The organism is Bifidobacterium oedipodis (assembly GCF_012932425.1).
Taxonomy (GTDB): domain Bacteria; phylum Actinomycetota; class Actinomycetes; order Actinomycetales; family Bifidobacteriaceae; genus Bifidobacterium; species Bifidobacterium oedipodis.
In genome coordinates this window covers 115,344-173,014 of record NZ_JAAIII010000001.1, presented here as the reverse complement: position 1 = coordinate 173,014, position 57,671 = coordinate 115,344, and the positions used below count along the sequence as shown (strand labels likewise).

Below are 57,671 nucleotides of genomic sequence, written 5' to 3'. Positions count from 1 at the left end.
TGACCACCGGCCAGTTTGTCAAGGCCTTCGCCTCCCTGTTCGCGCCGTTTATCGCCGCTTGGGGATTCAATCAGATGAACATGTGGTGGATCCTGTTCGTGATTTACCTGGTGGTCGGCATTCTCGGTTACGTGCTGCTCGCCTTCGACAAGATCGAGGAGCCCGCGCCCGACGCCGGCACCACCTCCATCGCCAGCTGCTTCAAGCTGCTGTTCTCCGATCGCATCGTCTTCCTGTGCTTCCTCGGCATCGTGGCCCATGTGGGCGTGGACGTGGCCATTAACGCTCAGGCACCGCGCATCCTCATGGAGCACACCGACATCGCCCTGACCGTGGCCACCAACGCCACCATGGTCTACTTCATCGCCCGTATGATCGGCTGCTTCACCGGCGGCATCGTACTTTCGAAGATCTCCAACCGCATCGGCATCCTCGTGTGCGGCGTGATTATGACTGCTTCCGCCGTGTGCTTCGCGATCTTCACGCTTGCCACTTCCAACCCGCCGGTGGCCCTGTTCTGGGTGGCTGTCGCCCTCGTTGGCTTCGGCAATTCGAACGTGTTCTCGCTGTTCCTCTCCCACGCCCTGATGTACCGCCCTGAGCGCCAGAACGAAATCTCCGGCCTGATGCTCATGGGCCTGATCGGCGGCGCAATCTTCCCGCCCATCATGGGTGCGGCGGCTGACGTTGCCGGCCAGTTCGGCGGCATCCTTGTAATGGCCATCGGCTGCGTCTACGTGCTGGTCATCGGCCTTGGCTACAAGGTGATGGAAGGCAAGAAGGCCGTCGAAGCCTGATAATCCATGGGTATCCCTCGGATACCCCCAACGCCGGTAGCTCAACCGCGAGGCAACCGGCACCACATACTTGGGGAATCGGCCCGCCTCCCCCATGGAGCCGGTTCCCCGCTCTTTCCCGCGCAAGCTGTTTCATCGGCTTGCGCGGTTTTTCATATCATCTTGCGAACCGGAACACCAATGAACCGTTAACCCTCCTGTGGTTTACATTAGGAGCTGGCCGCATAGGAAATCGTCTTCAAGAAAACTTCCGCAGACTTCTACCCGGTTGCATTCCGCTGCAGTCAGATGCCGTATTCCTTGGTGTCCATCACAATGGTCACCGGTCCATCGTTGACCAGACCGACACGCATATGTGCGCCGAAACGCCCTTCCCTAACCGGCACTCCCCCGCTGCGCAGCGCTTCGTTGAACTTGATCCACGTAATATTCGCATGTTCGGGTTTGCCCGCACGTACAAAACTTGGACGATTGCCCTTCTTCACATCGGCAAACAGCGTGAACTGCGAAATCGAGAGAATCTCACCGCCGATATCCTGAATCGACCGGTTCATCTTGCCTTGTTCATCCTCGAACACGCGCAGATTGAGAATCTTATGCGCCAGCCATTGAATCTGTGGGTCGCCGTCCTCATCCTCCACACCGACCAGCAACATAAAACCCGGGCCGATCTGTTGTGCCTCAAAAGTGGGATCCAATGTACCCAACTCATTGACCACGTCAACACTCGCCTGCGAAACCCGCTGCAGCACCACTTTCATGCCCTTATATCCTTCCAGTCATCCGTATGCACATGTGTGCATACCAATGGTATCGTCCGCCCATTCTGCCCACATCCTGCCCACATTTTTGGCAGACAAAAGAAAAACTGAGAGACTTTACGGAGCGTAAGAGAATATACAAAATGGCGCAAACGCTTGAAAATACAGAAAAACCCGCTGTTTCCAGCGGGTTTACAATAGTGGAGCCGCGGGGAATTGAACCCCGGTCCGGTGACCGAGCCCACAGTCTTCTACGTGCGTAGTCTGCTGACCATTTGGCAGTTTTTCTGCCCCCATCTATGTCGCAGACAACTGATGGCGGGCATATCTGCAGTTAAAGTCCCGACACAGCCCTGAAGCTCAGCTGCATCAGCAAGTCTTCTTAACGACGCTCAGCTTCTCCCCGAAGACGAGAGAGAGTGAACGGAGCGGCTGCTCACTGGTTAATCCTGGCGCGAAGCTCAGGCAGCGAGAGCGAACTCAGTGCGGTTAGATTTAGCACTTATTCTTTTGCAGGGGACATCCACGAGTGGACCCTGCGTTCTCGGCACGCTTCCCTGCGACGAACAGATCACCGTCGAAACCGATCGGCCCCAATCTTGAATTATCAAGCTTTCCGAACACATGCGGCACACCATATGCGCTCGGACGTTTCATCGTACACCTTCCGGCTCCAATCGCCAAATTCCGCCAGAGACGAACATCAGCGAACAACGAAAGAACAACGGGCCCCGCTGTGAACTGCATCCCAGTTCTTGGACGGGTTAATAAGCGGCCTGGGCCGCCTGTGAACCGCCCGCCTATCCGACTATTTGATGATGGGTTTGAGCGGCGCAGAAACATCCACCTGCGTTTTGTCGCCGATCACGTTCGGATCGTTGATGATTTTGTCGACCACAGCCATTTTGAGCTTCAGTTCAGAGGAGTCGCCCCATACAATAACACGTTGGCCGTCGTTCAACGTGGTGGTGATGGAATCCTGGGTTTCGGCGGTGACCTTGGTAATCGACTGCCGCATTGATTCAGGCAAGGCGCCCAGAATGGTCAGCGCCTCCTTCACCGACTGGTTCTTCAAGCTGGTCTCAACATTGCGCACTTCGATAACGGGAATGCCATTGGCGTTCGCGTCAGACACCGAATTGAGCACACGCGCCTTGGAATCCACGGCGGTAAGCGTATCACCTGCCTTCAGCATGGCCGCTGGCTTTTGCGCCTTAACCTCCACACTCATCGATTTGGGGAACTGTTTGGACACCTTGGCCTCGCTGACGCCGGGAATCTCCTTCAACTGATCGGATACCTCATCAGTGGATACCAAAAACAGTGACTTGCCTGCCTGTCCGTCCGCAATCTGACGAATCGTCTGCTCGCTGACCCATTCGTTGGCGCCGGACACACTAATTGCCGATGTTTCCAAACGAAACACGGTAGAGAAGAACAGCAGCCAAATCAGTGCGCCCAGCACAGCGAGAGATGCAAGTACCGCCGCCGTGCGGATAGCGATAACGCGCAGGCTCGCACGCTTGCGCTCCCGAGACCTTTCACTGAAATCCACCACTTTAGGCCGTGAAGCGATGCCCAGTGAGCCAGCGGTCTGCCGCAACGTTTCGGTGACATAGTCTTCGCTGCGCAGCGCGCGGGCATCCACAAAGGCACCCGACTCCCCCTTGGCTTGGGTTACGGCCTTGGTGTCAGGCACCGCTTGCGCGGCAACGGAACGAGTGGTGCGCACGCTGCGGGGCGACGCGGACTGGCGAGTCTGCGGTGCGTGAGATTCGACGGCACGCGGCTTTCGGGGAGTGTGAGCGGCCGCGGAGCCAGTGCGCTTAACAACATCACGCGTGCGCACCGACTTCGTGGTTCTGATATGCCCGTTTGCCTTAACATTGCCTAAGGGCTTGCCTTTTTTCAAGGATTTGGCACCGCTGAGCGACCTAGTGCCGCCCGAAGTTCGCGCAGTGCCCGAAAGCTTGCCACTACTCGAAGTCCTAGCACTGCCCGAAAACTTGGCGTTGCCTGAAGACCTGGCACTGCCGCCGGATGACGAGCTGATCTTGCGCCCGGCCATCACTCGCAACTTTCGCGATGCGCCTCAAGCGCAGCGAGCAGCACACGTCCCATTTCGGTGACGTCTCCGGCACCTACAGTGAACACCACATCGCCGTGATGAGCGCGCATGGCCATCATTCCAGCCGCCAAACGCATATCTTCAACCGGCTGAATCCACTGGCCCTGATCGGCATTTTTCAGCCCGGCCGCCGCCTCGACGATGGTGGAGGCGTTGATATCCGGGAAATCAGCCTGCTTCTCGCGGGCAGGGAAAATGCCGGTGACAATCACATCATCGGCCTTGGCCAACGCTTCGGCGAATTGCTTGGCGAAGAACTTGGTACGAGAGAACAGGTGCGGCTGGAAGATCACGCGAATCGTGGAGTCCGGGTAGCGACGTCGAGCGGCGTCGAGCAACGCGGCGATTTCAGTGGGATGATGTGCATAGTCGTCCACTACGGTGACCTGCTTGACAGTGCCGCGAATCTGGAAGCGTCGCGCCGCGCCAAGGAAGGTGCCGGCTGCCTCAGCCGCGGCATCCGCATCCTCACCAAGCAGCACGGCGGCGGTGATTGCGGCTGCGGCATTGCGGGCGTTATGGATGCCGGGCACACGCAATGCGACAGGCTGGTCGATGTCCGCTCCCCCAGTCAAGGCCGCAGGCAGATGCAGGGTGAAGCTTTCCAATCCGCTGCCGGCCGATTCACGCTCAGAGTCGATATGCACATAGGCCTTCAGCATCGACACGTCCACACTCGCACGCATGTCTTCGTCACCAACCAGTTGGTCGGCCGGCGCAGTGCCATAAAGCACGGTACGTGCCTTGACTTCGGCAGGCAGGGCGGCAACGACGGCCAGTGCGTCAGGGTCATCAGCGCACACCAGCACATGCTCACAAGCGTGACCGGCATGGTTTACAAAAGCTGCGCGATAATGTGCCTCATCGCCGTAATGGTCGAGATGGTCAGCCTCGGCATTGGTAATAATGGCAATAGCTGGATGATATTTGGCGAAACTGCCGTCGGATTCGTCCGCTTCGGCAACCAGCACCGATCCTTTGCCGGCGTGACCGCCATCCAGCGTGGTGCCATCGGGCCCTTGGATGGCACCACCAATGGCATAGCTCGGATCAGCGCCAAGGGATACAAGAATATGGGACAGCATGGAGCTTGTGGTGGTTTTGCCGTGCGCACCGGCCACAGTGACAGCACGTTTGCCGTTCATCAGCAATGCGAGAATATCGCTGCGGTGCACGATGTGCGCGCCCGCAGCCTGCGCCTCCACGATTTCGGGATTATCGGGTTTGATGGCGCTGGAATAGACCACCGTGCGCGCCCCGGCAACATTCTCAGGCCGTTGGCCAAATTCCACGCGGATACCGAGCGCCTGCAAGCGATCGGTTTTGCTGCTGCGTTCGCGGTCGGAACCGTCCACCGCCACACCTTCGGCGTTCAGCATTTCGGCTAGCACGCTCATGCCGGCACCTCCGATGCCGATGAAGTGGGTGGGGCCAAGGTCGGCCGGACGCGCTTCGGGTGCGAATGCTGCATGGGTTGGATCCAGCACGATGGGTTCTTCACAGGACGATGACGAAGACAATGACAGCTCCTTGCGGGATGTGTGTAACGCCTATATTATGGTCGCACCCCGCGCCAAATACCGGCTAACGACAAGGTCTCACACTGGTGACACATCGTCGTTCGTATTGTTGAAATGCATTGGCTTGCGTTGGGTGCGATACAGTGCGGCACGATACGGTACCGTGCCGCCGACAGCGGACTGCAGGAATGAGTCAAGACGCGAGCCCCGGCGACTCGGTAGGTCAGTGCTCGGTGGGGCTAACGATCAGTGAGGCTAGCGCTCGGTGGTTCAGTGCTCAGCGCGCCAGTTCGAGGATGCGCTTGGCCATGACTTCGGCAGCATTACGAATGCCGTAGCCCCAAGCGTTACGTCCCAGCTGGGCAAGACGCTGACGATCGGCCAGCAGTGCGGGCACATGATCGCGCACCCATGCCGGCGTTAGATCGCGGTCTGCCACCATCAGTCCGCCTCCGGCATTGACTACGGGTTCGGCGTTGAAGCGCTGTTCGCCGTTGCCAATTGGCAGTGGCACATAGATGGCGGGCAAGCCGAGCGCCGCAAGCTCGGATACCGAGCCCGCACCAGCACGGCAAATCACCAGATCGGCGCAGGCGAACGCCAGATCGATGCGTTCGAGATATTCAGCTGTATGGTAATCGCCTTGACCGGCCGACTGCTCTCCAACGCCGGACAGCACATCGCTGCCAGCCGAAGCAGACACCAATTCACGTACCTCATCGATTTTGCCGCGTCCGGTCAGGTGAATAATCTGCGCGTGCGCCAACAGTTCTTTGGCCGAAGCGGCGATGGCACGGTTGAGGCTTTGCGCGCCCAGAGACCCACCGGTGACCAGTACGAGCGGACGATTGGGATCCACGCCCAGTTCAGCGGCGGCCTTGCGACGCACACCATCCCGATCGGATTCGATGCTGCGGCTCAATTCGGCGATTGCCGGGCGCAACGGCAGTCCGACACGCTCCAGTGTTGCGCCCTTGCGCGCGTTCAGACCGGAGCCTTCGTACACAACACCGATGTAATCGGCCCAACGGGCACCGAGCTTATTGGCCATGCCCGCGCGCGCGTTCTGTTCGTTGATGGCGATCGGAATGCCCATCCGGTGTGCGGTGGCATACACAGGTGCGGAAGCATAGCCGCCGAATCCTGCGACCACATCGGCCTGGCGAGCTTCGAGAATGGCACGCACCTTGGCGGTTTCACGCTTCCATTTGCCGGGGAATTTGAGCATGTACAGATTGGGCCGGCGCGGGAACGGCACCTTTTCGATGGTGTCGAGTTCCAGTCCGGCCTGTGGCACGAGATCTTTCTCCAAGCCAACGGCAGTGCCGATCACCGTGACCTGCGCCTGCGGTTCAATGCTGCGGATGGCACCGGCGACCGCCAGCAGCGGGTTGACATGCCCGGCGGTGCCACCGCCTGCGAGAACGATATGCGGTGCATGTGATGTGTGGTTGCTCATAGTTCTTCCGTCCGTTTCCTGGTCTTCCTTGTCGCTGCAGCATCCATAGTAATTTCATGGTGATTTCGCTGCATGTGATGCCGTGCTCTACGTATGATTATGCGTGATTATGCGCTTTGTCGTGCCTGCCGAATCTGTGGCTGGGAGCGCATCATGCCTGTTGCCAAGCCTGCGGCGCTCAGGCACATGATCATCGATGATCCGCCGGCGGAGACGAAGGGCATCGGCACGCCCAGCACAGGGAACACGCCAACGACCACGCCGATGTTGACCAACGCTTGGCCCACAATCCAAATGGTGATGCACATCAGCACCATGGAGACATATCGATCGCTGACCTGCAAAGCCACGGCGATCATGCACCAGCCGAGAATCACGAAGAACAGCAGCACGATCATGCATCCCACAAAACCGGTTTCCTCACCGATCACCGCATAGATGAAATCGTTGTGCGCGGCCGGCAGATAATTCCATTTCTCACGCGAATTGCCAATACCGACGCCCAGCAGACCGCCGGAGGCGATGGCATAGTTGGCATGGATGGATTGATAGCATACGCTTTGCGCGTCGGCTGACGAGCAGTCGCCATAGGCGGCGAAAATACGGCGCATACGATTGGGGCTGGAAATCACCAGCGCAGCGACGCCGACTGCCGCAACCAGTGCACCCAATGCCATCCATTTCAATGGGAATCCGGAGATCAGCAGCGCCACCACACCGATGAAGATAAGAATCATCGCAGTACCGAGATCCTTGCCCCCCACTACCAGACCAAGTCCCAGCAGATAGCCGATCAGGGGCACACGATAGGCTTTGACGCCTTCTTTGCGGTACATCACCTTGCAAGAGGCCAGTGACGAAGGCAGCCAAACGCAGAGGGCGAATTTCATGAATTCGGCGGGCTGAATGGTGGTGACCCCAAGGTTCAGCCATCCTCGGTTGCCATACACGTCCGTGCCCAACGGCGTAAAGGTCAGTCCTTGCAAAATCACAGCAAAGATCATGATCAAGGCACCCACGCGTTTCCAGAACAGCACCGGCATCAGCATGGCAATAAAGCCAAGCACAGCGCCGATGATGCAGAAGGCACCTTGACTCAGCAGCTGAACGAATGGGGACTTGCCTTGCGAGGTCATGGTGACTGTGGAACTGGAAAACACCATGATCAGGCCGAAGCTGGTCAAGCCGACCACGGCCACGCGGAAGCCGTGATAGCACCACAGGGGGTTGAGCAGGCCGCGCCAGCCTGTGTAGTCGGTGATGCTCAGGGCCGGCTTGACGTCGTGTGACGTGGCCTTGCCGGAAGTTTTAGTTCTTGCCATGCGCAAGAGCCCAGTCGTTCGCCGCCGAAGCGAATTGGTTGCCACGATCCGCATAGGACTTGAACTGGTCCATCGAAGCGCAGGCCGGTGCCATCAGCACCACATCCCCGGCAGTGGCATAAGTGCCGCAGGCCTCAACGGCGCGAGCCATAACCGTTCCGTCGTCAGCAGGATCGATAACAGTGATCGGAATATCCGGCGCTTGAGATGCAAATGCGTCCAGCATGGGCTGTTGATCCTTGCCAATGATCACAGCCGCTTTGATGGTATGTGCCTGATCCTTCACGAGCTGTTCGAAACGGCTGCCTTTGGCCAGTCCGCCGGCAATCCAGACTACGGATTTCGCCGGGAAGCTGGATAGCGAAGCGTTGGCGGCGTGACCATTGGTGGCTTTGGAATCGTCCACGAAACGAATCGTGCCACCGTCCACCTGTGCCTCGGCCACGGTTTGGATGCGATGGCCGCCGGGCGCGAAGGCCTTAAGCGCTTCCAGCGCCTTGTCCAAGGCCGCGCCCATGCCGAGCACCAGGGCCAGTGCGGTTAATGCGTCGGCCACCAAATGCGGGTAGGGAGTGCCGTCCGGCTCCGTCAGATGAGTGAACTCGGCCAGTGGCGCAAGCTTGACCATGTCGCCGGGCTTGCCCGAGGCAATACCGCTGTTGTCCACAATCCAGCCATCAACGATGCCGATCTGGCCCACCTGCGGGCTTTCCAGCGTGAATCCCACTTTGCGGCAGCCTTCAGCGGTTTTCGCAGAGGCGGCAAGCTCGCTGACCAAGCTATCCTGCGCATTGTAGACGATTACGCGACGAGCGTTATGGAACACCTTGGCCTTGTCGGCGGCATAGTTCGCACGACCGCCGTGCCAGTCGAGGTGATCGTCGGCGATATTGGTGATGGCCGCACAGTCGAGTGCCAGCGAATCGGTGAAATGCAGTTGGAAGGAGCTCAGCTCAACGCACAACACATCATGCTGTGGGTTGACCGCGCATCTGGAAAGGGCCATATCCATGTTGCCGGAGGCGATATTGCCGGCCGTTGGCGCGTCATACCCGCATGCGGTGAGCATGACGGAGGTCATCTCGGTGGTGGAGGTTTTACCGTTCGTGCCGGTGATGCCCACCCATGCTGCCGGATGCCCGGTGCGAGCGTTGTTCACGCGCAGTCTCCAGGCGAATTCGACTTCGCTCATCACCGGAATGCCCCGTCGTTGCGCTTCGAGGATGAACGGGGTGCGTGGGTTGAACACCGGCGAGGCCATCACATAGTCGACCGAATCCCAATCCACCTTATCGAACGAATCAAGATCGGCACCGGGCTTCTTCTCGTCGACGCCGATCACATGCGCGCCGCGTTCCTTCAGCACTTCGGCCAGATTGGTTCCCGATACGCCCAGTCCGGCAATTACCACCGTGCTATCCGCTACCTGCATTGTTGCTCCTTAGTCCTTGCTTGCCTCATCGTGGGGTTATGGGAATTGATTATCGCTGATGAATGTATCGCCTGCGCATTGCTGTGCGACTACCAACGACTACCAGCGGCAATCATCAACCGCCAGCGCCGCCAGCGCCGCCAACGTGATCAGCCGAACAGCAATCCCGAACGGTTCGCCCAATCGCAGTAGAAAATCACCAAGGCGATCAGCACGAAGATGAGTTCGATCATCCAGAACCGCACTACCACCTTGCCTTCACTCCATCCTTTGAGCTCAAAATGATGATGGATCGGTGCCATCTTGAACACACGCTTATGCGTCATCTTGAAATAGCCGACCTGAATCACGTCGCTCATGGCTTCCATCACATACAGGCCACCCAGAATCACTGCAAGGAATTCGGTGTGTGTGGCGATGGACATGGCCGCGAACAGGCCACCCAAGGCCAGAGAGCCGGTGTCACCCATGAAGATGGAGGCGGGGTTCGAGTTGTACCACAGGAATCCGAAGCAGGCCACTGCCGCGCAGACGGCGATGATGGTCAGATCCAGCGGGTCGGAGACGGCGTACGTGTAGCCTTCATGGCCGCCGCCCTTGATGTGGTAGCTTTCCCAAAAGGCGATGATGCCGAAGCCGGTGAAGGAGATCATCGAGGAGCCTGCAGCCAGTCCGTCGAGTCCGTCGGTGAGGTTGACGGCGTTGGTCCAGGCGGTCATCAGGAAGTTCACCCAGATTACGAACAGGATGATCGCCACCGCACGGCCGGCGAAGTCGAAGGAGAAGAACGGCTGCTCAATGAAGCTCATGCCCGCTTGGGCGGAGGGCAGACCGGTTTTAGTGGGAATGATCAGTGCCAGCACCGCATAGACGGTGGCGAAAATGAACTGGCCAATGAATTTACCGGCTACGGTCAGGCCTTCATTCTGTTTTTTGCGCACCTTGGCGAAATCGTCGATGAATCCCAGCACACCCATCGAGAGCATGGCAAACAGCACCAGCACAGCCGACCATGAGGGCACGTCGCCGTTGTGCAAATACCGGTAGAGCGCGGATGCGCCCCATCCCAGCAGGATTGCGAAGTTGATAACCACGCCGCCAAGGGTTGGCGTGCCTCGCTTGACCTGATGCGATTGGGGGCCATCCTGGCGGATGTACTGGCCATAATGCAGTTTATGCACCAGTCGAATCAGCAGTGGGGTGCCGATCATGGTGACGATCAGCGACACCAGCATTCCAAGAATCAGGGCAATCACGAGTAGTTTCCTCTTCTTCTTCGTCTTTTAGTTCTTTGTTGTCCAGCATTGTGCCAGAGCACTCAGGCCTGACGCGTGCGAACCTTTGAGCAGCACCACACAATCGCCGTGCTCCTTGGCCAGCCGTGTGACCAAAGCATCGGCTTGGTCGGTGCCATGCACCCAGGAAACCAATGTGTCACACGAGCCTGAGCCCTGCGTACCGCTGCCAGCAGTCCGTTCGGATCCTCCGGTACCTTCGGCTCCCTCAGCCAATGCTTGGGCCAGCTCATCCAAGTGCTGATCGGCGGCCGAGCCGACGGCGATAATCGCGTCAAGATCCAGGGATGCCGCATAGGCACCTACCTGGCGATGCAGTTCGGATTCGTCGCCGCCAAGTTCCAGCATGCCGCCCAGCACTGCGATGCGCCAGGGGGTGCCGTTATCGGCGGGACGCCATGCCTTCAGACCATCGAGACCGGCTTTCATGGAGTCGGGGTTGGCGTTGAAGGAGTCATCGATCAGAGTGAAGCAAGCTGAATCACGTTCCACAGTGGAGATCGCCATACGATGCGGGCTGATGGTCCGCTGCGCGCTGAGTCCTGCGGCAATAGCTTCGGTCTTCATTCCGTAATGCCAGGCCACGGTGGCTGCGGCCAGGGCGTTCATCGTATTGTGACGGCCGGGAATGCCCAGATGCACCGGCACGGCGGCACCATCCGGCGTATGCAGCGTAAAGCGGGCGTGATCGGCGCTGTCCGCGTCGATATGATCGGCGTACACCTTATTCGCATTCGCCGCCTGTTCACCAGTCTCAGACGTACCCTCCAAGCCGAACCACAACACGTCGGCGGGTGCCAGAGCCGCCATCGGCACGATATGTTCGTCGTCGGCGTTCAGCACGGCGGTGCCAGTGGGCACCAGACCAGTGACGATTTCGCTTTTCGCTTGGGCGATGCGCTCCCGTGAACCGAACTCCCCCAGATGCGCCACTCCCACTTTCAGCACGACGGCGGTGTCCGGCGGCGCGATACGGGTGAGCCCTGCGATCTCACCCAGATGGTTGGCGCCCATTTCCGCTACGAAGAAGCGGGTGGCCTCATTGACCTTGAGAGCAGTAAGAGGCAAGCCAATCTCGTTATTGAATGAGCCGACCGGGGCCACGGTTGAACCCAGAGTGCCCAGCAGCGCGGCCAGCAGATCCTTGGTGGTGGTTTTGCCGACCGAACCTGTTAGGCCGATGATGTCGAAGTCACCATCCATAGCGCGCCTGCGGGCAATATTGTGCTTGGCGAGCTGCCCCAATGCCGCAACCGTGTTCTCAACCACAACCTGCGGCAGTCCCGCATCCGGCACCTCATGGTCGACAATAGCCGCCACGGCACCGCGATCGGCCAAACCAGCCACAAAATCGTGACCATCCACGCGTTCGCCCTTAATGGCCACGAACACCGACCCCTCGCACACCTGGCGCGAATCGCTCAAGGCACTTGTTGCCGGCTTGCCAAGCCCGTCGCCGCCAATCAGGCGACCGCCGACTGCTTGGGCAACTTCCGCCACACTCATGGGGACCATTATTGTCTCCTCACCCTTTCCTTTTAGCCCTATTTCAGATTGCTTGCCACACGCAGTGCGGAGCGCACGTTATTCTTGCGCACGCCGGCCGCGAGCACCATGGCGATAACCAGAGACAATCCCTCAGCCTTGCCGTCGTAATGGATTTGCGGCGCTTCTCGCGACAGCTCATCCGATTCAGCCGTCATAGTCGTAACCTTCAAGCCTGTTTCCGTTTCAAAGGCGTAGCGCGCCTTGATGCCCGCCGCCTCTTCGATAGGAACGACACGACGGCTACCCAGCACATCCACATTCACCGATTCAAGCGCATGTCTGGTAAACGTGGCGTCGTCCAACGCCAGAATCACTGCCGCCACACCATCTTCGGCACATACGGAAAGCGCTCGTTGCGCCTCGATAACGCCAAGCGGATAGGTCAGATCGAGTTTGCGCGTCATGGATTGCGAGCCGGCGGCGCTGATAACAGCAACCGGATTGCCCAGCATGTGCAGAAAATCGGCCAGATGATTCACGTCCTCGTTCAGCGTGAGTGCATCCGCGCCAGTGAGCGCGAAGACCGCCATAACGTTGGAGGGGGTGCCGGCCATCTTCGATGCCAAATCACCCAGCATATGATCGCTGATATCGCCGAACACCAACGGTATATCCGTTTGTGGGCAGCGGTCGCGCCATTGGCGCGGCACCAGCACGGCGTAGGCACCGCGCTGGGCGGCGCGCTCGATGTCCGCGATATGCTCGCTGCAGACAAACAGTGCACCAGGAATAATCGAATCAACGGTGTCGCACAGCGAAGTAACCGTCACGTTCGTGGCGAACGCTGGTTCTATCTGGCATCCGTAATGGTCGGCCAGCAATCCCAACGTGGTTCGCTGGGCAATGGATTCGCTCACTGCGCTCATAACCGCTCGTCTTTCTTCCCTGGTCCAATCACCAATTGACTGCAATAGCATCTTTACGGGGGCTGGAAACCGGCACCTCGTACTTCTGCATAAGGAACTCACATATTTTGGCGGCGATCGGACCAGCCGTTGAACCGCCGTATACGCCGTTGGGATCCTTGATCACCGTGGTCACCACAAACCGCGGATTATCCGCAGGAATGGCGATGGAATAGTCGGAAACAATGGATGACAACGTGCCATCAGAGCCAACCACCTGGGCAGTGCCGGACTTCGCGGCCAGACGGTAGCCGTCAACCTTCACATAGGAGGAGTACACGTCGGAAACGGATTCCATGGCGTTCATCATCTGCGAGGCCACATCCTCGTCGATAACGCGCGTGCCTTCGGTCTTTTTGGTTTCGGTTGTCTTGCCATCGGCATTGGTGGTCGATTTGATAATCGACTGCTGCTGACGCACGCCCTTGTTGGCAATGGTGGCCACCACATTGCTTAGTTGCAGGGCGTTGACCGTATAGCCCTGACCAAACAGCACGGTGTTGTGCGTGCGGATATCCCAAGAGTCGGGGCTGGTCAGCGTACCATCTGATTCACCTGGCAGGTTCAGCCCAGTGGACTGGCCGATGCCGAATTTGACAAGGTATTCGTAGCGCTGCTCATCGGTGTACTGATCCGCGGCCATAATCATGCCGATATTCGAGGAGTTGGCCAGAATACCTGCCAACGTCCAGCGCTGGGTGCCATGGTCGGAGGCATCCTTGAAGTCCTGGCCTTCGAAAGTGGCGTGATCGGGCACGGTGAACTGATCGGTGAGCTTGTGCTGGCCGGTTTGCAAGTATCCAGACATCGAAATGACCTTGCCGATGGAACCGGGATCAAAGGTTTCCGAGACGGCACGAGAGGCGTTCATCTTCGCTTCGTCAGTGCCGGCAGTCACCTCATCGGAATCCGCCAGTGCCAGAATCTCACCGGTTTGCACATCTTGGACCACGCCGATCACCCACGGCGATCCGTAGGTGCTTTTGGATTCCTTAAGCACTTTCTTGACGTACCATTGCACGTCGCGGTCGATCGTCAGCGTCACATCGTCGCCATCGCGAGCAGCCACGGATTCGGTCATGGTGCCGGGGATTTCCTCGCCGCCAAGGCCACGCTGGTATGTTTCGTGACCGTCGGTGCCGGTCAGTGCCTCATTCTCCATCTGCTCGATGCCGGCCACACCGGTGCCGTCCGCATCCACGCCACCCAGTAGGGATCCCATGAGGTCACCATCGGCATACAGGCGTTCGCTGGAAAGTTCTCCCCACACAATACCGCCGAGATTCAGATCATCAATGGCACGCTTGACCTGCGGGGTCACATCTTTCTTCAGCACAGCGTACCGGCTGTCAACGGCCAGTTTGGCGCCCAGTTCCATAGCGTTGGTGTCGTCCAGCACGCTGGCGAGCAGTCTCGCCACGGCCGCCGCTCCCGTGGCCCCCACGGGTTTGCCGTCGATCTGATCGCAGTAGTCCTTGGTTTTCTCCGTGCAATCAATCGGTTCGTATTCCTGCGCCAGCTGCGGATCCGCCACGATGGTGTAACGCTCGACGCTCTGGGCGAGCACGGTGCCATTGGTGTCAAGGATACGGCCGCGCTTGGAGCTCAGCGGCACCGTGCTGGTGCGGCTGGCGGTGGCCGCCATGGCGGTTTGGCGACCGCCGATCAGCTGCGTGGCTGCCAGGCGCACCACGCAAGCTGAAGCCACGCAACCCAATACAACGCCTATGGCGATGCATTTAAAGGCGAACGTCTTCACCTTGGAGAAGCGGATGATGTTCTGAATCGTTGATTTCACTGTTGCGATCCACCTTCGCTTGGCTTATATCCGTTGAGATCGATAGACACGGATCCCTGCTGGGGAACCATGCCCATTTCACTGGCTTTGTCGGGCAGGGAGGCGATCAGTTGATCCAGCTTGGCCTGATCGTCTTCCACATCCTGGGTCAATACGCTGATGTTCTGCTCAATTTGCTGCGCTTCAAAGGAATTCTGCACCATTTCGGTGCGCAGCATCAGGGCACCGATCAGGGTTGCCGCAAGGAATACCACTGCGATGACCACGTGAACCAGCGGCGCGGTGCGTGATCTGGTCCATGCCAGCACCCGGCCGAACACATTCTTCTGTTCCTGTGCTTTTGTGTTGGTGATCAGTCGCAGTTCGGGACGCGGAGGAGTCTGCGGTTTGGCCGCCGGCCGACTGACGTCGGAACGCACGCTGCGTGCTGTTGCCGCCATATCAGCTCCTCCTCGATCGCGTATCGGATTGTCGTGCTGTGTTCATTCGCCGTTTGCTGGTTTTACCTATTGTTTTGCCTGCGGATTTGGATTTGGCTAAGACACCTCCAGCAGCGCTGTGCGGGTGTTCGGCAGCCTCGGCGAACTGCTGACGCCACCGGGCGGGAATCTGCCTGCTGACTTCCACGGCACGCAAACGCACTGATGCCGACCTAGGGTTCGAGGCGATCTCCTGTTCGCTGGCCTTCATGGCTCCCCGAGTCAGGGCATGGAAGAACGGCTGGGCGTCAGGAGGAACGATGGGCATATCCGCCGGCGCATCGATGGTCAGTCCCTGTGCCATGAAGGCCTTCACCGTTTTGTCTTCCAGCGAATGGTAGGACTCCACCACCAGCCGGCCACCGACATTCAGGCATCGCGCAGCCTGGGGCAGTGTGGAGGCGAGCTTGTCCAATTCGCCGTTGACTTCGATACGCAGCGCTTGGAAAACGCGCTTGGCAGGGTTGCCGGCCGGCCGGTGGGCTTGGGGCACCACTTCGTCAACAAGTCTGTTCAATTGTGCGGTGCTGGTCAACGGTTCCTTGTCACGACGAGTCACGATGGCACGCGCGATCTGGCGGGCGAAGCGTTCTTCGCCGTAGTCACGGAAGATGCGCGTCAGTTCAGCGGCCTCATAGGTGGCGAGCACGCGTTCGGCGGTAAGCTGCTGATTAGTGTCCATGCGCATATCCAGCGGAGCGTCGTGCGAATACGAAAAGCCACGATCTGCCTCATCGATTTGCAGGCTGGACAGGCCCAAATCCATGAATACGGCGTCCACTCGTGCAATATCTTGTTCGTCCAACACCTGTTCCAGCTGGTCGAAGGCGGCGTGCACCGGAATGAAACGCTCTGCAAGCCCCTCGCGGCGCATGCGTTCGCTGGCCAGTGCCAGTGCTTCGGCATCGCGATCGATGCCGATAAGCTTCGCGTTCGGCGCAGCTTTGAGGAATGCCGTGGCATGGCCTGCAAGCCCCAGCGTGCAGTCCACGATAATCGGGTCGGGCGCGTCAAGCAGCGCCCCAGTCACCAGCTCCACGCATTCGTCGAGCATCACCGGCCGGTGTACTGTGGTGGACTGTCCGGCGATTTCGGCGGCGGTTTTGGATTCCAGACGGTCGCCACTCTGACGAGCTTTGGCGGCGCTCATGCTTTGACTGACCATCAGAACTCCACCTCCGGCAGCACATCGTCGGCGATATCCGAGTAACCCTGTTCCTTATCGTTCAAATAGGACTCCCATGCGTCCTTGTTCCAGATTTCGGCGCGTGTGCCCACACCGATCACCACCACGTCCGAGCCAAGGTTCGCGTAATCGCGCAGCATCTGCGGCACCAGCACACGCCCCTGCTTGTCCGGCTGCTGGTCCACGGCACCGGAAAGGAACACGCGCAGGTATTCGCGAGCGGCCTTATTGCCCACGGATGTGCGTTGGATCTGGCCGGCGATACGGCGGAATTCATCGAAGGGCAACAGATAGACGCAACGCTCCTGACCGCGGGCCATGACCAGGCCCTGGCCCAGTTGGGAGCGAAATTTGGCGGGTAGCGCCATACGACCCTTCGCATCGATTTTGGGCGTGTAGGTTCCCAACAACAGCGGGGGCAGGCCGGCCATGAGATCACCGATGCCGCCGGATGGGCTATTTTCCGCGCCCGTCATGTCTTCCGACGACATTCCGATTGCCATGGTCACGCCTCCTTTCCCGCCGCTTCGGACACACTGAGACCAACTGCCTCACCACTTTACCCCACGGTTCCCCATTTTTCCCCACTCATGCACGATTTACACATCCTTTTTCGCCGCCATCTCCATAAACCGCGCGTGTCGAACCGTACATGCACGCCGAGTGGGCATGGCGACGAACGCGGAAACAAAGCGAATTCACCGAATTCACCAGAAGTTCACTGGATACTCCCTATAACAGCTGTCGCAAGGTAGGGGGCGTGCGCTAAATTAGACTGCCTTGACTTTTGTCCGCCGAGCAATGGAAACGAAGAACACAGCATGTCGAGTTACGCCGAACAACTGCGCGAAGAGCAGCAGGCAGTCGATCGCGCCTACGGGCGTCTGGATGATCTGCGCGCCCAAATGTGGCAGCGTCTGGACACCGTGCGCGCCGCCGGATCACACGGCTCCCCCACGCAGCGCACCGAACGCGATTCCTTCGCCACCATGTATGAGAATCGCCTCACCCAGTTGCGCGCCGTTGAAGACCGCCTGGTGTTCGGACGTCTGGATGCGAGCAATGGTGAACGCCATTACATTGGTCGTATCGGATTGTCCAGCGAAGACCACGAACCGATTCTGACCGATTGGCGCGCTGATGCCGCTCGCCCGTTCTATGAGGCAACGCCGTCGAACCATGGCGACATTGTGATGCGTCGTCATATCACATTGAGCTTCCGCGAAGTGGTGGGCGTCGAAGATGAGGTGCTGGATGTGCACTCCGAGCAGGTCGGTCAGGCTTCGTCGGCCGGCACGCTCACCGGCGAAGGCGCTCTGCTGGCATCACTCAGCACCCGGCGCACCGGCAAGATGACCGATATTGTGGCCACCATCCAAGCCGAGCAGGATCGCATCATTCGCTCGGATCTGAATCGGGCCATTGTGGTGCAAGGAGGCCCCGGCACCGGCAAAACCGCCGTGGCGCTGCATCGCGCCGCCTATTTGCTCTATACGCACCGCCGCACGTTGGAGCGTTCTGGCGTTCTGGTGGTGGGCCCCAGCTCCACGTTCCTGCACTATATTGATCAGGTGCTGCCCTCATTGGGCGAAACCGGCGTGGTGAGCCGCACTATCGCGGATCTTATCCCCGGCGTTACTGCCACGGCCGCGGATAGCCCGCATGCCGCCAAGCTCAAGGGCGATAAGCGCATGGCTCATGTGGTGTCCAATGCCATTGCCGCGCGCATTCGCGTACCTGCCAATCTGCCGACCGTGCCCATCAGCGGCATTCAGGTGCCGATGCTGGCTTCGGATATCGAACAGGCCCAAGCCGACGCCAAGCGCACGCGCCAGCCGCATAACAAGGCGCGTGAGACTTTTATTCGCTCCATGCTTGCCAGCATGCAAATGCGATATGCAGAACAGTTGGACTACACGCCCGATCAGGCGGAGCTGAATCGCGCGATGTCGCTGCTGCGCATGAATGAGAAGGTGCGCAAGACGCTGAACCTGTGCTGGCTGCCGATGACCGGCCCTTGGCTAATCGACCAATTGTTCGCACGCCCCGAGCGTCTGCGTTCCTATGCTCCGTGGATGAGCGATGAGGATGTCAAGGCTCTGGCCCGACCCAAGGGCTCTCCCCTGACCCGCTCTGATATTCCGCTGCTTGACGAGGCGATGGATTTGTTGGGCCCCGATCCCAAGCTTCAGGCGCGTTCCTCGGCTGCCGCTGCGCGCGAAGCCGCTGAGGAGCAGTATGCCAAAGACACTTTGGCTGCGACCGGCTTGGGGCAGGGCATCGTCACCAGCCAGATGCTGTTGGATCAGATGAACGGCGATGATGGCGAGCTGGTCGCCCAGCGCGCCGCTTCGGATCGCGAATGGACCTACGGGCATATCGTCGTTGACGAAGCCCAGGAGCTGACCGCCATGGATTGGCGCATGCTGATCCGCCGTTGCCCGTCACGTTCGTTCACCATCGTTGGCGATGTGGCGCAAACATCCGCTTTGGGAGGCACGCGCCGCTGGGAGAAGATGATGAATCGCCTGTTCGGTGAAACCCGTTGGGATCTGAACGAGCTGACCATCAACTACCGCAACCCGCAGGAGGTTTCCGAACTTGCCTCCCGCTTCGCGCAGAACGAAGGTCTGTATATCTCTACAGTGAACGCGGTGCGTCGCATTCCCGATTCTGTCACCCATCATGTGGTCGACGATGAGGATTCGTTGCTGGCACGCGTGGCCGACGAGGCAACTGCCCTTGCTAATCAGTTCGTCTCCGACGATGGCACCGGGCGCATCGCCATCATCTGTCCGCAGGGACTAATTGCCCCCGTGCGCAACGCTGTGCGCCAGCAGCTGTCTGCCACACTTGATCCCGCGCAATATCAGCGTCTGATTGATCAGAGCGAATGGGATGAGCAGGTCAGCGTGTGCGGCACCGAAACGGTGAAGGGCTTGGAATTCGACGCTGTGGTGGTAGTGGAGCCTGGTCGCATTAGCGATGACGCCGCAAGCCGCTTGGTTGCAGCCTCTGATCTGTATGTGGCGATGACCCGCCCCACGCAGCGTTTGGTTATAGTTCGGACAAAAGCGGACGAGAAGTCCCTGACCATCTAAGGTGGAGACATGCCCAAAGCACTGTTACTGGAAAACATTCACCCCGACGCGGCCAAGTCGTTGCGTGATCACGGCTTTGTCGTCGAAACTATGAAGGGCGCCCTCGGCGAGGATGAACTCATCGAGGCCCTGGACGGCGTTGACGTCGTCGGCATTCGTTCGAAGACCAGCGTCACCTCTCGTGTGCTTGACGCACGCCCCAACCTGAGCGCCGTCGGCTGCTTCTGCATCGGCACCAATCAGGTCGATTTGGATTATGCAGGCAAGCGCGGCATCGCTGTGTTCAATGCGCCGTACTCGAACACCCGTTCCGTGGTGGAGCTGGTGATTTGCGACATCATCTGCCTGATGCGCCGTATTCCTGCGCATACGCATCACATGAAGCACGGAGTGTGGGATAAGTCCGCATCCGGTTCGCATGAAGTGCGCGGCAAAACGCTTGGCATCATCGGCTATGGCAACATCGGCTCTCAGCTGTCGGTGCTGGCCGAGGCACTGGGTATGCGCGTGGTGTTCTACGATATCGAAGAGAAGCTGGCCCTGGGCAACGCGCACCGTTGCGAAACGCTGAACGAGTTGCTCGAACAGTCCGATGCCGTGACGCTGCATGTGGACGGGCGCAAGTCGAACACCGGGTTCTTTGGTGAGGATCAGTTCGCTCACATGAAGCAGGACGCTATCTTCATCAATCTGTCCCGTGGTTTCGTAGCTGATCTTGGTGCGCTGAAGCAGCATCTTGATTCCGGTCATATCTCCGGCGCTGCCGTGGATGTGTTCCCGATCGAGCCGAAGAAAACCGGCGATCCGTTCGAAACTGCCTTGGCTAATGAAGACAATATGATTCTGACGCCGCATATCGGTGGTTCGACTTTGGAGGCGCAGGAATCAATCGGTCATTTTGTCTCGCAGCGTCTTGAGGATTACTGGTTCAAGGGTTCCACTTCCTTGTCGGTGAATCTGCCGCAAATCAATCTCGGCGATTGCAAGGGTGCGTGCCGCATTATGCACCTGCATGCCAATCTGCCTGGCGTGCTGGCGCATGTTAACCGCGTGCTTGGCGAGGAAGATATCAACATCTCCTTCCAGTCGCTGGGCACCGAAGGCGAGTTGGGCTATGTGGTGACTGACGTTGCCAAGCGCCCGAGCACCGCAACGTTGGAAGCCCTGCGCAATATCGAAGGCACCATTCGTATGCGCGTTATTTCCTGACCCTGTGATTAACGAATAACAGTGAAGGCCAGCTTGAGCGCTCAAGCTGGCCTTCACTGTTATTCGATCTTATGCATGTCGTTTGCTGGCATATTTATGGCACAATTCATGCACCCGCTGAGGTTTGCCACGCCCCATCTATGCCGGTCAATACTCCACTGATCACTGACTATTGTTCTTTTAGCTCGTCGATTGCTGCTTGGAAATCGTGCAGATTTTCAAAGTTCTGATACACGCTGGCGAATCGCAAATACGCCACCACGTCCAATTCGCGCAACGGCTTCAAAATTGCTTTGCCGACCTCGTCGGATGACACTTCCGCCAATCCGCGAGAACGCAGGTCCTCTTCGACCTTCTGCCCCAGCAGTTTCAAATCCTCTTCTTTGACGGGCCTGCCTTGACACGCCTTGCGCACGCCGGAAATCACTTTGTCACGGCTGAATGGCTCGGCACCACCCGACCGTTTGGTGACCAGCAGCATGCTGCTTTCCACAGTGGTGAAACGCTTGTTGCAAATTGGGCATACACGGCGACGACGGATGGAATGTCCGTCTTCACTGATGCGCGTATCAATGACTTTCGTGTCAGGGTTTTGGCAAAAAGGACAATGCATACTCCCTACAATAACGTGCATGCCTAGAAAACCCGCGCATGACGGGTTTCGCCGTGCCTCATTCGCTATTGCAATACCTTGTTGCCGCACCCCGGATATATCGAATGAACACGATGATTCAACGTCCATCACACTGCTGCCTGCAATCACTGTCTACACACTGTGCTTGTATAGGCTCACTGCGCCGGCACAACAATACGTTGTCCTGCCTCCAAAACACCCGATTCAAGATTATTGATCTCAATGAGCTCAGCCACAGTGTCGCTGACGTCCTCGCCAGCTGGCGTGATGGCGGAGGCATACGACCACAGCGTATCCCCCGGCCGTACGGTGTAGCTCACCATCGGCACACTTCTGACATTAGATTGCGCCGGTTCCGCATACAGCGCACTCATAGCACCCCACATCAATACCATGGCCAGCACCGTCATCAGCACAGTAACCACGCGTGCCCCTTGACGTTTCTCATGAACAGTCTCAGCGTCACTCCTCACACTGAGCGCAGCATTGTGACCTGCAGGCATCATCATCGAAACAGTCATTGAGACCACCTCTTTCGAACATTCGTTCTATCGAACATGTGTTCTTATAATGGCACATATGTTCGAATAAGTCAAGCCGACACTCGAACAAATGTTTGCTCTCGCTTGCATATCACGCTATGCTTGATGTCTAAACCCAAGAAAGGAGCCACGACGTGAGCACCATCCCCTTCACCCCGAAACAAGAGCCGGACGAGTCGGCATTAACCGACCGCCAGCGCAAGGTGCTCCAGGCCATTCGCTCCCACATTGACAAGCAGGGCTTCGCCCCCTCCTTTCGTGAAATCGGTGAAGCCGCCGGGCTCAAAAGTCCCTCTTCGGTGAAGCACCAACTCATGGCCCTTGAAGACAAAGGCTTCATTCGCGTCAACGCCAACAAAGGTCGTGCCATAGAGGTGGTCGCCGGCTCCAGCACAGATGCTGAGAGCACAAACCACACAACCGTGCACAATAAGGCCACCGCAAAGCCGCAGGTCGCGCAAATCTATCAGTTCCCCAGCGAAACGATCAGCGAATCGCATGACGTGCCGCTGGTCGGGCGCATCGCAGCCGGCACACCCATCACCGCCGAGCAACATGTGGACGATGTGATGCGTCTGCCCGAACGCCTTACCGGAGGCGGCACCCTGTTCATGCTTGAGGTGCATGGCGATTCGATGGTGGATGCAGCCATCTGCGACGGCGACTTCGTGGTGGTGCGCGAACAGAACTCCGCCGTCAACGGCGACATCGTCGCCGCACTGCTGGACGACGAGGCCACGGTCAAAACCTTCCGCGAAGACAATGGCCACGTGTGGCTGATGCCGCACAACCCCGCCTACTCCCCCATCGACGGCACCCACGCCACCATCATGGGCAAAGTCGTCACCGTACTTCGCAAACTGTGAACGTCTCCGGCACCATAGCTACGTACATGCTATAGTTAGCATCAGTTATTGAAACCCCGGACTTAGTCCGGGGTTTCGTCGTATTTGGACGTTATCGCAAATGGTATTGAGAAGCGCTTTCAGCAAGGAAGGATTACCAACATGGCTCACACGCACACACATCTCCCCTCCGGCTCCTCGCAGGCCGATGTTTCCGCCGCCCATCAGAAGCGACTGATTGCTACGCTCTCGCTTACGGCAACGGTGTTCCTTATCGAGGTTGTGTCTGCAATTCTTACCGATTCGCTGGCTCTGCTTGTGGATGCCGGCCATATGCTCACCGACATGTCGGTGCTTATCGCCTCCACCGTCACGGCGATACTGATGCAACGCAAACCAAGTTCCCACCGCACTTGGGGTTGGGCGCGCTTGGAGGTGATCACCGCGGCCGCGGGCGCAGTGGTTTTGCTGATTGTGGGATTGTATGCACTGGTCGAAGCCGGCATGCGCCTGTTTGGCGGCCGCCCGAGCGATATCAGCGATATTGGTCTGCTGCTGTTCGTCGGTCTGCTTGGACTTGCGGCGAATATCGGATCGATAGCCATTCTCGCTTCGCAGCGCGAAGACAATATGAATATGAGGGCGGCGTTCCTTGAGGTGATGAATGACGCACTCGGTTCGGTGGCGGTGGTGATTTCGGCTCTGGTGATGATGTCGACCAGCTGGAGCGGCTTCGATGCCGTGGCCGGCGGCATTATCGCACTGATGATGATTCCGCGCGCCATCAAATTGCTTGCCAATGCGGTTAAAGTGCTGTTGGAAGAAACTCCGGATGGCCTCGATCTTGATGCCGTGCGCACCCACTTGGAACAGGTGCCGCATGTGGTCGCCGTGCATGATCTGCATGCCAGCACCGTGGCCACCGGCATGCCGATTCTTATGGCGCATGTGGTGGTGGAACGCGGGCTGACGATGGAACAGGCCGGTGACATCCTCGCCCAATTGCAGGATTGTCTACGCGAGCATTTCCCGGTTTCGGTTCCCCACACCACCTTCCAGCTTGAACCGGAGGGCTACACCTCCGTCTCGGCTGAGAATCTGCACGAATAAACAAATCTCCCGGCTATCGAAAGCAGTCGATAGCCGGGAGATTCATTCTTCTGACGCTTCGAACAGAAGCATCAGATCATGAGAATCAGAAGCCGAACTGGGCGGCGGTCTCACGCAGGGTTTCTGCGGAGCGCTTCAGCGCGGCGAGTTCCTTATCGGAAACAGGCGTGTTGATGGCGGTGTTCACGCCGGAACGGTTGATCAGGGTCGGCACAGACATGCACACGTCGGAGATGCCGTGGAAGTCCTTCAACATGGAGCTCACAGGCAGAATGCGGTTGGAATCCTTGAGCACGGCCTCGATGATGTCCACGCCGGACATGCCAATGGCGTAGTTGGTCGCGCCCTTGCCGTTGATGATCTTGTAGGCGGCGTTCTTAACGTCCTGGTGAATCTGCTCACGCACTTCGGCATCAAGCGGAGCGTGGCCGGGCAGCGGGGTCCAGTCGCACATGGGCACGCCACCGATGGTTGCGGAAGCCCACAGCGGCACTTCGGAATCGCCGTGTTCGCCGGCGATGTAGGCGTGCACGTTCTTGACGTTGACGCCGGTCTGCTGCGCGATCAGGAAGCGCAGACGAGCGGAGTCAAGGTTGGTACCGGAGCCGAACACCTGGTTCTCAGGCAGGCCGGAGATCTTCTGGGCCACGTGGGTGGCGATGTCCACCGGGTTGGTGATGAGCATGTAGATGGCGTTCGGGGCCACCTCGACCAGCGGCGGGATGATGGCCTTCAGAATGTTGATGGTGGCACCCACCAGTTCCAGACGGGACTGTCCCGGCTTCTGACGCGGGCCAGCGGTGATGACGATCATGTCGGCGTCACGGCACACCTCAGGGGTGTCGCCGCCGCTGATGGTCACGGTCGGGTAGAAGCTGGAGCCGTGCTGCATATCCAGCACTTCGGCCTCGACGCGCTCGGTAGCGATATCCTCGAGCACGATTTCACGAGCAACGCCGCGCTGTGCGGCAGCGAACGCAAGGGTGGAGCCGACGGCACCGGCACCAATAACAGCAAGCTTCGTGGGCTTAACGGTTGTTTCCGCCATGATTGGTTTACCTCTCTTCAAAGGCGGTCTGCGTGAGAAAGCAGGCCGTGTTGCTAACAGTTTCACTTTATCCACCCTATGAGACGTTGCCCAAATACCCGGCGTTTATTGCCAGATGCCATCAGGGCAATGTTCACAACGGTTGTTAGCGTTCACGATAATGCTTGACCACTATAGGCCAAACAAGCTTGTGACATTCCTCATGTTTATGCTTCTTCGGCCACGGTACCGGCCGCTGTACCAGCACCAGCACCAGCCACGGCATCGTCAATTCCAGCAGCATGATCGTCAGCGCCATCATCGATGGACTGTTCGATGATGTGGGCCGCCAGATGCGAATCGACATCGGCTTCAAGCAGCACGCCGTCGTCACGGTAGTCCACCGTGGACACATTGCCGTATTCGCGCACGCGCGACAGCAACGACCCGGCGGTATACGGCAGCAAGGCGCGCACATGCACATGCGGCACGGGCAGCAGCGCCTCCACTGCGGCACGCAGCTCGTCCAAGCCTTCGCCGTTATAGGCAGAAACGATATGCGCCTCAGGCTCCAGCGCAGCCAAACGCTGTCGCGTGGACTGATCGATCTGATCGGCTTTGTTGAACACGGTGATGCGCGGGATCGCGGCAGTGCCGTCGATGTCGGCAAGCACGTCATTCACCGCGTCAATCTGGGAGAACGGATCCGGGTGGGAGCCATCCACCACGTGCAGAATGATGTCGGCTTCGGCCACTTCTTCCAACGTGGATTTGAACGCTTCAACCAGCTGGGTGGGTAGGCGGCGCACAAAGCCGACCGTGTCCACATAGGCGTAGGCACGACCATCACGGGTTTTGGCGCGACGCACGGCCGTATCCAGCGTGGCGAACAGCGCGTTCTCCACCAACTCAGCCGAACCGGTGAGCCGGTTGGTCAGCGAGGATTTGCCCGCGTTCGTATAGCCGACCACAGCCACGGTCGGCAGTCCAAAACGACGGCGAGAACCACGTTTGACCTCGCGCGCGGGGGCCATCTGTCGAATCTGCTTCTTCAAACGGGCGATACGCGTGCGAATCACACGGCGATCCATTTCGATCTGTGTCTCACCAGGGCCTCGCGAACCAATACCACCGTTCTGGCCTGCGGCCTGACCACCGGCCTGACGAGACAGAGAACCACCCCAACCGCGCAGTCGCGGCAGCATGTATTGCAGTTGCGCCAGTTCCACCTGTGCCTTGCCTTCGCGCGAGGTGGCGTGCTGGGCGAAGATATCGAGAATCACGGCGGTGCGATCCACCACCTTCACCTTGGTTGCATCTTCCAAGGCACGGCGCTGGCTTGGCGGCAGATCGTCGTCCACCACAATGGTGTCGGCTTCCTTGATGGCCACAATATCGGCGATCTCTTTTGCTTTACCGCTACCGACATAGGTGGCGGAGTCAGGGCGCAGCCTGTGCTGCAGCAGACCGTCGCATACCACGGCACCGGCGGTTTCGGCGAGCGCCGCCAGCTCCCTCAAGGATTCCTCGGCCTTAGCTTCGGTGGTGTTAGCGCGCGACCATACGCCCACAAGTACCACGCGTTCCAGTCGCACCTTGCGGTATTCGACTTCGGTGACGTCTTGCAGTTCGCCCAAACCTTCAACATGCTTAAGCTGGTTGCGCGATTCACGTTCCTGCCAGGCTTCGTCGCCGGAATTGTCGAAATCAACGCCGCGCGCGCCCTCATCAAGCAATACTTCGGACTGTTCGCCCAGCACGTCGCGGTGCCCGCTTGCAGGGTCTGCGTTATCCGCCGCTGCAGCACTGGCGGGAGAATCCGCCATGATTTCATCGCGCGTTGGCTGCGCGGTCTGGGGTTGCATAGTCTCGAGCTGCATAGCCATATCTTGCGTTTGCGCAGTATTCAGGTCGTCCGTCAATATCCGCCCATCGTCGTTGTGTGTGAAGTATTCCATAGCCTTTACGGCAGTGCCCCATTATCCGCAATCAAGCAGACAATGGGGCACTGTTCGCTCACAGCCACCTCAGCAATGCGATCATTGCGTGCGGCTGAACATTCTGAACATTACTGTGCGCGGAAGCCTACGCCTTCGCCACGCCACCATGGCAAGATGCGCAGCACTGTGTACTCCAACCAATTCGTGGTGAAGAGGTGGTCGCCATTCGACGTGTTGTACAGGCGATAGGCATCGGTCGTCGCCTCTTCTGGCACGTGGAATGCGATGCCTTCGTCGCGCCAACCGACTGTTTTCAGATGCTTGTATTCAGTTTTATTGGTGGTGAACATGTGTTTGCCGCCGGGCTGGTATAGGCGATATACGGGGGTGCCGTAATCGCTCATCGTGAAGCCCACGCCTTCGTCACGCCAACCGATGGTGATGAGGTATGCCCACTCAGTTTCGTTAGCGGTATAGAAGTGCTCACCGGTGGTCGGGTTATACAGGCGGCGCACTTGCAGATCGGAGGTGGCTACCGTTACGGTGAACGAGGCCGTCATGCTCGTGTTGTCGTTGAGCGTGATGGTGATGGTCTGCTTGCCCGGCTTGGACGAGTCGAAGCCTGTTACCGTGTACTTGTCTGTTCCGATAACAAACGACAAGCCTCCTGATGTGTATTGTGTGACCACCAATCCCGTCAGATCAAGTGGTTCGCCAATTTTGTAGGCGAGCTTGTCGGGTTTCGCCGTCACAACAATACGGGCTTGATACGATGGGGTCGGCGATGTTGCACGACGGATAGTAAACGAGATGGTGTTCTGACCATCCTCAATCACATAATTGTGTGCACGCTCGCCGGTTAACGTAGCAGTTGCCGTATGTGTACCTGATGTTTGCACATCGCCGCCGGAAACTTCGACAGCAACACCGCTGGCATCGGCTTCCAACACACCATCTGAGATGGTGGCCGTGACCGCCTTGCCGTCGTCTTCCACACGATCGTCATGCCCGTCCCATGTGAGGGCTACGGGTTTTTGCGTAATGGTGTACGTTTGCGACTTCGTGGTGCCTTTGCAATACTTGCCATTCAATGCCGCGGTATTGGCATCAAGCGTTCCGGAATCCGGCAACGTGGCGGTTACCTTATAGGTTCCGGCATCTGTGGGAGCCGATCCCAGAGTATTGCCCGCTGTATCAGCCCAAGTCAGTGCCACCTTGGCCGTCGCGTCCGTTCCATCGCCATATGCCGCGGCAGTCACGACATCGACATCATCGACAGCGGCACCGTCGTACTCGCTACTTGACGCCAATGTGATGGACGCTTCGCCTTCGACAACTTGTTCTTTAGGAAGCACCAGCGTGGGGTGGCTGTCTTTCGTAGCAGCATCCGGATTCGGCACAATGACATAACCGTCATCCAGCGCGACGCCGTAGATCTTGCCTTCATCCGCGTATGCTTCGACGGGGAACGCGCCGCCGGTAATGGATACTGCACCGTCAATGGGCTTGGCATTCTTACCTGTAGCAGAAGCCGTGATAAAACCTCCGCTAATGTTCACTTCCACATTTTTGGAATCCCCGTCACCGCCAATAGCCGCAGCTCTAGAACCTGCTGTCTGAGCTGTTACAGTGCCACCGGCAATCGTCACCTTGACGGATTCATCACCATTACCAATAGCTGGCCAAGCAAGACTTGTTCCTGTAGCGGTGATTGTTCCTGCGCTGATGGTGACGTCTGACCTTGCGCCAGACACGCCTGCGCCAATGCCAATGATGCCCCGTGCGATAACGGTAGGCGTTCCATCGTCAGAAGATTCAATACGTATACCTGTGCCATTGCCATAGTTTCCACCGCCAATAGCAGCACCTTTGTTTCTATTGCCTTCGGCAATAGCTGTAACGGTAACCCCACCAGTAATGGTGATATTTGTGCCATTGCCCTTATCATCATCACCGTTATAGCCACTGTCATAACCGCCGCCAATAGCCGCGCCACTTCCATTGGATTGCGCGCTCACCGTTGCCGTGCCGGAAATGAGGATGTCCGATCCATTGGCCCCTTGACCGCCACCGATGCCGGCACCGCCGTTGCCAGTTGCTGTTACCTGCGCAGTACCACTAATAGTGATATGAGAACCGTCGCCCCAGAGGCCTCCGCCAATACCGGTAATTCCACTCGCATTGACCACTCCGCCGGTGATGGTGATATTGGATGCATCACCAACGTATCCTCCGCCAATACCCGCACTACCATTGGTAAGCGTCGTGCCGGTGGCGGTCACATTGCCACCATTGATGGTGATATTGGTGGCGCTTCCACCCCAGCCACCGCCAATGCCAGCACCTTGCTCACTGCCTATAGCGATGATGGTTCCAGAATTAATGGTGATATTGGCAGCATCGTATGTGCCCCGAGCTCTGCCGCCGCCAATGCCGGCCGCTGTCTGACCAACTGCAGTCAGGGATCCGCCACCTTGAGCTTCTTGGATGGTGAGCTTATGCGTGCTGTTTTCCAATCCGGCACCATAGCCTTGAGTTACTTTCAGCGAATTGGCACCCTGGAGTGTCAGGCTCAGCGCACCCTTAGTAATTTGCATCGCACTTTGCTGCCCATATTTGCTGGGATTGGCATACGCAATATGCACTCCCGCAAAGGTAATATCAGCCTCGGTGTTCTCATCTGGCATGCTCACCACAATACGGGCATCAAGCGGGCTTTCTTCGGTGTAGTCCGGAGTGTTGATTACCAGAGGCGTGGCGGTTGTGATGGTGAGGGTCTTGGTTTTCTCTGTAAACGTATAATCCGTCCCAGAAACGCCACCCTGCACCGTAAATCCGCCAACGGTGGTTGTCTCGCCGTCAGCTTCATTGCCAGTGGTCTGATCGTCATCAATGGTGCCGGTAACGCCCGCACCATCGCCATTGCTCACTTCACCAGTGTCACCAATGTCACCAGTAACACCGGCATCAGCGTCGTCGCCAGTATTATCAGCATTACCAGCAGTATCACCGGTATTGCCAGCATCCGACGTCTCATTGTCGGTAGGAGCAGTCGTTTGTGTTGTCTCAACCGTTCCTTGCATGGCATCCGTTTCATCGGCAAAAGCCGCCGCCGGGAATGCGCCTGCAACCGTCAGCATTGCCGTTGCAGCCAATACCCCCGTCGCTGTTCTATAGATTGAAAATAGGTTTCTGTGCTCTTCCATGAGTCACTTCCTTTCATGCACCACATGCCACTACGGGCATAATTTCAACCCTAGCCGATACCCCCCCCCCCCCAAGTCAAATTTGTGGGCACGAATGGTCGGTTTCAGGCACGACATGCATGTTCACGCTCAACCCGCACGTCGGCCCGCTCCTTGGCATGCCATACCATGCAATAAGCTAAACCAGCCGGCATGCACCATCGGAATCGTTATTGTGGAGGACATTATGAGCACGCAGCGCAAGCACACCACAGCCGAGTCAGCGGAACAATATTTTTCGGCGGAACCCAGCTCCAAGGATGTGCGACGTACCCTGCATGTGACGCTGCGCGGCTATGACGCGGATGTGCAGGTATCAAACGGAGTGTTCTCCGCCTCCCGTGTGGATCTGGGTACCTCGGTGCTCCTCAGGCAAGCACCGGAATTGCCCGAAGAGGGCACGGTGCTCGATCTTGGCTGCGGATGGGGACCGGTGACGCTGGCCATGGCGTTCGAATCCCCGCAGGCGCAGGTGTGGGCTGTGGACGTCAACGAGCGCACGCTGGAGCTGACCTGCGCGAACGCCAAGGCGAATGGCTGCGACAATGTGCACGTCTCGCAGGTCGATGATCAGAGCGTGCCGCTGCCTGCCGAAGCACAGCCGACATTCAGCACCGGCAACACCGGTCACGCTGCCAGCAACACCAACACCGCCACCACGCTGACGGCAGAATCTCTGCCCGCCGATCTCACCTTCGACGCAATCTGGTCGAATCCCCCGATTCGCGTGGGCAAGGAAACATTGCACACACTGCTGATGGCATGGCTGCCCCGGCTTAAGGTCGGCGGCGCCGCCTATCTGGTGGTGCAAAAGAACCTCGGCTCCGATTCCCTGATCCCCTGGCTTGACGAAGCCCTCGGCGATAGCTTCGCCGTCAGCAAATACGCGAGCTCCAAAGGCTTCCGTATCATTGAAGTTTTGCATAACAACTAATAGACAACCAACGCTATGAAATTCGAATACCCACCCGAACTACCGGTTTCGGCCGCACGCGACGATATCGCCGAGGCCATTAAACGCTCACAGGTGGTGATCGTCTCCGGACAAACCGGTTCCGGCAAGACCACGCAGCTGCCGAAAATCGTGCTGGAACTCGGCCGCGGCACGCACGGCCACCAAATCGTGCACACCCAGCCCCGCCGTATCGCCGCACGCACCGTGGCCGAACGCATCGCCTCCGAAATGGGCGTGCGTTTGGGCGACGAAGTGGGCTATCAGGTGCGCTTCACCGACGAAAGCTCGCCGAACACACGCCTGCGGGTGGTCACCGATGGTATTCTGCTGGCCCAGATCCAGCGCGATCCGAAGCTCAGCCAGTATGACACGATTATCATCGACGAGGCGCACGAGCGCAGCCTTAACATCGACTTCCTGCTCGGCTACCTGACGGCCCTGCTGCCCCGCCGCCGCGACCTCAAACTGGTGATCACCTCCGCCACCATTGATTCGGTGAAATTCCAGGAGCATTTCGAACACGCCCTGCACGAGAAAGTGCCGGTTATTGAAGTCTCCGGCAGAACATACCCGGTGCAGGTGGTTTACGAACCGCTGGGCACCGCACCCGCGCTGATGCGCGAAGTGCCCGGTTTCGCCGTTGGAGCAAGGCCCGGCGACGCCGATTACGAGGAGCTGGCGAACGCCATCGCCGATAGTGAGGATCGCCCCGGTCGAAACGGGCGCGGCGGCAATCGCAATGCCGGCTATGCGGATGATGGCATTGGTGACATGCCCACCGCCGTGGCTCGCGCCTGTGCCGAACTGGTAATTCATTCCTCCCATGAGCGCGGCCCCCGCGATATTCTCGTCTTCGCTTCCGGCGAGCGCGATATTCACGAGTTCGAGGCGGCGCTCAAGCATCATTACGGCCCTCGCGCCGAGGATATGCGCCGGCCTGATGCCATTGAAATCATGCCGTTGTTCGCCCGTCTTTCCGCCGCCGACCAGCATAAGGTGTTTGAAGCGCATACGCATCAGCGCATTGTGATCGCCACGAACGTGGCTGAAACCTCACTGACCGTGCCGGGCATCCGGTATGTGGTGGATCCGGGCACCGCGCGTATCTCCCGTTATTCGAAGACGGCGAAGGTGCAGCGCCTGCCAATTGAGCCAATCAGTCAGGCCTCCGCCGATCAGCGCTCCGGCCGATGCGGCCGTGTGGCCGACGGCATTGCCATCCGACTGTATTCGCGGGAGGATTATGAGACCCGCCCCCGCTTCACCGAGCCGGAAATTCTAAGAACTTCGCTGGGTGCGGTGGTATTGCACATGCTGAGTGTGGGGGTCGCCCGCACGGCCGAGGATGTGACCAGTTTCGGGTTCATCGATCCGCCGGATATGAAGGCCGTTTCCGATGGTTTCAACGAGCTGACCGAGCTGAAGGCCATCGGCCGCAAGCGCGGCGAGGTGACGCTTACGCACACCGGCCGTCAGCTTGCTCGCATTCCGATCGATGTGCGATTGGGCCGTATGGTGATCGAGGCGGCGAAGGCGGGCTCGCCGAACATGCTGGCCGCGGTGCTGGTTATCGTAGCGTTCCTGAGTTTGCAGGATCCGCGCGAACGTCCGGATGACAACCGTGAGGAAGCCGATCGCATCCATAACCGTTATGCGGATGAGACCAGCGATTTTCTGACGGCGCTGAACATTTGGGACCGTGTGTTCCAGGCGGATGGCGAGCCCAGCAATAATGCGTTGCGCCGCATTTGCAAAACCGAGTATTTCAGCTGGCTGCGGATGCGCCAGTGGAAGGATCTGGTCACCCAGCTTAGGGCGATGTGCAAGGAGCTCAAGTTCACGGTGGGCGATCCGTTGCCTGCCGCACGCCCTGGCCTGGAGGTGCGCAATAAGCCGTTGAACCAGCAGCCGGCGCATTCGCTGTGCTGTTCGTGGGATTCCGATGGTATTCACAAGGCGATGCTTTCCGGTTTGCTGTCGATGATGGGCATGCAGGTGGTGCGCGAACCCAAGGCCTCTGATTTCGCGGGGCTGACGGGTGCCGCCAAGGCGCGCGCGATGAAACGTGCGCAGAAGCAGAGCAAGAACGAGTATCAGGGTGCGCGCGGCACTCATTTCTCCTTGTTCCCGGCCTCAGCCGTGGCCAAGAAAACACCCAGCTGGGTGATGAGCACCGAACTGGTGGAAACCAGCAGGCTGTGGGCACGCTATTGCGCGGTAATCGACCCGGCGTGGGCGGAACCGTTGGCCGGGGCGCTGACGCGCACCACCTATGCTGAGCCGCATTGGTCCGCTTCGCGCGGTTCGGCCGTGGCCACTGCGCGCGTTTTGCTGTATGGTCTGCCGATTGTGCAGGATCGCGCTGTGCAGTGGGGGCGTATCAATCCGCCCGAAGCGCGTGATTTCCTGATTCGTCAGGGCCTGGTCGAGGGCGATATTCAGCAGCGTTTTAGCTGGGATGAGTTCGTGGGCCATAACCGCGACGTTCTTGAAGACGCCGCCGAAGACGCCAGCCGTACGCGACAGTTGGCCGACACCGTCAGCGACGAGGATCTGTTCGACTTCTATAACGCCCGGATTCCCAATGACGTGACCTGTGTGGCTGATCTGGCGAAATGGTGGAAGACCAAGCACGATGAGCAGCCGCATCTGTTGGATTTCGACCCGAGCAAGGTCGAGCGTCTTAACGACTCCGATCAGGTGAGTCTTGATGATTACCCCGATCACTGGCATACGCTTGGCACGGATGGCCAGCCTATTGATTTAAGGCTGAGCTATGTGTATGATCCGGCCAATCCGCTCGATGGCGTCACCGTGCATGTGCCGTTGAAGGCGTTGAGCCGCATCACGCCAGAACAGTTCACGTGGAATGTGCCGGGCCTTCTGGACGAGTTGATTCTGGCGATGATCAAGGCCCTGCCCAAGCAGTTGCGCGTGCAGTTCGTGCCCGCTCCCGACGCGGCGCGCAAGATTCGCGGATGGATTGACGAGCATTACCCTGATCTGCCGGGCTCTGGTTCCAGGCAGAAGCCGAATACTCCGATGAGTTCCAGCATCGCCGATGCTTTCGATGCCGCCGGTGGCACTGGTGCTGCGGGCAGTGCTGGTGCTGCTGGCCGTGCGAAGGCCGCGCAATCCTCGCAGATTCCGGCAGCCGAAGGGCGGGCCGCGGCATGGCCGGATTTGGCGCATGTGTTCACGCAGGCGGCCATCGCCACGGTGGGTGCGCAAATTCACCCCGAAGTGCTGGGCCCGGAACTGGTTGATCGGTTGAATCCGTATCTTAAAGTCACGTTCTCGGTTGAACGGCAGCTGCCCGCCGGCAAGCATCCGCGCACGCGCCGCCATGGGCGCGGTCCGATCACCGTGTTGGGCACATCCAAGGATTTGAAGGCGCTGCAACGTCAGTTCGCCGCCGAGGCCGAGGCTTCGGCCCGCCAGATGGTCAAAAAGCAGGCCGAACAAGCCGGTCAGCAGGGCAATCTGGTCAGTCAGGCGAATCTGCTGCACAAGGCCGGTGCCACCACCGAATCGCGTGCCACGATGCTCTGGCGCGGCGCATTGGACGCATTGCGACTGCCTGACGAGCGCATTTCTTCCCGTTGGCTGGGCAGTGAGGCTCTGATGCTCGCCGCCGCTCCCTACCAGTCCACCAAGGCGCTGGTGGAAGACATGCAGTTGGCTGCGGTCAAACGTCTGCTGCCCGATGTGGACAAGCTGCCCGACGATGAGGCGCTGGCCAATGCTGTGCTTGACGTACAGCAGGTGTATGAGGACACCGTCTATCAGGTGGCGCGCGACGTTATCGCCGTGCTCAAGGCCTACGCCGACGTGGACAAGGCGACCTCAGGCAAAGCCGATCTGCCGATGCTCTCGGTGTTGCAGTCGATTCGTGAGCATATCGCCACGCTGGTCTACCCCGGTTTCATCGGCCGCACTCCCCCGAAGCGCCTCACCTCGCTGACCCGTTACCTCAAGGCCGACATCAGCCGCCTCACCAAGGCGAAGTCCGACAAGAATCGCGACGTGAAATGGGCGTGGCAGGCCGATGAAGCCAAGCAACTGGTCGACAAGGCCCTCGCCCGCGCCAAGGCAGAACCTGCCGGCCCACGCCACGAAGCCCTGATGAAACAGGCCGACGCGGCCCGATGGCTGTTGGAGGAGTTCTACGTGAGCCTGTGGGCACAGGAAATCGGCACCAAAGAACCTGCCTCGCTGCAGCGCATCCGCAAGGCCCTGGCGTCCTAAAACGTCCTCAAGCGTATGCGGCACTCCAATGCAGTGCCGCATACGCCATATACACATATTGCACATATTGCACATATTGCAGGGTATCTCGAACCGACCACTCATATCGCAATCAACTAGCCTTCGACGACTTTGAGGTAGCGCACATATCCTGCGTCGGTGTCGACGAGCACCTCCATCGTCGAAGCGATGTTAGCGAATATCTCGGTGCCTTCAGACAACATCGTTGCACCCCAGTCTTGGAGGTACTTACTCCGGTGCGACGAACAGCGCCGAGTTTGTCCATAACTTCGTCACCGCTCACTGATGTTCCATCCGTGGCACGCTCGTATGCGACACCATCGACGACAATCAGATCGGCTTTGGAATTCTCTTGGACCAGACATTCCGGCGTCGCCCATTGGGCACTGTCGCTGGTGCAATCAACCGATGTCCCGTAACCACCGGCGAACATAAGCACAGCAGCTCCCACAACAACCACCGTCATCAATGTATTACGCATCATGAGTTCCCTACTCGTTACTGTTGGCGCCATCGCCACATTCAATATTGGGGAACTTTCGATTAACATGCTACATGTTCCTCGACGAATGCCTATCAGCGTCAAGCCTCAGCATTCCGATTCTGGACGCAATTCCCACAATCTCAAACATTCTCAGAGTCTCACAACCAGAAAACACTCGAGATATCTCCGATTGCGGGAGCAAACCATTCCGGCAATGTCATTCTCTTGTCAATTTATGCTCAGCGCAAAGTCACAGATCGCATTTACAATTATGAATACAAGCCCCGTGTTGACCGCTGGTTTCCAAGTCACCGGGGCATTGCATTACCCGCAAGGCAAGGAGGCCTAGATGATCAACGCTCTACGCCAAGACTTTGCGCCTGATAAAACCTGGGTTTACGACTGGCTATCCATACCTCGATTTCGCACTTACCTCGACGCCTCTGGGAACAATATGTCTCGCGCGCTTCGTCTCTATGAGTGGAACATCGATCTCGGTCAAGTGCTGATGAAAGACATTGCGTTCTTCGAGGTAGCCTTGCGAAACGCCTATGACCGAGCAATCAGTTCACACTGGGAAGGATCCGAATCATGGCTGTTTGATGGCTCCTCTCCGGTCAATATCCCCATACTTCGTCGTAGCAGCTCCGGCAAAATGTTCGACGCCAACGCATTGAACCGAGCAAGCATTCACAGTGCAGCCTCCTCTTACAAGGAACTCTCACAGCCCGGAAAGATCATTGCCAACCTTTCCTTCGGCTTTTGGGCTCATTTAACGGACAAAGCACATGAACGTGCCTTATGGATTCCCTATCTTCACCATGCATGGCCTGTCGGAACGAACAGAGCTGATTTGAATGCAAAAATCAAGCTCATCAATGAATGCCGAAACCGGATAGCGCATCATGAACCACTATTTCACTATGTCAGACAAGCAGCATCCCCGACTGCAATTGATAGATCCGTCATATCATTATTTCACCAGCTCCTGCCATTAGCAGATGTTTTCGATCCTAACGCACCGACGACATCTGTCGAAACTTTCCTACAGTCCAATCCACGCCCATAATCCAATCGTACAAACACAAGATCAACGTGATAAGCCAGTCACCTTACAGATTAGTCGAAAACTGGTTGGTGAAGTCCGGCGATTTCAGTTTGTCTTGGACTTCCCTGCTCTATGTGCTTTGCTAGAGAAGTCTTGATAGAGGCTTGCCGAAAACGATAACGCCCGAATTCTCAAAAATCCCCCTGCGTGATGTGTTGCTCGTGACGCTGCGTAATGCAGTTAAATAAGGGTGCAAGGAGGTGAAAGCTATGTCAAAATACACGACTGGAGAAATCGCGAAGCTCTGTGGCGTATCCGTTAGGACAGTGCAGTATTACGATACTCGCGGCATTCTTACGCCCAGCGAACTCACGGAGGGCGGCAGGCGTCTGTATTCGGAAGATGATGTGAAGCGCATGAAGATCATCTGCTTCCTTCGTGACGCCGACATTTCGATCAACAGCATCGGAGCATTGCTGTCCGAGGATGATCCCGGCAGTGTCATTTCCGTTTTGCTCGAACAGCAGGAGCAGCTGCTTCACAAGGAAGTGCGCGAAAGGCAAGCAAAGCTTGATATGCTCGGTGGGATCAGGCGAGGGCTGAGGAGCATAGATAATTTCTCCATCGATTCTATCGGCGATATAGCGTATGCGATGGAAAACAAAAGGAACATGAGACGGCTGCACGCCATCCTGTTGATCACCGCTATTCCCATCGGCATCATTCAGTGGACATCCATCATGTTCTGGATTACTTCAGGAATATGGTGGTTGTTCGCTCTTTACGTTCTGGTGGCCATTCCCTATGCGATTTGGGTCATAACATTCTATTTCAACAGGGTCGCCTATATCTGCCCACAATGTCATGAGGTGTTTAAGCCTCGACACAAAGAGGCCATGTTCGCAAGGCACACTCTTACGCTCAGAAAACTGACCTGCACTGGCTGTGGTTATAAAGGCTTTTGTGTGGAAACCTATGGAAAGGAAGGAAAAGAACATGGATAACGTTATGGAGTTTCTTCCGTTTTTAATCCCGCTGGCGATTGCTCAGTTCGCTCTGTTGGGTTATACGCTTTACCACATTCTGACCCATAGCAATTACAAAAGAGGCAATCGTACTTTGTGGCTCGTTATCGCCATTATCGGCATGGAGTTCATCGGCCCGATCCTCTACTTCCTGATTGGCAGGGAGGAATAATATGGACGTGCTGTCGATACATAACCTGAGAAAGAGCTTCGGCGGTAAAGAAATGCTTTGCGGGATTGATATGTCCGTTCCCGAACACAGCATCTTCGGTTTCATCGGAAAAAACGGCGCCGGAAAAACAACGACGATGAAAGCGATCCTCGGGCTTCTCAAGGTCGATTGCGGCGCGATCCACGTTATGGGTGAGAAGGTGCGTTTCGGGCAAACCGCCACCAACCGGTACATCGGCTATCTGCCCGACGTGCCGGAGTTCTATTCCTATATGACGCCGTATGAGTATCTGACTTTTTGCGGAAACATCTGCGGGATGGACGAAGCCGACATTAAGACGAGAAGCAAGGAACTGTTGGATCTGGTCGGTCTCAGGCAGGAGCGCCACCGCATCAAAGGTTTCTCAAGGGGAATGAAGCAACGCTTGGGAATCGCGCAGGCTCTTCTCAACCGCCCGAAACTGCTGATCTGCGACGAGCCTACATCGGCGCTTGATCCCGTAGGACGTAAGGAAATACTGGATATACTGCTTGCGGCAAGGGAACAGACCACGGTGCTGTTTTCCACACACATTCTTTCGGATGTGGAGCGTATCTGCACCGAAGCCGCCTTTTTGCATGATGGAAGAATCGCCATGCAAGGAACCATCGCCCAACTGCGAAGCAGGCGGACATCCGACGGATTCATCGTCGAAACGGAGCGCAAAGAAGATGCCGATACGCTTATGCCGGCATTCGGCGATCTCCGACGCACAGGGCAAAACGCACTCATGTGTCATGGCGGCGAGGATTGCTTCTTCGCTGTTATGTGCTATATCGCCGAACACAGAATCCCCGTGCAAAGAATCGAACGAATGGAGCCAACACTGGAATCACTGTTTTTGGAGGTGACAACATGACGCCCTTACTGGCCTTCATAACAAAGGAATGGCTTGAAGCCGCACGAACAGGCAAAATCATCATTCTCACACTCCTGTTCGTGATGTTCGGCATTATGAACCCCGCGATCGCAAAGCTGATGCCGTGGATGATGGAGATACTGTCCAATACGATGGCGGAAAACGGATTGATGGTCACGGATATCCAAGTGGACGCTATGACTTCCTGGACGCAGTTTTTCAAAAACATTCCCATGGCGCTTATCGCTTTCGTGCTGATCTTCAGCGATATCTTCACCAAAGAATACAAATCCGGGACGTTGCTGCTCGTACTGACTAAAGGCCTGTCAAGATATAAGGTCGTACTTGCGAAAACCATGTTGCTGCTGTCGCTTTGGACGGTCGGCTATGGACTATGCTTCGCCATCACCTATGGGTACAACGCCTACTTTTGGGATAACGATATTGCGAACAACCTATTCGTCTCGGCAGCCCTATGGTGGCTGTTCGGCGTATGGGTCATATGCCTGATGATCCTATTGTCATCACTCTTGCAGAACAACACAGGCGTCATCCTGTGCGTCGGCGGGACGATGCTGGCGGCATATGCATTGAGCATCATACCGAAGGCAAAGGCTTATTCACCCACTGTGCTGATGAATGCCAATTCGCTGTTGACGGGCGCGGAGGGAATAGACGCCTATGCGCATGCTATTGCCATTGCCGCGCTCTTGTGCATCGCATGCGTTGCCGCAAGCATTCCGATCGTCAACAAGAGGCAACTGTAATATGCGCCATCCCGCGTACGATGACAAGAACAAGCCGGGGAGCCCGTAGAATGGACGTAAAAGACTGAGAACAAAGAGGTTTGACATGGGTCTGTTCACGAGGCATGACGATTACGTATCACCATTCGACACCGACGACACCCCTGACTATGTCAGCCCGGACGTCGAAGCGGCGCGCATCAGCCAGCAAGTCGACGCCGAACAGGACCAACGCGAGCATATCGCCAGGATTCGCAAACAGCAGGATGCGAAGGTCTCTCGCTCCGAACCGACGCAATCGACGCACAACGTCCAGATGCCTACCCATCAACCGACGCAGCCTGTCAGGCAGCCGAAGCGCAGGCCCATCCAGCAATCCAAACAACAGCCACGTCCCAACACCACGACGCAGAACACGTGGCACGGTCGGACGACAGCTCCCAACACCCAAAACAACACAGGCAAGCGTTCCGGATTCGCCGTCGCCGCTCTGATCGTCGCCATCATCGCAGTGGTGAACTTCGAGTCAATCTCGTCAATGCTGTTCGCCATCGTGGCCGTGGTGTTGGCCATCATCGCCATACCCCGGACCGGCGCGCACCCCCGGAAGTCGGGACGGGGCATGGCAATCATCGCACTGGTGCTCGCCATCCTCCTGGTTATCACGCAGACAGCGGCAATCATCGCACAGCGCGCGTACTTGGAGGAAACGATCACCGAACATGCCGGCGCATACACCGAAAACGAATCGTTCACCGTCTCGGACCATTCCGGCCGGGTATATGACTATAACGATCAGGCCTACGACATTACCATTGATCATGCGGCCTACGGCTTGACCGAGGATTATGATGGCAATCCCCAGCTGCTCATCTCCCTCACCGTAACCAATGCCAGCGATGAGGAGCGGCCGCTTTCCAGGGTGGATGTCGACGCCTTGCAGAACGGCATCGCCTTGGACCGCTCTTACGGATTCGAAAGCAACCAAGGCACACAGCAGCTCGGATTCGCCGACGCCGATGACTTCACGACCATCGATGCCGGTCAAACCCAGACGGTGACGGTGGCGTTCACCACCCAAGACGGCTCATCGCCGTTTTTGGTGTATATCTGCGGCGACAATGAGGCCACCCTCTCCGCGTTCGAGTTCGAGGATGGTCAATCCGCAGGCCCTCTCACGCAGATCGACGCCGACGATATGGACACTCCCCCGCAAGCCGGTGAAGCCGACCGCGAGGGTATGACCACGCTGGTCGACTATGGCGGGCAGCCCCGCATCTCTCTGCGATTCGAATCGGTGCGGCAAGGCCCGCAGGATTATAACGGCAATGAGACGGTGATACTCACCCTCACTTGGATCAACGAAACCGACAGGCCGCATATGCTGTCCGATTTCGGCGTGCTTGACCTTATGCAAAACGGGCATGAGCTCGACACCAGCTATCCCAGCGAGGCTTCACAGGATTACGATTGGAATTCGACGCATCGCCTCGCGATGCCGGGCGTGCTGATGCGTGCGACCATCTTTTATACGCCCGCCACCAATGCCGGCGGCACCTTCGACGCCTCATTCGACGCGTATGACTCCTCTGGCATTGTGGAAAACACGTTCTCCATCGAATGACGTTTCGTCTTGCGCGCAGTCGTCGCGGTTACAATGGCATGCGATGAGCACATCACAACGCAATTCGACGCCACGCAAACGCAAACGCCCCCACACCCGATCCCGCAGGCGAACCCGGTCGAACAAATCACATGTTCTTAAGTTTCGCAAGGCGTGGAGTCATGCCAATCTGCTGCAACGAGCAGGCATGCTGCTCACGACGATGGTGGCGGTTATCTGCGTAATAGCGTTGGTTGTGGCATTGGTGCGATTCACGAATTGGCGCACGCAGGTGCAGGCGGCGGAAAGCGAACAATTGCGACTGGCACAGACCTATGATTTCAACCCTGGCAACATCATCTCCGATGGCCAGTTCTTCAACGGGTCAGCTATGAGCCAGGCTGAAGTGCAAGCCTTCCTGCAGTCGCAAGGCGGCGCTCTGGCTTCGATGACCTTCGACACGTCGGATGAATCCGGCGAATCATTGTGTCAGGACTATACCGGTGCCAAGGGCGAGTCGGCGGCTGCCATCATCACCAAGGCCGGGCAGGCCTGCGGGGTCAGTCAGAAGGTGCTGCTCACGGTATTACAGAAGGAACAGCATCTGGTCGCGGCCACGAATCCCAGCGACTTTCAGATCAAATCGGCGATGGGTTTGAATTGCCCGGATGATGCCGACTGCGATCCCGCGTATGCCGGCTTTTTCCGACAGGTATATGGCGCTGCGAAACGATACCGGTATTATGCGGCGAACGAGGATCGCTACGGCTATCATGCCGGAGCGCTGAACTACATCCAGTACCATCCGAATGAGGCTTGCGGCGGCTCCGAAGTGTATATCGAGAACAAGGCGACCGCGCTGCTGTACATTTACACGCCCTATCAGCCGAATCTGGCGGCGCTTGCGGCCGGCGGCGGCGAGGGCGATTCCTGCTCCAGCTACGGCAATCGCAACTTCGCCCTCATCTATCAGAGCTGGTTCGGCAGCCCACGTAGCTGACCGTTCGTCGCCTGCCGCTCAGCGCCGATTGCCCGAAACTCTGACCGCGGTCGATTTGTAGGGGTCGGCCAATATTCTACAGATTCGGCAACGCTCAACCTCTGGATGAGGAGACTTCATGACACGCACGGAAACCACCCGTTTCTTCAATCTGCCGGTGTGCATCCTGATTTTCGCCAGTTTCATGCTCGGCATGAGCGAGTTCGTGGTGGTGGGTATTTTGCCGGATATCGCCGCCGGTCTTCAGGTCTCCGAAGTGACGGTGGGCAATCTGGTGGCCCTGTTCGCGTTTCTGTACGCACCGTGCACGCCGCTTGGCTCGGCGCTGTCGGCGCGCTTCCCCCGCTTCGCCACCTATCTGATATTGATGGGCGTGTTTCTGGCAGGCAACATACTGTGCGCCCTCGCACCGAACTATCCCATCCTGCTGATCGCTCGACTGCTGATCGCCGCGGTCTCCGGCACGCTGGTGTCCATAGCCATGACCTTCGCGCCCGACGTGACCACGGAACAGCATCGCACCAAGTTCATCGCCTGGGTGTTCTCCGGCTTCTCCATCGCCTCCGTGGTGGGCGTGCCTATCGGCACATGGGTGGCCGATACGTTCGGCTGGCGTTGGACGTTCCGTCTGGTGTCGCTGCTGACGGCGGTGCTTATCGTGCTGATGGCAGTGGTATTGCCCCGCAACTCGCATCGTGTGAAAATCGGTTTTCTGCGGCAGTTCCGTCTGTTCTTCGACCGTCGCATCCAATTCGGCGTGCTGGATGTGGTGTGTGGCGCGGCTGCATCATATGTGTTCTACACATACCTCTCCCCCATCATGCGCGACGAAATCGGCGTGCCCACGCAGTTCCTCAGCATCGGACTGGTTATCTACGGCTGCGCCTGCCTGTGGAGCAACCTGTACGGCGGCAAGCTCGGCGACCGTGGTCGCGGCGTGGAACCGCTCACCCATATCTTCCCCATCTATATCGCGCAAGCCATCTGCCTATGCGCGCTGGCTTTGGCGTCGCTGCTGCCGGTTGCCGGCGTCATACTGCTGGTGGTGCTGGGCATGATGATGTATCTGCAGAACACCGCCTCGCAGGTGCTGTATATGGATGTGGCGGCACAATCCCACCCCGGCTCCCTGAATCTGGCCGCGTCGCTTAATTCCATGTCCTTTAATATCGGCATCGCCATTGGTTCGGCCGTTGGTGGCCTGGTCAACGACAATCTGGGGCTGACTTGGCTTGGCCCGGTCGGTGCGGTGTTCGCGCTGCTGGCCGCCGGCATCACCATCCTGCTGCGCAAGTACATCGAACGGTAGTCGCACACCTCGCATCGAAACGGGTCCGGCGAGCCATGGTCTGGCCCAATGTCTGGCCCAATGTATGGCTTGGCTTGCCCTATGTCAGGGCTTCCGCACATACAAAACGCCGGTGGGCGGGTTGCTTATGGATTATTCCACGGTCAACCCGCCCACCGGCGTTTGAGTTTGACGTTTATGCCATTGCCACGCTAGAGCGATTAGAGCTTGGGCAGATACTTCTTGAGCTCGTAGGGCGTGACCTGCTGGTTGTACTCCTCCCATTCGTGGCGCTTGTTGCGCAGGAAGTACTCGAAGGCGTGCTCGCCGAGCACTTCGGCCACGAAGTCGGACTTCTCCATGATCTTCAACGCCTCATCCAGCGAACGCGGCAGCGGCTGGATGCCCATGGCCTGACGTTCACCATCGGTGAGCTCCCACACGTCGTCGCTGGTCGGCTCGCCCAACTGCATCTGCTTGTCGATGCCGTCAAGGCCGGCGGCCAGCAGCACCGAATAGGCCAGGTACGGGTTGGCCACCGGGTCGAGCGCACGGAACTCCATGCGCGCGGAGTTGCCCTTGCCCGGCTTGTACTGCGGGATGCGCAGCAGTGCGGACCGGTTGTTGTGACCCCAGCAGATGTAGCTCGGCGCCTCGTTGCCGCCCCACAGACGCTTGTACGAGTTGACGTACTGATCGGTGACGGCGCAGATCTCCGCCGCGTGCGCCAGAATGCCGGCGGCGAATTGGCGGGCGGTCAGCGACATGTTGAACTCCTGGCCGGCCTCATAGAATGCGTTGGCGTCGCCTTCGAACAGGCTCAGGTGCGTGTGCATGCCGGAGCCGGGCGCGTCGGCGATCGGCTTGGGCATGAAGCTGGCGTGAATGCCACGCTCCAGGGAGATCTCCTTGACCACGGTACGGAAGGTCATGATGTTGTCCGCAGTGGTCAGGGCGTCGGCATACCGCAGGTCGATCTCGTTCTGGCCGGGACCGGCCTCGTGATGCGAGTATTCCACCGAGATGCCCATCTGTTCGAGCATGTTCACGGTGGCACGGCGGAAGTCCATGCCTGGGCTGCGCGGCACGTGGTCGAAATAGCCGCCTTCATCAATCGGCGTGGGGGCCTTGGACCAGTCATCCTGCTGTTCGAATAGGTAGAACTCGATTTCGGGGTGCACGTAGAAGGTGAAGCCCTTTTCCTTGGCTTTGGCGAGCGCACGCTTAAGCACGTGACGTGGATCGCCGAGCGAGGGCTCGCCGTCCGGGGTCATCACATCGCAGAACATGCGGGCGGTGCCCTGCGGGCCGCCGCGCCACGGCAGAATCTGGAATGTGGAGGGATCCGGCTGGACGATCATGTCGTCTTCGGAGACTCGCGTCATGCCTTCGATGGCGGAACCGTCGAAGCCAAGCCCCTCCTCGAATGCGGATTCCAGCTCGGCCGGTGCAATGGCCACGGATTTCAAGGTTCCCAACACATCAGTGAACCACAAACGAATAAAGCGCACGTCGCGTTCCTCGACCGTGCGCAAAGCAAACTCTTGCTGTTTATCCATAGTCGCCTATCGTTCCATACCCGTGTTACGACCCGCGTTAACACACACGCCATTCGGACACTTGTTACGAAAGTCGAACCACAGCATACGGCTAGTGCGCAACTTCCTGAAGATTCACAATCCGGTCGCAAGCTTCAGCAACACGAGCGGAATGCGTGGCGATAAGCACGATGCCCCCGTCGTGCGCCATGCTGCGCAATGTGTCGACCACCATGTCTGCGTTGTCCCGATCGAGCGCGCCGGTGGGCTCATCAGCCAGGATAATCGCCGGCTGTTTGACTATGAGACGCGCGAGCGCGACACGCTGCTGCTCCCCACCGGATAGTCGAAAGACGAGATCCCTGCCGCGATGCGGCAACCCCACACGCTTGAGCGCAGCATCCATCATCCGCTTTCTGTCTTTGCGGGGAACTGAGGGAAGAGCGATATCAAGATTGTCGTAGATCGTCGCATTGTCGATAAGCGCATAGTCCTGAAACAGATAGCCGAGTTTGCGCTGACGGAACAAGCGCGTGGCATGCGCCCCCATATGAACGAGATCCTCACCATCCACACGGATGCTCCCCTGATCTGGGTGCTCCAACAATCCGATACAGTTCAGCAGCGTGGATTTGCCGGAACCCGATGGTCCTGTGATCGCAGCCATCTGCCCTGATTGCAGCGTGAATGACATATTCTGCCACAGCATTCGAGAGCCGAATCCCTTGCCCAGCTCAAACACCTCCAATGTGGTGTGGCCTGTTGCATGGCCTACAGCGTTGTCTGTGCTCTGGTTTGTAGCATGGCTTGCGACATGATGTTGCGCCATATTATTCCTCCCTTGCATGGTTACGAACGATGCCTGCGGTGTAATGAGCAACGCCGAGCAAGCATATGGTGAGATTGATGACGGCCAGAAGCATGACCAGGACGGGCTGCCACCCTCCCAGCAGCAGCGGATTATCCTGCCCCGGCGCCGCCTGCGAGCGCATCATTGACGCAACCTGCCAGAGGGACCAGAGAAGCGGCAGAATCGCCAGCAACGTTTCCATAACGATCAAACTCATATGAGTTCTGGGGAACGACCATCCATGAATGTATCGCGCAAAAATCGTTTGGGCACGTTCCCTGACACGGATCTGAGCAATTGCAATGGAAGACACGGCGAGGATGGCCGCGCAAGTGATGATATTGAACAGGTGCACAATCAAATCCGCTTTAAGCTGCGCATAATCATCAGCCGCGTTCTGAGCAACGTTGCCCACCGCAAAGATGAAATCTCCCAGTCCCGCCTGACGTGAAGACGCAATCGCATAATTCGTGTCGCTCAACAAAACGTCTCCCTGACTGGCGTAGGCGGTGTAGTCGTCATCGGATAACAGTCCGCTGCTCGCGTTGATAACAACCAGCAAAGCGTCATCGAACAACGTCGGAGTGTTCGGCAGCGCTGAGCCATAGCCGAACAGTTGCTGGCTGGAGGCTCCGCGCACAATATTGATCTGCGGCACATTCCTTCCATACATCTCGCACTGCGATTTGACCCATCGGTGTACAGCATCAAGCCGCTCCTGTTGATGCGCATCATCCAACGTTGAAGGCACCACGACCAACACTGCATCATCCGGCACCGATGTCAATCTGCTCCCATCGGCGTCCCGCACATCCTGATGGGAAAGGTAATTGCCGTTCGCCAACAACAGGCGTCCGGATACAGTGCTCCCATCGTCCGCAGGAGGGGCGAAGAAACGCAGATCATATTCATGAGCCAGTATCATGTGCCCGTCCGCTTCGGCCTGACGCAGCCATGCACCGGTGCGTTCGCTGTATTGGTCCTGTTCTTCGGCAGACAGATTCGGATTGAGATAGATTGCGGCACTGTCGCCGGCCGTGCGCCACGCTTGCTGAGTTCGCCATTGATCGCGGGCTTCCGCAAGAGCCGTTCCAGCGAAGGATATGGCCCATATGGTCACCACAACCGCCGGAATTCGCACGCAATATACCGCTACGGATGGCAAACGTTGCGGCAGCCGTCCTTTGATGGACCACAGCAGAGGGCTTGCTGACGCAATCGCAAACCCCACCAGATACGCCACCATCATGCACGCCATAATCAATAGCAGAATGAGGGCTGTCACCATAAGCCACAGATTCCACTGCGCCCCATGATTGTAGATGTACACGGCACCGCACAGCACTGCGCACGCTACTGCCATACCAGCGGCACAGGGCACAGCATTGGCCTTGATGTCTCTGAAAACAATGCCTAGCGCGGATTTTCCATGGAGCCGTTCAATCGCATAGCCTTTCGCGTTCATCAGCGCAAAGCAACCCGATAACATGACACAGAGCATCAATGCGATAATCAGTCCGACGCCGAATGGTTTGCTGAAAAACCATTGGGCGAAGGAGCCGACATAATTCGTTTTAATACTGACCTCATAGCCCTGTTCCCTCAGCCGGTTGCTCATTATGGACGCGACCGCAGAATCTCCGTCGAACAGGTAATACATTCCCCTGGGGTCCATATCCGCAATTGAATCTATGGCGTCAACATCCGTACGAATCGTCGGGTTGAATGCAGGATATCCATGGCTAATCTATTGCGCGGCTTTCCCCTCAGTGTTGCCCACCATAACGTACAGATGACGCAAGGTGCCGGGATTGCGAACATCGTCGACATACTTCACGACGTTGACGTGATATTCATCGGCGATATCACCAATCTGAGCAATGGTTTGTCGGCTCGAGACCGACGGCACCGGGCCTGACACCTGCACCGTCGCCGCCACGCCAAGCGGTGCAGTCGCGTCCATCCCATCAAGAATCAGGAACGCCCCCAATAATGAAAACACCACGGCAAGCACAGTCGCCAACCGTATCGATCTGCTTCGCATACCAACCCATGTACACGACGTTGTTGTAATGAGGCAACCGCATATTCCCGAATTGTCCTTTTCAGAGGACAAAGAAGACCATTACGCCGAAATCGAAGTGTCGTCCATACGGGCCTTGTACCAAGCGACGGCGATCTGGGTGCGGTCGTGCACACCGAGTTTGGGAAGGATGCGGCTGACCATCTTTCTTACGGATGAGACCTCCAGCACCATGGTTTTGGCAATATCGGTGTTCTCCAAACCTTCGGCAATAAGCCGGGCGACCTCAAACTCCCGACGGGTAAGCATGAGGAAACGTTCGCGCATGGCGTCCCGCTCAGACATATTGGCCAAGTCACGACGTTGCTTGTCCAGAAACAGCCGTTGAATACGAGGAACGAACACGGCACCGTCACGGTATGCGGCATGCACGTCAGCGCATAACCGTTCCGGCGTTGCATCCTTTAACAGGAATCCAACAGCCCCGTGATCCACACCGGCAAGCGCGTAATCGTCTTGATCATAAGTGGTTAGCAGAATCACTTTAATTTCCGGAAATTCGCGGGTGATGCGTCCGGTTGCTTCGATGCCATCCATAACCGGCATACGCACGTCCATCAAAATAACGTCCGGCAGATGATTCCGACTGGCTCTTAGCTGTTCCAACGCCATCGCACCATTGGATGCCTGCATGGTGACGCGAATATCATCGGCAAGCGCAAGCATCATCATGAACCCGGCCCGCGTCGCCGCCTGATCATCAACCAACATAACGTGAATCATTGGTTGTGCAGTTTGCATCATTCGCCCCTTCCCTACCTGCCTCACGCCACGGAATCACTGCGGTAACCAACCAGCCACCATCTGCTGGCCCATATGCCAACGTTCCTCCAGCTTGACGAACGCGTTTCTCCAAGTAATGCAAACCATTGCCATCACTGTGCGGTACTGCATCCCATGCACTGTCATCAGCGCTTTGGCCTATATATGGCGTTTCAGTGAGTGTCACGGTTTCATCACGAACAACGATCTGCGTCGTGTTATCCTGTTGGTGATTCCAAGCAACGGTGATGCCCGACAGTCCCTGGCTATGCCTCATCGCATTGGTAATCGCTTCCCGTGTAACAGCGAAGCATAAATCCGAAAGTTTCAGGTCATGGCCCCGTTTACCGGTTTCGGTAAACACCACCATGACGCCGGTTAAACGCGCCCTGTCCAACAACGGTTTGATATCATCCCAGTCATGCAAATGGCATACTGTGTCCCCTGATACATCCAAATTCTCCATCACCTGCGAACGGTTGGATTCCGCATCATCAAACTCACGCAAAGCCGTACGGGTTTCGTCCAGACATCCCCGTGCGATATCGGTGATCTGTTCGAACACGTGCATAAGAGCGTCGTTATCGGCTTTGCCTGTACGCGCCATCACGCTGCCTCCTTGTGACAAGGATGCGATTGCAGTTAGATTATGGCCGATACTGTCATGCAGCTCATTGGCCAGCTGAGAGCGACGCTCGGCCTGATCGCGTTGCATGGCAAACAGTTTCGCGCGTTGATCGGATTGCAAGATTCGCTCGTGGGCAACGCGCCGCTCTCGGGCAAGCGACCATGCCGCCGAGGCGACACCACAGGCAATAACGATTAACAGAAATAACTGATACGAATACCGTATAACGTCCGGAAACAGAAATTGCACGAAAAGTGCCGTGATCATAACACCATCACAAATACGTTGAGTCCGAACAGGCAGTTGTACGCAGCAATACATCATCAACAGAAAGACCAGTTTTACAGACGGATGAATCCTCGCGCTCAGCAGCAACGATACGAAGATCCCAACGAACTCAATCATCAGAACAGCCAATGGATGGGTTTCTCGGATCAGCACTGCCACGATACCGACGACCACGCCTGTGGGGAACATCACCATCATCATTCGACTGTCAAAATTGGCAAAGAGCAACCCACTCTTAAAGTCTCCAATCAGCAGTACACCAACACCGATAATGTAAGACACGACGGTCAACAACCCCAGAGGGTGCTTATGCAGAGATATCCGACAAGCACGGATAAAATCTGATCTGATATCTCGGACTTTGTCCATCATTAGCCCCTAAGCCGTATTCCCCTATATGACATCATCCCAATTGATGTTACTGGCAACAGCCTTCGACCAAGGGCATGACGCTCACTTCGCAAGAAATTTCATACAGAATCTGGCCGGATTATCATAAGCACGCAGATATAGGATGAAACACGATATCGCATAATCACTATCTCAGAACAAGAGCAGGTTGCAGAGCAGATGCTCTAATAGCTGGAGCAATTGATCCGATGCATGCCGTAACCACGGCAGAAACACACGCCAACACTGCGGCAGAATAAGGATACGGAGGCAGTTCAAGAGGAACATCAGATGGCATCATATAAGGCAAAGCAGCCACCAACAGGATTGAAATACCAATTGAAATACAAGCGATGATAAGACTGAGCAACATCGACGAGCCAATAACAAGACATACGATGCTTGTTTTGGTCGCACCAATGGCACGTCGAATCAACAATTCCCGAGAACGTTGTTCAATTCCGGCCATTCCAATATTGATAAGACCAATAGCTGATACCACTAATAACAGCAGCGCCGATACTAAAGTAGCGGTCTGCAAAAAGTCAATAACCGACTCATAGCTTTCCGCGTTATCGCTTCGGTTCCAACTTCCTATTTTCCCTCCTACGGAATCAAACAATAGATCGCTAACGGCGCTTTTCGCCATGTTTTCATTGACCGACCCCGTAGGATGAAAAAACACAGTAAGACCTTCAGGACGCCACATTTGAGGGAGGAAACGTTCCATAGTTAACGCATCCAAATAAATAATCGGCTCCGACGATCCATCATCGATCACACCCCTCACCCATATATTTATTTTTTCCGTTCCATTAACCACACCAAGATCTACGGTTCCGTCTGACAAAATCATTCCCTCAGCTTCGCGATTCACAACAACTTGCAACGAAGATTCATGAGAATCCTCCGCGAACCATTGCCCTTTAACTATTGCGACAGGAAACAGTTTCGTTCGCTGTGAAGATGTGACTACAGCGTTTACATGTCGGATGGAGCCGGAAGAATATATTCCCAATGAGTCCATTTGATATTCCGGAACAATGATACCTATAGGGTTTTCTTGCATCGTCTCTATCATTTTCTCATTAAGCTTCAAATCAGTAATTTGAGCATCCGAAACAGTAACGGTATAGGTGGGAGACCATCCCGAAAGCTGCGCGTTTGTTGACTCAAGATAACTTTTGCCGAGAGTTCCTATGAGCACCGACAGAATCAATGTGATGATTCCAATAAACATCGAAAGCGAGGTAAGGACTGTGCGAAGTGGCGATATTCGCAGATCACTGACAATCATGTGGAACATGAGATTTCTCCTCGATCCATGAATAGTTGTCTCTGGCAACGCGCCGCAAGTCGTAAATCATGAGTCACCAAAACCAGCGTAGTTCCGTAGTCATGCACTTGTTTGAAGAGCAAATCAGCAATCTTTTCACCGGTTTTTTCATCCAATGCGCCTGTAGGCTCATCACATATCAAAATATCTGGATTTCCGATGAGAGCACGCGCAATGGCGACTCTTTGCTGTTCGCCGCCGGAAAGACTAGCGGGCGCGAAGTTGGCTTTTTCTCGCAAGCCAACGATTCCTAAGGAACGTATAGCTTGTTTTCGGATTTTTTTTCGAGAGAATCGATATCTATAGTCAAGTGGAAGAGCCACATTTTCCCACACTCGCAAATGTGGAATTAACGAATAGTTCTGGAACACAAACCCTATGTGAGCACATCGAAAACGAGAACAGAAGGCGTCGCCCCTTTCACGGATATCGGTATTGCCGTAGAGGACTTCTCCCGTATAGTCCATATTGAGAAGGCCGATAATCGAGGCTAGACTTGTTTTCCCTGAACCGCTTCTTCCTACTATTGCAGTTGAAGTTCCCCTATGAAACACTATGTTGGCATCATGTACAGTTGTCAACCGTGTTCCATCATTCAGCAGAACCGTAGCGGTAACATTTCGAAGCTCCGCCACAGCAATTTCATCTTCTGAAGTTAACTGAATCACTTTTGTTCCTTCAACTTCTTGATACGAAACACCATTCATGATTCCGTCCCTGCAGTCAGATTGGGAGCAATGCTGGAGACCTCATCTCCCTCGCGAAGTCCGCTCACTATGATGATGGAGGTGCCGTCCGAAGCGCCAAGTTGCACGTCTACGGTGTGATAGCTTCCATCTTCATATTTCGATACCTGCCCCTTTTCCGAACGTCCTGCAACCGAGGAAATAGGTAACAGCAAAGCCTCATCGACCGCGGTAGCTTTCAAGACAGTTGTGGCAGTTTGCCCAGGCCTTACGATCACATCTTTAGGAAAGAGACACTGTAGAATCTGGGAGGATTCCTCTGCGGATTGCGCATCGGAGTCTCCATCTCCCGCAAAATCGCTTGCCGTACGCACCACTGCAGCACAATCTGTTGGACCTTGACCATCAGATATTTGAAAACGGCCGGTGATGCTGGAATTTGCATCAATCGTTCTCAGCAAAACAGAAGCATCTAATTGCGAGGCCATCCCACCATAACGAACAGTGAACAGCGGATAGTTGACTGCCACGTCATTGTCTGCAGCGACATATTCCAATATTCCATCCACTGGTGCAGTCACGGTCTCACTACCTATGGTTCCCAGTTCCTCACCGGCATGGACGTATTTTCCCAACTCGACAGTGCTGTGAAAAGCACCTTGTACAGTCGCATAAACGGCAATTGGCGATGCTACTTCCACGCTTGTCGTGGCGGAAATCAACGGAGTTAACTTCCCTTTTGTGACTTTAACCAATGATTCATTTTGCTCAGTCACCTGTAATGATTCTGATGCAGACGATACGTTATTACAGCCTCCTAATGAGACACAAGCCATTACGCATATTCCAACGGCAATATTACGTCGGAAACTCACAAAGGAAGCTTTCATCATTACAGTCCTTTGCTGCTGCGATACCAAGAGCAGTCGGCATCATAAAACTGTTGCATAACGGAAACGTCACCTAGTTCGGCTTTTCCGATGACTTCATTTTCAAATATTTGATCCGTATCATCATAATACGTTTGGAACCAAGAGCTACTAGTGACTTTTTTCAACTGCTGCACGGAAGCCAAAGCAGCATCGGAATCACTCTGATTCTTATCCAGAATATTATGTTCTGTGGAACAGATCCAATAGAAGTAGGCCTGCCCTTCACCCCACCCTTTTTGATACTGCGAACTGCCTGTCCGCTGCATGTCCGCAGGGAAAACATCCCCGTTCTCAAGAGCGAAAGGAAAATCTTTAACTGTATCTTTATATTCTTCATTAGCGCCATCCCAATCTAGGAGTTCGACTGCACCAGATTCGGCATCGCCTTTTGAACCGCAGCCTGCCAGTAAGAAAGACACCACCATCATCACCAAGACAGGTTTTATCATCTTTTTCATTGTTCGCTCCGTAAGAAAAGTTGTGCTGGAACACAGACGTTCCAGCACAACAATCAATTCACTCAGTAATTACATAGTCAAAAGACCGGCCCAGTAGTTATCCGCACCAGATCGAGCTCCCATGCGTCCGTTCAGCGCATATGATCCTGATGCGACCCAGCCCCATGACTGGTCCCCACCGCTGCCGTTATACTGAAGCGAAGCCGTTCGTTGTACTCCATCAGTCGTGCGTAAACCAAAACGGCTATATGTACCAACATTGTTGGTCACTCTCAGCGAAGCATTTCCGGCTAAATGAGAGCGGAAAGTTGAATACTGGATAAGAGCACCTCCCGTATTCAAATAACCATACACATCATGAGTGGCAGCCTGCGCCGAGGCTGGAATACCAAATGCTAATGCGCCACCAGCAACGATGCCGATTAGCACTTTCTTGACCCTGCTAATATTCATCTTTGTCCTTTCAGTAGGATCAGATTTAATGGACAAGTACCATTGTTGGCAACATCGGCATCTCCGACAACAGCCAAAAGAGGAATTGTCCACTGAAGAGGGCAAAAGACATTCCACGAGTTACAGTGGTGTGTATGAGTGAAGCAGACCATCTGACACCATCCGCGAATCCACCCATTGATATGACGCGCTGGCAGCAGGCCGCCACGCCGCGTGAGCGTGCGCGCGCCGGCATTGCCGCCCGCTCTGCCGCACCGCTTGAATCGCATGCAATCTGGCAGGTGCGCGAAGATCGGCGCGAGGCGATTGCTCTGCTTGAGGAGCAGTCCGCCATTCGCGTGCCTGATCTGATTCCGTTGCGTTACAAGCGTATGAGCGCCAGCCCGTTCACGTTCTACCGCGGCACTGTGCTCATCATGACCAATGATCTGGCATCCACGCCAGTGACGGGCATTCCGGTGCAGTGCGTGGGTGATGCGCATATCGGCAATTTCGGTATGTTCCGCTCCCCCTCTGCCCGACTGGTATTCGATATCAACGATTTCGACGAGACGGCTGTGGGCCCTTGGGAATGGGATCTTAAGCGTTTGGCCGTGTCAGTGGAGATCTGCGGTCGTGCGAACGGCATCAAGGAGAAGGCCCGGCGCGCGGCGGTGATGCGCTGTGTGCATACATACCGCGAGCGTATGAAGCAGTTCTCCGAAATGGATTACCTCGACGCATGGTACGACCATTTGGATGTGACCGAAACACTCGACCGGTTCGAAAGCACACAGGGAGGCAAGCGCAACCGCACGCTGCGCGAGGCCGCGATGAAGGCGGCGGTGAAGGACTCCGACGCCGCAGCGGCCAAGCTCACGTATTTTGAGGGCGGCAAGCTGCGCTTCCGTTCCGATCCGCCGGAATTGGTGCCGATCAACGAATTGCAGGATTATGCGGATCTTGACGCCTTGCAGGCGCGCATCGACACCCTGTTCAACCAGTATCGCCATTCGCTGTATGAGGATCGCCGCCACGTGCTCGACCACTATCAGTATCATGATTCGGCGCGCAAGGTGGTAGGCGTCGGCTCGGTGGGTCAGCGTGCGTGGGCTTCGATTCTGGTGGGGCGCGATATCGACGATCCACTGATGCTGCAGATGAAGGAAGCCACCTATTCGGTGCTGGAGCACTACTGCGGCGCATCCCCGTATGCCACGCACGGCGAACGCGTGGTGCAGGGGCAGAAACTGATCCAGTCCACGGCCGACGTGCTGCTCGGCTGGTCGAGCTTCCTGGCTGAAGACGGCCGTCAGCGCGACTATTACGTGCGCCAGTTGTGGAATGGCAAGGGGTCGATCGACATCGACCATCTCAATGATCTGGGATTGAGCGACCTGAGCCGCATGTGCGCATGGTGTTTGGCCCACGCGCACGCACGCACCGGCGATTCCATCGCCATTGCGAACTATTTGGGCGGTTCGGACGAGTTCGATCAGGCGATCGCCTCGTTCGCGGTCTCCTATGCGGAGCAGAACGATGAGGATTACGCCGTGTTCAAGAAGCTCATCAAATCCGGCGAGCTCCCCTGCTCCAAGCGTGACTAAGATGCGCTTATGCGCTCCTTAGCGTGGCTTTCACTCCACACGTGGATTAATTACCACGTTGACGAAGGGCTGAGCGTGGTAATCACACCACATGTGGATTAATTACCACGCTCAGCCCAATACAAAACTGATTTGCCGCTTAGCAGAGTCGCTCAGCGGGCGACTTCGAGCGCCTCTTCGAGGGTGAAGGCTCGCGCATACAGGGATTTGCCGAGGATGGCGGAATCCACACCAAGATCGGCCAGCTCCTTGATGGCCTTGAGGTCATCGAGCTTAGCGATGCCGCCCGAGGCAGTCACCTTGGCATTGGTGCGCTCGGCCACCTCTTTGAGCAGTGTGATGTTCGGGCCGCTCATCATGCCGTCCTTGGCCACGTCGGTGACCACATAGCGCGTGCAGCCGGCGTCGTCGAGCATCGCCATCGTCTCGAACAGGTCGCCACCCTCGCGGGTCCAGCCGCGAGCCGCGAGCGTGTGTCCGCGCACATCAAGACCGACGGCAACCTTGTCGCCATACTTGGCGATAACCTGCTTGGTCCATTCGGGGTTCTCCAGAGCGGCGGTACCGATATTCACGCGGGCAGCACCGGCTTCGAGCGCCGCGTCAAGCGAAGCGTCGTCGCGCACGCCGCCGGACATTTCGATGTTGACCTTGTCGCCAAGTTCGTGCACGATTTCACGCAGCTGGGCGCGATTGTCGCCGGTGCCGAAGGCGGCGTCGAGATCGACCAGATGAATCCACTGCGCGCCGGATTCAACCCAGGTGCGGGCGGCTTCCAGCGGCGAGCCGTAGTCGGTTTCCGAGCCGGATTCGCCCTGGCGCAGGCGCACGGCCTTGCCATCGCGCACGTCGACGGCGGGCAGAAGAGTCAAAGACATGATTGTTCCTTTCGGCGGTGTATTAATTCGGATGGTTGGCAGCGATTAACGGTGATTGCTGGCTGCAACTAACAGCTGCGGCCAGCAACTGTGACAAAGCTCATAAGCTCGGCACTGCTTGATGAAAGCACGAGCTCCGGCAGACAGACCTGTAATTACGCCAATAATTACAGCAGCGCGATCCAGTTCTTCAGCAGCTGGGCACCGGCGTCGCCGGATTTTTCGGGGTGGAATTGGGTGGCGAACAGTGGCCCGCGTTCATAGGCGGCAACGAAGCGGGAGCGTCCGTAATCGCACCAGCTGACACGTTCGGGGGCATCGGACAAATCGATTTCATATTTGCTGGTATCCGCTGCACTGACGGCCATCGCCGCATAGGAGTGCACGAAATAGAATCGTTCCTGTTCCACACCATGCAGCAGCACGCTGTTGTCGGCGGCGTCGATGGTGTCCCAGCCCATATGCGGCACCACATCAGCGTCCAACGGATCCACGGATCCGCCGATCAGCCCCACGCCAGTGGCGTTGGCGCCGTGCTCGTTGCCGCGTTCGAACAGAATCTGTTCGCCCACGCACACGCCCAGTACCGGGCGGCCGGCGCGGATGCGGTCGTAAATCACCCGGTCGCCGTTCACTTTTCTCAGGCCTTCCATACAGGCGGCGAAAGCGCCCACACCGGGCACCACGAGGCCGTCGGCTTCCAGTGCCTGGCGATAATCGGAGGTGAGGGTGGTGTCGACGCCCTGATTGGCCAGCGCGCGCACCATGGAGCGCACGTTGCCGAATCCGTAGTCGAAAACAACCGCTGTGGTCATGTGGTTCTCCTCGTTTGTTGCGTTATTGCGTGCTATTCGATGACGGAGCCGTTTTTGCCGCGACCGCGCTTGGTGTGGCCGGCGAGTATTTCCATTGCCTGCTCGTGGCTGAGCGAGGCAGAGTCCAGCACTTCGAAGCCCTTGGTTTTCAGCTGTTCCAACGTCACGATGTTCAGCAGCAGATCCTCGACGAAGCGCGGCGTTGAAGTGAACAGCA

General features: G+C 57.0%; 47 protein-coding genes, 1 other RNA gene and 2 pseudogenes (2 of these 50 cut by a window edge). 17 read left to right on the top strand and 33 right to left on the bottom strand.

Going from position 1 to position 57,671, the window contains the following annotated elements:
• Positions 1-797, top strand: partial view of an MFS transporter gene (locus G1C95_RS00715; RefSeq protein ID WP_169171031.1) — the 3' portion only. It extends 436 nt beyond the left edge of the window; the window shows 797 of its 1,233 coding nt (coding positions 437-1,233); its start codon lies off the left edge, out of view; the stop codon is at positions 795-797.
• A gap of 284 nt (positions 798-1,081) precedes the next feature.
• Here the strand turns inward: G1C95_RS00715 and dtd are convergent, their stop codons facing one another.
• From dtd to mraZ, 14 genes are all read right to left on the bottom strand, one after another.
• Complete coding sequence (dtd, locus tag G1C95_RS00710) at positions 1,082-1,558, bottom strand: D-aminoacyl-tRNA deacylase (protein ID WP_169171030.1); 477 nt, start codon at positions 1,556-1,558, stop codon at positions 1,082-1,084.
• A 198-nt stretch (positions 1,559-1,756) separates the two neighbouring features.
• Positions 1,757-2,153: a transfer-messenger RNA gene (ssrA, locus tag G1C95_RS00705) on the bottom strand.
• Between the two features lie 213 nt (positions 2,154-2,366).
• Complete coding sequence (locus G1C95_RS00700) at positions 2,367-3,257, bottom strand: cell division protein FtsQ/DivIB (RefSeq protein ID WP_335341394.1); 891 nt, start codon at positions 3,255-3,257, stop codon at positions 2,367-2,369.
• A gap of 368 nt (positions 3,258-3,625) precedes the next feature.
• The gene (murC, locus tag G1C95_RS00695) at positions 3,626-5,173 is read right to left on the bottom strand and encodes a UDP-N-acetylmuramate--L-alanine ligase (RefSeq protein ID WP_417852243.1); all 1,548 of its coding nucleotides are present in this window, start codon (positions 5,171-5,173) and stop codon (positions 3,626-3,628) included.
• A 310-nt stretch (positions 5,174-5,483) separates the two neighbouring features.
• Positions 5,484-6,665 (bottom strand): UDP-N-acetylglucosamine--N-acetylmuramyl-(pentapeptide) pyrophosphoryl-undecaprenol N-acetylglucosamine transferase, encoded by a 1,182-nt coding sequence (locus G1C95_RS00690; protein ID WP_169171027.1) that lies wholly within the window; start codon positions 6,663-6,665, stop codon positions 5,484-5,486.
• A gap of 107 nt (positions 6,666-6,772) precedes the next feature.
• Positions 6,773-7,987, bottom strand: coding sequence for a putative lipid II flippase FtsW (ftsW, locus tag G1C95_RS00685; RefSeq protein WP_169171026.1), 1,215 nt, complete (start codon positions 7,985-7,987; stop codon positions 6,773-6,775).
• Complete coding sequence (murD, locus tag G1C95_RS00680) at positions 7,974-9,419, bottom strand: UDP-N-acetylmuramoyl-L-alanine--D-glutamate ligase (RefSeq protein ID WP_169171025.1); 1,446 nt, start codon at positions 9,417-9,419, stop codon at positions 7,974-7,976. The genes ftsW and murD overlap by 14 nt, the downstream gene beginning before the upstream one ends.
• Positions 9,420-9,568: 149 nt before the next feature.
• Complete coding sequence (gene mraY, locus G1C95_RS00675; RefSeq protein ID WP_169171024.1) at positions 9,569-10,675, bottom strand: phospho-N-acetylmuramoyl-pentapeptide-transferase; 1,107 nt, start codon at positions 10,673-10,675, stop codon at positions 9,569-9,571.
• A gap of 27 nt (positions 10,676-10,702) precedes the next feature.
• The gene (locus G1C95_RS00670) at positions 10,703-12,229 is read right to left on the bottom strand and encodes a UDP-N-acetylmuramoyl-tripeptide--D-alanyl-D-alanine ligase (protein WP_169171023.1); all 1,527 of its coding nucleotides are present in this window, start codon (positions 12,227-12,229) and stop codon (positions 10,703-10,705) included.
• A 29-nt stretch (positions 12,230-12,258) separates the two neighbouring features.
• Entirely contained in the window at positions 12,259-13,128 is an 870-nt protein-coding gene (locus tag G1C95_RS00665) for a hypothetical protein (protein WP_169171022.1), read from the bottom strand.
• A 28-nt stretch (positions 13,129-13,156) separates the two neighbouring features.
• The gene (locus G1C95_RS00660; protein ID WP_169171021.1) at positions 13,157-14,965 is read right to left on the bottom strand and encodes a peptidoglycan D,D-transpeptidase FtsI family protein; all 1,809 of its coding nucleotides are present in this window, start codon (positions 14,963-14,965) and stop codon (positions 13,157-13,159) included.
• Entirely contained in the window at positions 14,962-15,405 is a 444-nt protein-coding gene (gene ftsL, locus G1C95_RS00655) for a cell division protein FtsL (protein WP_169171020.1), read from the bottom strand. Before ftsL ends, G1C95_RS00660 begins: the two co-directional genes overlap by 4 nt.
• A 1-nt stretch (position 15,406) precedes the next feature.
• Positions 15,407-16,609, bottom strand: a complete 1,203-nt coding sequence (gene rsmH / locus G1C95_RS00650; RefSeq protein ID WP_277348147.1) for a 16S rRNA (cytosine(1402)-N(4))-methyltransferase RsmH — start codon at positions 16,607-16,609, stop codon at positions 15,407-15,409.
• Positions 16,609-17,106: a division/cell wall cluster transcriptional repressor MraZ gene (gene mraZ / locus G1C95_RS00645; protein ID WP_240947386.1), complete on the bottom strand. Its 498-nt coding sequence runs from the start codon at positions 17,104-17,106 to the stop codon at positions 16,609-16,611. Before mraZ ends, rsmH begins: the two co-directional genes overlap by 1 nt.
• 345 nt (positions 17,107-17,451) lie before the next feature.
• Between mraZ and G1C95_RS00640 the strand changes: the two genes are divergently transcribed.
• Entirely contained in the window at positions 17,452-19,731 is a 2,280-nt protein-coding gene (locus G1C95_RS00640) for a HelD family protein (RefSeq protein WP_169171019.1), read from the top strand.
• A 9-nt stretch (positions 19,732-19,740) separates the two neighbouring features.
• A complete protein-coding gene (serA, locus tag G1C95_RS00635) occupies positions 19,741-20,940 on the top strand; it encodes a phosphoglycerate dehydrogenase (protein WP_169171018.1) in 1,200 nt (399 codons plus the stop codon).
• 169 nt (positions 20,941-21,109) lie between these two features.
• Here the strand turns inward: serA and nrdR are convergent, their stop codons facing one another.
• Together nrdR and G1C95_RS12460 are read right to left on the bottom strand one after the other, a co-directional pair.
• A complete protein-coding gene (nrdR, locus tag G1C95_RS00630) occupies positions 21,110-21,553 on the bottom strand; it encodes a transcriptional regulator NrdR (protein ID WP_169171481.1) in 444 nt (147 codons plus the stop codon).
• A 176-nt stretch (positions 21,554-21,729) separates the two neighbouring features.
• A complete protein-coding gene (locus tag G1C95_RS12460) occupies positions 21,730-21,999 on the bottom strand; it encodes a LysM peptidoglycan-binding domain-containing protein (protein ID WP_335341382.1) in 270 nt (89 codons plus the stop codon).
• 251 nt (positions 22,000-22,250) lie between these two features.
• Here G1C95_RS12460 and lexA point away from each other — a divergent pair, with 251 nt between their 5' ends.
• Entirely contained in the window at positions 22,251-22,982 is a 732-nt protein-coding gene (gene lexA / locus G1C95_RS00620) for a transcriptional repressor LexA (protein WP_169171016.1), read from the top strand.
• A 141-nt stretch (positions 22,983-23,123) separates the two neighbouring features.
• A complete protein-coding gene (locus tag G1C95_RS00615) occupies positions 23,124-24,071 on the top strand; it encodes a cation diffusion facilitator family transporter (RefSeq protein WP_169171015.1) in 948 nt (315 codons plus the stop codon).
• 85 nt (positions 24,072-24,156) lie between these two features.
• On the opposite strand, the gene G1C95_RS00610 is transcribed toward G1C95_RS00615, so the two are convergent.
• The 3 genes from G1C95_RS00610 to G1C95_RS00600 all read right to left on the bottom strand — a co-directional run bounded on the left by G1C95_RS00610 (position 24,157) and on the right by G1C95_RS00600 (position 30,193).
• On the bottom strand, positions 24,157-25,119 hold the full coding sequence (locus G1C95_RS00610) for an L-lactate dehydrogenase (RefSeq protein ID WP_169171014.1): 963 nt from the start codon (positions 25,117-25,119) through the stop codon (positions 24,157-24,159).
• A gap of 206 nt (positions 25,120-25,325) precedes the next feature.
• On the bottom strand, positions 25,326-26,924 hold the full coding sequence (gene hflX / locus G1C95_RS00605; RefSeq protein ID WP_169171480.1) for a GTPase HflX: 1,599 nt from the start codon (positions 26,922-26,924) through the stop codon (positions 25,326-25,328).
• Between the two features lie 242 nt (positions 26,925-27,166).
• Positions 27,167-30,193: a bacterial Ig-like domain-containing protein gene (locus G1C95_RS00600; RefSeq protein WP_169171013.1), complete on the bottom strand. Its 3,027-nt coding sequence runs from the start codon at positions 30,191-30,193 to the stop codon at positions 27,167-27,169.
• Between the two features lie 277 nt (positions 30,194-30,470).
• Between G1C95_RS00600 and G1C95_RS00595 the strand changes: the two genes are divergently transcribed.
• The 11 genes and pseudogenes from G1C95_RS00595 to G1C95_RS00550 all read left to right on the top strand — a co-directional run bounded on the left by G1C95_RS00595 (position 30,471) and on the right by G1C95_RS00550 (position 43,792).
• A complete protein-coding gene (locus G1C95_RS00595) occupies positions 30,471-31,217 on the top strand; it encodes a class I SAM-dependent methyltransferase (RefSeq protein ID WP_169171012.1) in 747 nt (248 codons plus the stop codon).
• 15 nt (positions 31,218-31,232) lie between these two features.
• A pseudogene (locus G1C95_RS12735) lies at positions 31,233-31,670 on the top strand (DEAD/DEAH box helicase); the annotation flags it as partial.
• Positions 31,671-32,003: 333 nt separating this feature from the next.
• Positions 32,004-35,486: pseudogene (locus G1C95_RS12730) on the top strand (DUF3418 domain-containing protein); the annotation flags it as partial.
• Positions 35,487-36,340: 854 nt separating this feature from the next.
• Positions 36,341-37,060: an Abi family protein gene (locus G1C95_RS00585; RefSeq protein ID WP_169171010.1), complete on the top strand. Its 720-nt coding sequence runs from the start codon at positions 36,341-36,343 to the stop codon at positions 37,058-37,060.
• A 248-nt stretch (positions 37,061-37,308) separates the two neighbouring features.
• Positions 37,309-38,043: a MerR family transcriptional regulator gene (locus G1C95_RS00580; RefSeq protein WP_169171009.1), complete on the top strand. Its 735-nt coding sequence runs from the start codon at positions 37,309-37,311 to the stop codon at positions 38,041-38,043.
• The gene (locus tag G1C95_RS00575; protein ID WP_169171008.1) at positions 38,036-38,236 is read left to right on the top strand and encodes a PLDc N-terminal domain-containing protein; all 201 of its coding nucleotides are present in this window, start codon (positions 38,036-38,038) and stop codon (positions 38,234-38,236) included. The genes G1C95_RS00580 and G1C95_RS00575 overlap by 8 nt, the downstream gene beginning before the upstream one ends.
• Before the next feature lies 1 nt (position 38,237).
• Positions 38,238-39,134 carry an ABC transporter ATP-binding protein gene (locus tag G1C95_RS00570; protein WP_169171007.1) on the top strand — a complete coding sequence of 299 codons (897 nt, stop codon included), beginning with the start codon at positions 38,238-38,240 and terminating at the stop codon, positions 39,132-39,134.
• On the top strand, positions 39,131-39,901 hold the full coding sequence (locus G1C95_RS00565; RefSeq protein ID WP_169171006.1) for an ABC transporter permease subunit: 771 nt from the start codon (positions 39,131-39,133) through the stop codon (positions 39,899-39,901). The genes G1C95_RS00570 and G1C95_RS00565 overlap by 4 nt, the downstream gene beginning before the upstream one ends.
• Positions 39,902-39,986: 85 nt before the next feature.
• Positions 39,987-41,504, top strand: a complete 1,518-nt coding sequence (locus G1C95_RS00560; RefSeq protein WP_169171005.1) for a DUF4190 domain-containing protein — start codon at positions 39,987-39,989, stop codon at positions 41,502-41,504.
• Positions 41,505-41,691: 187 nt separating this feature from the next.
• Positions 41,692-42,483: a hemagglutinin gene (locus G1C95_RS00555; protein ID WP_169171004.1), complete on the top strand. Its 792-nt coding sequence runs from the start codon at positions 41,692-41,694 to the stop codon at positions 42,481-42,483.
• Positions 42,484-42,601: 118 nt separating this feature from the next.
• A complete protein-coding gene (locus G1C95_RS00550; RefSeq protein ID WP_169171003.1) occupies positions 42,602-43,792 on the top strand; it encodes an MFS transporter in 1,191 nt (396 codons plus the stop codon).
• A gap of 200 nt (positions 43,793-43,992) precedes the next feature.
• On the opposite strand, the gene glnA is transcribed toward G1C95_RS00550, so the two are convergent.
• The 11 genes from glnA to G1C95_RS00495 all read right to left on the bottom strand — a co-directional run bounded on the left by glnA (position 43,993) and on the right by G1C95_RS00495 (position 54,175).
• The gene (glnA, locus tag G1C95_RS00545; RefSeq protein ID WP_169171002.1) at positions 43,993-45,330 is read right to left on the bottom strand and encodes a type I glutamate--ammonia ligase; all 1,338 of its coding nucleotides are present in this window, start codon (positions 45,328-45,330) and stop codon (positions 43,993-43,995) included.
• A 91-nt stretch (positions 45,331-45,421) separates the two neighbouring features.
• Positions 45,422-46,018, bottom strand: a complete 597-nt coding sequence (locus tag G1C95_RS00540) for an ABC transporter ATP-binding protein (protein WP_240947357.1) — start codon at positions 46,016-46,018, stop codon at positions 45,422-45,424.
• A 121-nt stretch (positions 46,019-46,139) separates the two neighbouring features.
• Entirely contained in the window at positions 46,140-47,834 is a 1,695-nt protein-coding gene (locus G1C95_RS00535; protein WP_205832650.1) for a hypothetical protein, read from the bottom strand.
• Positions 47,835-47,906: 72 nt separating this feature from the next.
• Entirely contained in the window at positions 47,907-48,182 is a 276-nt protein-coding gene (locus tag G1C95_RS00530; protein WP_169170999.1) for a hypothetical protein, read from the bottom strand.
• A gap of 102 nt (positions 48,183-48,284) precedes the next feature.
• Positions 48,285-48,953 (bottom strand): response regulator transcription factor, encoded by a 669-nt coding sequence (locus tag G1C95_RS00525; protein WP_240947356.1) that lies wholly within the window; start codon positions 48,951-48,953, stop codon positions 48,285-48,287.
• The gene (locus G1C95_RS00520) at positions 48,943-50,292 is read right to left on the bottom strand and encodes a sensor histidine kinase (RefSeq protein ID WP_169170998.1); all 1,350 of its coding nucleotides are present in this window, start codon (positions 50,290-50,292) and stop codon (positions 48,943-48,945) included. The genes G1C95_RS00525 and G1C95_RS00520 overlap by 11 nt, the downstream gene beginning before the upstream one ends.
• A 166-nt stretch (positions 50,293-50,458) precedes the next feature.
• The gene (locus tag G1C95_RS00515) at positions 50,459-51,616 is read right to left on the bottom strand and encodes an ABC transporter permease (protein ID WP_240947355.1); all 1,158 of its coding nucleotides are present in this window, start codon (positions 51,614-51,616) and stop codon (positions 50,459-50,461) included.
• On the bottom strand, positions 51,604-52,353 hold the full coding sequence (locus G1C95_RS00510; protein WP_169170997.1) for an ABC transporter ATP-binding protein: 750 nt from the start codon (positions 52,351-52,353) through the stop codon (positions 51,604-51,606). Before G1C95_RS00510 ends, G1C95_RS00515 begins: the two co-directional genes overlap by 13 nt.
• Entirely contained in the window at positions 52,350-53,225 is an 876-nt protein-coding gene (locus G1C95_RS00505; RefSeq protein ID WP_240947354.1) for an efflux RND transporter periplasmic adaptor subunit, read from the bottom strand. The genes G1C95_RS00510 and G1C95_RS00505 overlap by 4 nt, the downstream gene beginning before the upstream one ends.
• Complete coding sequence (locus tag G1C95_RS00500) at positions 53,225-53,722, bottom strand: hypothetical protein (RefSeq protein WP_169170996.1); 498 nt, start codon at positions 53,720-53,722, stop codon at positions 53,225-53,227. The genes G1C95_RS00505 and G1C95_RS00500 overlap by 1 nt, the downstream gene beginning before the upstream one ends.
• 69 nt (positions 53,723-53,791) lie before the next feature.
• A complete protein-coding gene (locus G1C95_RS00495; protein ID WP_169170995.1) occupies positions 53,792-54,175 on the bottom strand; it encodes a hypothetical protein in 384 nt (127 codons plus the stop codon).
• A 134-nt stretch (positions 54,176-54,309) separates the two neighbouring features.
• Here G1C95_RS00495 and G1C95_RS00490 point away from each other — a divergent pair, with 134 nt between their 5' ends.
• Positions 54,310-55,761, top strand: a complete 1,452-nt coding sequence (locus tag G1C95_RS00490; RefSeq protein ID WP_169170994.1) for a DUF2252 domain-containing protein — start codon at positions 54,310-54,312, stop codon at positions 55,759-55,761.
• A 152-nt stretch (positions 55,762-55,913) separates the two neighbouring features.
• Here the strand turns inward: G1C95_RS00490 and priA are convergent, their stop codons facing one another.
• From priA to G1C95_RS00475, 3 genes are all read right to left on the bottom strand, one after another.
• Positions 55,914-56,639, bottom strand: coding sequence for a bifunctional 1-(5-phosphoribosyl)-5-((5-phosphoribosylamino)methylideneamino)imidazole-4-carboxamide isomerase/phosphoribosylanthranilate isomerase PriA (priA, locus tag G1C95_RS00485; protein ID WP_169170993.1), 726 nt, complete (start codon positions 56,637-56,639; stop codon positions 55,914-55,916).
• A gap of 167 nt (positions 56,640-56,806) precedes the next feature.
• On the bottom strand, positions 56,807-57,454 hold the full coding sequence (gene hisH, locus G1C95_RS00480; protein ID WP_169170992.1) for an imidazole glycerol phosphate synthase subunit HisH: 648 nt from the start codon (positions 57,452-57,454) through the stop codon (positions 56,807-56,809).
• Between the two features lie 32 nt (positions 57,455-57,486).
• Positions 57,487-57,671, bottom strand: partial view of a hypothetical protein gene (locus G1C95_RS00475; protein WP_169170991.1) — the end only. 616 nt of this gene lie beyond the right edge of the window; only the last 185 of its 801 coding nucleotides appear in the window; the start codon falls outside the window, past its right edge; it ends in the stop codon at positions 57,487-57,489.

Bases quoted from the DNA above. Each gene is read 5' to 3' on its own strand.
- dtd (WP_169171030.1), bottom strand. From the start codon at position 1,558: ATGAAAGTGGTGCTGCAGCGGGTTTCGCAGGCGAGTGTTGACGTGGTC.
- G1C95_RS00690 (WP_169171027.1), bottom strand. From the start codon at position 6,665: ATGAGCAACCACACATCACATGCACCGCATATCGTTCTCGCAGGCGGT.
- ftsW (WP_169171026.1), bottom strand. From the start codon at position 7,987: ATGGCAAGAACTAAAACTTCCGGCAAGGCCACGTCACACGACGTCAAG.
- murD (WP_169171025.1), bottom strand. From the start codon at position 9,419: ATGCAGGTAGCGGATAGCACGGTGGTAATTGCCGGACTGGGCGTATCG.
- G1C95_RS00670 (WP_169171023.1), bottom strand. From the start codon at position 12,229: ATGGTCCCCATGAGTGTGGCGGAAGTTGCCCAAGCAGTCGGCGGTCGC.
- G1C95_RS00665 (WP_169171022.1), bottom strand. From the start codon at position 13,128: ATGAGCGCAGTGAGCGAATCCATTGCCCAGCGAACCACGTTGGGATTG.
- ftsL (WP_169171020.1), bottom strand. From the start codon at position 15,405: ATGGCGGCAACAGCACGCAGCGTGCGTTCCGACGTCAGTCGGCCGGCG.
- rsmH (WP_277348147.1), bottom strand. From the start codon at position 16,609: ATGGTCAGTCAAAGCATGAGCGCCGCCAAAGCTCGTCAGAGTGGCGAC.
- mraZ (WP_240947386.1), bottom strand. From the start codon at position 17,106: ATGACGGGCGCGGAAAATAGCCCATCCGGCGGCATCGGTGATCTCATG.
- G1C95_RS00640 (WP_169171019.1), top strand. From the start codon at position 17,452: ATGTCGAGTTACGCCGAACAACTGCGCGAAGAGCAGCAGGCAGTCGAT.
- serA (WP_169171018.1), top strand. From the start codon at position 19,741: ATGCCCAAAGCACTGTTACTGGAAAACATTCACCCCGACGCGGCCAAG.
- nrdR (WP_169171481.1), bottom strand. From the start codon at position 21,553: ATGCATTGTCCTTTTTGCCAAAACCCTGACACGAAAGTCATTGATACG.
- G1C95_RS00615 (WP_169171015.1), top strand. From the start codon at position 23,124: ATGGCTCACACGCACACACATCTCCCCTCCGGCTCCTCGCAGGCCGAT.
- G1C95_RS00610 (WP_169171014.1), bottom strand. From the start codon at position 25,119: ATGGCGGAAACAACCGTTAAGCCCACGAAGCTTGCTGTTATTGGTGCC.
- hflX (WP_169171480.1), bottom strand. From the start codon at position 26,924: ATGGCGGATTCTCCCGCCAGTGCTGCAGCGGCGGATAACGCAGACCCT.
- G1C95_RS00595 (WP_169171012.1), top strand. From the start codon at position 30,471: ATGAGCACGCAGCGCAAGCACACCACAGCCGAGTCAGCGGAACAATAT.
- G1C95_RS00585 (WP_169171010.1), top strand. From the start codon at position 36,341: ATGATCAACGCTCTACGCCAAGACTTTGCGCCTGATAAAACCTGGGTT.
- G1C95_RS00580 (WP_169171009.1), top strand. From the start codon at position 37,309: ATGTCAAAATACACGACTGGAGAAATCGCGAAGCTCTGTGGCGTATCC.
- G1C95_RS00575 (WP_169171008.1), top strand. From the start codon at position 38,036: ATGGATAACGTTATGGAGTTTCTTCCGTTTTTAATCCCGCTGGCGATT.
- G1C95_RS00570 (WP_169171007.1), top strand. From the start codon at position 38,238: ATGGACGTGCTGTCGATACATAACCTGAGAAAGAGCTTCGGCGGTAAA.
- G1C95_RS00565 (WP_169171006.1), top strand. From the start codon at position 39,131: ATGACGCCCTTACTGGCCTTCATAACAAAGGAATGGCTTGAAGCCGCA.
- G1C95_RS00560 (WP_169171005.1), top strand. From the start codon at position 39,987: ATGGGTCTGTTCACGAGGCATGACGATTACGTATCACCATTCGACACC.
- G1C95_RS00555 (WP_169171004.1), top strand. From the start codon at position 41,692: ATGCTGCTCACGACGATGGTGGCGGTTATCTGCGTAATAGCGTTGGTT.
- G1C95_RS00550 (WP_169171003.1), top strand. From the start codon at position 42,602: ATGACACGCACGGAAACCACCCGTTTCTTCAATCTGCCGGTGTGCATC.
- glnA (WP_169171002.1), bottom strand. From the start codon at position 45,330: ATGGATAAACAGCAAGAGTTTGCTTTGCGCACGGTCGAGGAACGCGAC.
- G1C95_RS00540 (WP_240947357.1), bottom strand. From the start codon at position 46,018: ATGCTGTGGCAGAATATGTCATTCACGCTGCAATCAGGGCAGATGGCT.
- G1C95_RS00535 (WP_205832650.1), bottom strand. From the start codon at position 47,834: ATGGACCCCAGGGGAATGTATTACCTGTTCGACGGAGATTCTGCGGTC.
- G1C95_RS00525 (WP_240947356.1), bottom strand. From the start codon at position 48,953: ATGTTGGTTGATGATCAGGCGGCGACGCGGGCCGGGTTCATGATGATG.
- G1C95_RS00520 (WP_169170998.1), bottom strand. From the start codon at position 50,292: ATGATGGACAAAGTCCGAGATATCAGATCAGATTTTATCCGTGCTTGT.
- G1C95_RS00515 (WP_240947355.1), bottom strand. From the start codon at position 51,616: ATGTTCCACATGATTGTCAGTGATCTGCGAATATCGCCACTTCGCACA.
- G1C95_RS00510 (WP_169170997.1), bottom strand. From the start codon at position 52,353: ATGAATGGTGTTTCGTATCAAGAAGTTGAAGGAACAAAAGTGATTCAG.
- G1C95_RS00505 (WP_240947354.1), bottom strand. From the start codon at position 53,225: ATGATGAAAGCTTCCTTTGTGAGTTTCCGACGTAATATTGCCGTTGGA.
- G1C95_RS00500 (WP_169170996.1), bottom strand. From the start codon at position 53,722: ATGAAAAAGATGATAAAACCTGTCTTGGTGATGATGGTGGTGTCTTTC.
- G1C95_RS00495 (WP_169170995.1), bottom strand. From the start codon at position 54,175: ATGAATATTAGCAGGGTCAAGAAAGTGCTAATCGGCATCGTTGCTGGT.
- G1C95_RS00490 (WP_169170994.1), top strand. From the start codon at position 54,310: ATGAGTGAAGCAGACCATCTGACACCATCCGCGAATCCACCCATTGAT.
- priA (WP_169170993.1), bottom strand. From the start codon at position 56,639: ATGTCTTTGACTCTTCTGCCCGCCGTCGACGTGCGCGATGGCAAGGCC.
- hisH (WP_169170992.1), bottom strand. From the start codon at position 57,454: ATGACCACAGCGGTTGTTTTCGACTACGGATTCGGCAACGTGCGCTCC.